This window comes from Streptomyces sp. Ru72, assembly GCF_002920635.1.
In the GTDB taxonomy this organism is placed as follows: Bacteria; Actinomycetota; Actinomycetes; order Streptomycetales; family Streptomycetaceae; genus Streptomyces.
Window position 1 is genome coordinate 55,935 of record NZ_PQSR01000004.1, and the last position, 57,671, is coordinate 113,605.

40 protein-coding genes and 15 pseudogenes (1 of these 55 only partly in view) are annotated in these 57,671 nt (G+C 71.9%); 26 read left to right on the forward strand and 29 right to left on the reverse strand.

Annotated elements, in window-relative coordinates; genetic code table 11:
- Positions 1-515 precede the first annotated feature (515 nt).
- On the forward strand, positions 516-1,262 hold the full coding sequence (locus C3488_RS03205; protein ID WP_103837749.1) for an IPT/TIG domain-containing protein: 747 nt from the start codon (positions 516-518) through the stop codon (positions 1,260-1,262).
- Between the two features lie 146 nt (positions 1,263-1,408).
- Entirely contained in the window at positions 1,409-2,434 is a 1,026-nt protein-coding gene (locus tag C3488_RS03210) for an IPT/TIG domain-containing protein (RefSeq protein ID WP_103837750.1), read from the forward strand.
- A 1,245-nt stretch (positions 2,435-3,679) separates the two neighbouring features.
- Here the strand turns inward: C3488_RS03210 and C3488_RS03220 are convergent.
- Complete coding sequence (locus C3488_RS03220; RefSeq protein WP_258053267.1) at positions 3,680-5,665, reverse strand: MFS transporter; 1,986 nt, start codon at positions 5,663-5,665, stop codon at positions 3,680-3,682.
- Positions 5,666-5,855: 190 nt separating this feature from the next.
- Positions 5,856-8,246, reverse strand: a complete 2,391-nt coding sequence (locus C3488_RS03225) for a D-alanyl-D-alanine carboxypeptidase family protein (RefSeq protein ID WP_258053268.1) — start codon at positions 8,244-8,246, stop codon at positions 5,856-5,858.
- A 198-nt stretch (positions 8,247-8,444) separates the two neighbouring features.
- On the opposite strand from C3488_RS03225, the gene C3488_RS03230 reads away from it, so the two are divergent.
- The 5 genes and pseudogenes from C3488_RS03230 (at position 8,445) to C3488_RS03250 (ending at position 13,565) form a co-directional block, all read left to right on the forward strand.
- Positions 8,445-9,179: a GPP34 family phosphoprotein gene (locus tag C3488_RS03230; protein WP_103837754.1), complete on the forward strand. Its 735-nt coding sequence runs from the start codon at positions 8,445-8,447 to the stop codon at positions 9,177-9,179.
- Between the two features lie 430 nt (positions 9,180-9,609).
- Entirely contained in the window at positions 9,610-10,467 is an 858-nt protein-coding gene (locus tag C3488_RS03235) for a helix-turn-helix transcriptional regulator (protein WP_103837755.1), read from the forward strand.
- Positions 10,468-10,693: 226 nt separating this feature from the next.
- Positions 10,694-10,882, forward strand: coding sequence for a DUF397 domain-containing protein (locus C3488_RS03240; RefSeq protein ID WP_103837756.1), 189 nt, complete (start codon positions 10,694-10,696; stop codon positions 10,880-10,882).
- 226 nt (positions 10,883-11,108) lie between these two features.
- Positions 11,109-11,824: pseudogene (locus tag C3488_RS03245) on the forward strand (SDR family oxidoreductase); the annotation flags it as partial.
- 190 nt (positions 11,825-12,014) lie between these two features.
- Positions 12,015-13,565: a sodium:solute symporter family protein gene (locus tag C3488_RS03250; RefSeq protein WP_103837757.1), complete on the forward strand. Its 1,551-nt coding sequence runs from the start codon at positions 12,015-12,017 to the stop codon at positions 13,563-13,565.
- A 68-nt stretch (positions 13,566-13,633) separates the two neighbouring features.
- Here C3488_RS03250 and C3488_RS03255 read toward each other — a convergent pair whose 3' ends face one another.
- Positions 13,634-14,749 carry an ADP-ribosylglycohydrolase family protein gene (locus C3488_RS03255; RefSeq protein WP_103837758.1) on the reverse strand — a complete coding sequence of 372 codons (1,116 nt, stop codon included), beginning with the start codon at positions 14,747-14,749 and terminating at the stop codon, positions 13,634-13,636.
- 159 nt (positions 14,750-14,908) lie between these two features.
- Here C3488_RS03255 and C3488_RS03260 point away from each other — a divergent pair, with 159 nt between their 5' ends.
- On the forward strand, positions 14,909-15,421 hold the full coding sequence (locus C3488_RS03260) for a DUF2165 domain-containing protein (RefSeq protein ID WP_103837759.1): 513 nt from the start codon (positions 14,909-14,911) through the stop codon (positions 15,419-15,421).
- Positions 15,422-15,464: 43 nt separating this feature from the next.
- Here C3488_RS03260 and C3488_RS03265 read toward each other — a convergent pair whose 3' ends face one another.
- A complete protein-coding gene (locus C3488_RS03265; protein WP_103837760.1) occupies positions 15,465-18,053 on the reverse strand; it encodes a bifunctional FO biosynthesis protein CofGH in 2,589 nt (862 codons plus the stop codon).
- Positions 18,054-18,285: 232 nt separating this feature from the next.
- Here C3488_RS03265 and C3488_RS03270 point away from each other — a divergent pair.
- Both C3488_RS03270 and C3488_RS03275 read left to right on the forward strand, forming a co-directional pair.
- A pseudogene (locus tag C3488_RS03270) lies at positions 18,286-19,813 on the forward strand (CehA/McbA family metallohydrolase).
- A 105-nt stretch (positions 19,814-19,918) separates the two neighbouring features.
- On the forward strand, positions 19,919-20,311 hold the full coding sequence (locus C3488_RS03275) for a nitroreductase/quinone reductase family protein (RefSeq protein ID WP_103837761.1): 393 nt from the start codon (positions 19,919-19,921) through the stop codon (positions 20,309-20,311).
- A gap of 211 nt (positions 20,312-20,522) precedes the next feature.
- On the opposite strand, the pseudogene C3488_RS03280 reads toward C3488_RS03275, so the two are convergent.
- The 3 pseudogenes from C3488_RS03280 to C3488_RS03290 form a co-directional block, all read right to left on the reverse strand.
- A pseudogene (locus C3488_RS03280) lies at positions 20,523-21,326 on the reverse strand (aldehyde dehydrogenase family protein); the annotation flags it as partial.
- A pseudogene (locus C3488_RS41285) lies at positions 21,325-21,641 on the reverse strand (LLM class flavin-dependent oxidoreductase); the annotation flags it as partial. The pseudogenes C3488_RS41285 and C3488_RS03280, both read right to left, overlap by 2 nt.
- A 35-nt stretch (positions 21,642-21,676) precedes the next feature.
- Positions 21,677-22,859: pseudogene (locus tag C3488_RS03290) on the reverse strand (amidohydrolase family protein).
- On the opposite strand from C3488_RS03290, the gene C3488_RS41290 reads away from it, so the two are divergent.
- The 3 genes from C3488_RS41290 (at position 22,795) to C3488_RS03300 (ending at position 26,525) form a co-directional block, all read left to right on the forward strand.
- Positions 22,795-22,950 carry a hypothetical protein gene (locus C3488_RS41290; protein WP_258053274.1) on the forward strand — a complete coding sequence of 52 codons (156 nt, stop codon included), beginning with the start codon at positions 22,795-22,797 and terminating at the stop codon, positions 22,948-22,950. The pseudogene C3488_RS03290 and the gene C3488_RS41290 sit on opposite strands and share 65 nt — an antisense overlap.
- Before the next feature lie 207 nt (positions 22,951-23,157).
- Complete coding sequence (locus C3488_RS03295; RefSeq protein ID WP_103837762.1) at positions 23,158-26,106, forward strand: AfsR/SARP family transcriptional regulator; 2,949 nt, start codon at positions 23,158-23,160, stop codon at positions 26,104-26,106.
- A gap of 221 nt (positions 26,107-26,327) precedes the next feature.
- On the forward strand, positions 26,328-26,525 hold the full coding sequence (locus tag C3488_RS03300; protein ID WP_103837763.1) for a hypothetical protein: 198 nt from the start codon (positions 26,328-26,330) through the stop codon (positions 26,523-26,525).
- Between the two features lie 183 nt (positions 26,526-26,708).
- Here C3488_RS03300 and C3488_RS03305 read toward each other — a convergent pair whose 3' ends face one another.
- From C3488_RS03305 to C3488_RS03315, 3 genes and pseudogenes are all read right to left on the reverse strand, one after another.
- Positions 26,709-27,272, reverse strand: a complete 564-nt coding sequence (locus tag C3488_RS03305) for a DinB family protein (RefSeq protein WP_103837764.1) — start codon at positions 27,270-27,272, stop codon at positions 26,709-26,711.
- Between the two features lie 79 nt (positions 27,273-27,351).
- Complete coding sequence (locus C3488_RS03310; RefSeq protein WP_103837765.1) at positions 27,352-28,389, reverse strand: questin oxidase family protein; 1,038 nt, start codon at positions 28,387-28,389, stop codon at positions 27,352-27,354.
- A gap of 72 nt (positions 28,390-28,461) precedes the next feature.
- Positions 28,462-29,313: pseudogene (locus C3488_RS03315) on the reverse strand (AMP-binding protein); the annotation flags it as partial.
- Between the two features lie 3 nt (positions 29,314-29,316).
- Between C3488_RS03315 and C3488_RS03320 the strand changes: the two are divergent.
- Positions 29,317-29,853, forward strand: a pseudogene (locus tag C3488_RS03320) (enoyl-CoA hydratase/isomerase family protein); the annotation flags it as partial.
- A gap of 137 nt (positions 29,854-29,990) precedes the next feature.
- On the opposite strand, the gene C3488_RS03325 reads toward C3488_RS03320, so the two are convergent.
- Together C3488_RS03325 and C3488_RS03335 are read right to left on the reverse strand one after the other, a co-directional pair.
- Entirely contained in the window at positions 29,991-32,357 is a 2,367-nt protein-coding gene (locus C3488_RS03325; RefSeq protein WP_103837766.1) for a PQQ-binding-like beta-propeller repeat protein, read from the reverse strand.
- Between the two features lie 241 nt (positions 32,358-32,598).
- Complete coding sequence (locus tag C3488_RS03335; RefSeq protein WP_181138860.1) at positions 32,599-33,336, reverse strand: VOC family protein; 738 nt, start codon at positions 33,334-33,336, stop codon at positions 32,599-32,601.
- 154 nt (positions 33,337-33,490) lie between these two features.
- On the opposite strand from C3488_RS03335, the gene C3488_RS03340 reads away from it, so the two are divergent.
- Positions 33,491-34,126, forward strand: a complete 636-nt coding sequence (locus tag C3488_RS03340) for a TetR family transcriptional regulator (protein WP_103837768.1) — start codon at positions 33,491-33,493, stop codon at positions 34,124-34,126.
- Positions 34,127-34,253: 127 nt separating this feature from the next.
- Here C3488_RS03340 and C3488_RS03345 read toward each other — a convergent pair whose 3' ends face one another.
- Complete coding sequence (locus tag C3488_RS03345; RefSeq protein ID WP_103837769.1) at positions 34,254-34,727, reverse strand: nitroreductase/quinone reductase family protein; 474 nt, start codon at positions 34,725-34,727, stop codon at positions 34,254-34,256.
- Positions 34,724-35,983, reverse strand: coding sequence for an acyl-CoA dehydrogenase family protein (locus tag C3488_RS03350; protein ID WP_103837770.1), 1,260 nt, complete (start codon positions 35,981-35,983; stop codon positions 34,724-34,726). The genes C3488_RS03345 and C3488_RS03350 overlap by 4 nt, the downstream gene beginning before the upstream one ends.
- Positions 35,984-36,085: 102 nt before the next feature.
- Here C3488_RS03350 and C3488_RS03355 point away from each other — a divergent pair, with 102 nt between their 5' ends.
- From C3488_RS03355 to C3488_RS03360, 3 genes and pseudogenes are all read left to right on the forward strand, one after another.
- Entirely contained in the window at positions 36,086-36,871 is a 786-nt protein-coding gene (locus C3488_RS03355) for a hypothetical protein (RefSeq protein ID WP_374955395.1), read from the forward strand.
- Positions 36,829-37,259: pseudogene (locus tag C3488_RS42515) on the forward strand (hypothetical protein). Before C3488_RS03355 ends, C3488_RS42515 begins: the two are co-directional and overlap by 43 nt.
- A gap of 42 nt (positions 37,260-37,301) precedes the next feature.
- The gene (locus C3488_RS03360) at positions 37,302-37,967 is read left to right on the forward strand and encodes a pyridoxal 5'-phosphate synthase (protein ID WP_103837771.1); all 666 of its coding nucleotides are present in this window, start codon (positions 37,302-37,304) and stop codon (positions 37,965-37,967) included.
- A 7-nt stretch (positions 37,968-37,974) separates the two neighbouring features.
- On the opposite strand, the gene C3488_RS03365 is transcribed toward C3488_RS03360, so the two are convergent.
- From C3488_RS03365 to C3488_RS03380, 4 genes and pseudogenes are all read right to left on the reverse strand, one after another.
- A complete protein-coding gene (locus C3488_RS03365) occupies positions 37,975-38,847 on the reverse strand; it encodes a GNAT family N-acetyltransferase (protein ID WP_103837772.1) in 873 nt (290 codons plus the stop codon).
- A gap of 39 nt (positions 38,848-38,886) precedes the next feature.
- Positions 38,887-39,501 (reverse strand): GNAT family N-acetyltransferase, encoded by a 615-nt coding sequence (locus tag C3488_RS03370; protein ID WP_103837773.1) that lies wholly within the window; start codon positions 39,499-39,501, stop codon positions 38,887-38,889.
- A 12-nt stretch (positions 39,502-39,513) separates the two neighbouring features.
- The gene (locus C3488_RS03375) at positions 39,514-39,933 is read right to left on the reverse strand and encodes a Zn-ribbon domain-containing OB-fold protein (protein ID WP_103837774.1); all 420 of its coding nucleotides are present in this window, start codon (positions 39,931-39,933) and stop codon (positions 39,514-39,516) included.
- A pseudogene (locus tag C3488_RS03380) lies at positions 39,930-40,381 on the reverse strand (DoxX family protein). The gene C3488_RS03375 and the pseudogene C3488_RS03380 overlap by 4 nt, the downstream one beginning before the upstream one ends.
- 207 nt (positions 40,382-40,588) lie before the next feature.
- On the opposite strand from C3488_RS03380, the gene C3488_RS03385 reads away from it, so the two are divergent.
- Positions 40,589-41,788 (forward strand): NAD(P)/FAD-dependent oxidoreductase, encoded by a 1,200-nt coding sequence (locus C3488_RS03385; protein ID WP_103837775.1) that lies wholly within the window; start codon positions 40,589-40,591, stop codon positions 41,786-41,788.
- 349 nt (positions 41,789-42,137) lie between these two features.
- A pseudogene (locus tag C3488_RS03390) lies at positions 42,138-42,748 on the forward strand (CoA-binding protein); the annotation flags it as partial.
- On the opposite strand, the gene C3488_RS40375 reads toward C3488_RS03390, so the two are convergent.
- Positions 42,692-43,219, reverse strand: a complete 528-nt coding sequence (locus C3488_RS40375; RefSeq protein ID WP_181138864.1) for a hypothetical protein — start codon at positions 43,217-43,219, stop codon at positions 42,692-42,694. The pseudogene C3488_RS03390 and the gene C3488_RS40375 overlap by 57 nt on opposite strands.
- Before the next feature lie 81 nt (positions 43,220-43,300).
- Here C3488_RS40375 and C3488_RS03395 point away from each other — a divergent pair, with 81 nt between their 5' ends.
- Entirely contained in the window at positions 43,301-43,906 is a 606-nt protein-coding gene (locus C3488_RS03395; protein WP_103837776.1) for a flavin reductase family protein, read from the forward strand.
- Between the two features lie 29 nt (positions 43,907-43,935).
- Here C3488_RS03395 and C3488_RS03400 read toward each other — a convergent pair whose 3' ends face one another.
- Positions 43,936-45,240: an MFS transporter gene (locus tag C3488_RS03400; protein ID WP_103837777.1), complete on the reverse strand. Its 1,305-nt coding sequence runs from the start codon at positions 45,238-45,240 to the stop codon at positions 43,936-43,938.
- A 71-nt stretch (positions 45,241-45,311) separates the two neighbouring features.
- Between C3488_RS03400 and C3488_RS03405 the strand changes: the two genes are divergently transcribed.
- Positions 45,312-46,328 carry a GlxA family transcriptional regulator gene (locus tag C3488_RS03405; RefSeq protein ID WP_103837778.1) on the forward strand — a complete coding sequence of 339 codons (1,017 nt, stop codon included), beginning with the start codon at positions 45,312-45,314 and terminating at the stop codon, positions 46,326-46,328.
- A 16-nt stretch (positions 46,329-46,344) separates the two neighbouring features.
- On the opposite strand, the gene C3488_RS03410 is transcribed toward C3488_RS03405, so the two are convergent.
- The 3 genes and pseudogenes from C3488_RS03410 to C3488_RS03420 all read right to left on the reverse strand — a co-directional run bounded on the left by C3488_RS03410 (position 46,345) and on the right by C3488_RS03420 (position 49,712).
- The gene (locus C3488_RS03410; protein WP_103837779.1) at positions 46,345-47,394 is read right to left on the reverse strand and encodes a Zn-dependent alcohol dehydrogenase; all 1,050 of its coding nucleotides are present in this window, start codon (positions 47,392-47,394) and stop codon (positions 46,345-46,347) included.
- A gap of 10 nt (positions 47,395-47,404) precedes the next feature.
- On the reverse strand, positions 47,405-48,550 hold the full coding sequence (locus tag C3488_RS03415) for an acyl-CoA dehydrogenase family protein (RefSeq protein ID WP_103837780.1): 1,146 nt from the start codon (positions 48,548-48,550) through the stop codon (positions 47,405-47,407).
- 261 nt (positions 48,551-48,811) lie between these two features.
- Positions 48,812-49,712, reverse strand: a pseudogene (locus C3488_RS03420) (SDR family NAD(P)-dependent oxidoreductase).
- A gap of 87 nt (positions 49,713-49,799) precedes the next feature.
- Between C3488_RS03420 and C3488_RS03425 the strand changes: the two are divergent.
- Positions 49,800-50,078, forward strand: a pseudogene (locus C3488_RS03425) (cyclase family protein); the annotation flags it as partial.
- A 402-nt stretch (positions 50,079-50,480) separates the two neighbouring features.
- Here the strand turns inward: C3488_RS03425 and C3488_RS03430 are convergent.
- From C3488_RS03430 to C3488_RS41295, 3 genes and pseudogenes are all read right to left on the reverse strand, one after another.
- Positions 50,481-50,990: an ATP-binding protein gene (locus tag C3488_RS03430; RefSeq protein ID WP_103837781.1), complete on the reverse strand. Its 510-nt coding sequence runs from the start codon at positions 50,988-50,990 to the stop codon at positions 50,481-50,483.
- Between the two features lie 450 nt (positions 50,991-51,440).
- A pseudogene (locus tag C3488_RS03440) lies at positions 51,441-52,263 on the reverse strand (acyl-CoA dehydrogenase family protein); the annotation flags it as partial.
- Positions 52,203-52,367: pseudogene (locus C3488_RS41295) on the reverse strand (amidohydrolase); the annotation flags it as partial. The pseudogenes C3488_RS41295 and C3488_RS03440, both read right to left, overlap by 61 nt.
- A gap of 137 nt (positions 52,368-52,504) precedes the next feature.
- Between C3488_RS41295 and C3488_RS03445 the strand changes: the two are divergent.
- A pseudogene (locus C3488_RS03445) lies at positions 52,505-53,984 on the forward strand (class I adenylate-forming enzyme family protein).
- Here the strand turns inward: C3488_RS03445 and C3488_RS03450 are convergent.
- Complete coding sequence (locus tag C3488_RS03450; RefSeq protein WP_103837782.1) at positions 53,968-54,480, reverse strand: EF-hand domain-containing protein; 513 nt, start codon at positions 54,478-54,480, stop codon at positions 53,968-53,970. The pseudogene C3488_RS03445 and the gene C3488_RS03450 overlap by 17 nt on opposite strands.
- 307 nt (positions 54,481-54,787) lie before the next feature.
- The gene (locus tag C3488_RS03455; protein WP_103837783.1) at positions 54,788-55,168 is read right to left on the reverse strand and encodes an STAS domain-containing protein; all 381 of its coding nucleotides are present in this window, start codon (positions 55,166-55,168) and stop codon (positions 54,788-54,790) included.
- A 361-nt stretch (positions 55,169-55,529) separates the two neighbouring features.
- Here C3488_RS03455 and C3488_RS03460 point away from each other — a divergent pair, with 361 nt between their 5' ends.
- Together C3488_RS03460 and C3488_RS03465 are read left to right on the forward strand one after the other, a co-directional pair.
- Positions 55,530-56,111 carry a sigma-70 family RNA polymerase sigma factor gene (locus tag C3488_RS03460; protein WP_103837784.1) on the forward strand — a complete coding sequence of 194 codons (582 nt, stop codon included), beginning with the start codon at positions 55,530-55,532 and terminating at the stop codon, positions 56,109-56,111.
- Positions 56,108-57,388 carry a zf-HC2 domain-containing protein gene (locus C3488_RS03465; RefSeq protein ID WP_258053269.1) on the forward strand — a complete coding sequence of 427 codons (1,281 nt, stop codon included), beginning with the start codon at positions 56,108-56,110 and terminating at the stop codon, positions 57,386-57,388. Before C3488_RS03460 ends, C3488_RS03465 begins: the two co-directional genes overlap by 4 nt.
- An 86-nt stretch (positions 57,389-57,474) precedes the next feature.
- On the opposite strand, the gene purU is transcribed toward C3488_RS03465, so the two are convergent.
- Positions 57,475-57,671 carry the end of a formyltetrahydrofolate deformylase gene (purU, locus tag C3488_RS03470; protein WP_103837785.1) on the reverse strand. The gene runs 685 nt beyond the window's last position, so the window shows 197 of its 882 coding nt (coding positions 686-882); its start codon lies beyond the right edge, outside the window; it ends in the stop codon at positions 57,475-57,477.

Genomic DNA, 57,671 nt, shown 5'->3' on the forward strand with positions numbered 1-57,671 from the left:
CGCAAGGGGTTTGCGAATGCATCACCCGGACAGAGGAGCGCACTTGGCCCAGGTGCTGTTTGTACCACCCGTCAGAATTCGCCATCGGTGGACTGCCGGACGAGAACAGGTGGCACAGAAGGGCGCGGCGAAGCAGAAATACCCCGTTCGGGTGATTACGACTGACAGCGTCTTGTCACCCGTTCGGAGGTGTGGGTCACTGAGAGTGTGAAACCGGCGGGCTGCCCATCCCCGTGCCGGGGGAGCGTTGAGACAGGCAGCGGCTGCCGGTTTTCTCCATGCCCATGGGAACGGCACAGGCTACCGTGCGCTCGGCCCTGTGAGTCGGCGCGACTCTCTGTCCGTGCACCCCGGTCCCGGCAGCATTCCGGAGCCGACTTCTCCCACGTCTGAAGTGCCCGAAAGGGCTGACGGCGCTCGTTTGCTGGCGGCTCTGCCTCTGCGAAGGGGCGGACGGCGACTGGCCATTCCACCGGTTCCTCGCAGGTCCCCATCAGAGAGCAAGGAGTATCGGCATGCCCATCTCTCCGAATCAGGGTTCCACCGGCGGAGGAACGCTGGTGACCATCACCGGAACCAACCTCGCCAACACCAGCGCGGTGACGTTCGGCACCAGGCAGGCGACGAACGTCACCAATGTCTCACCGACCCAGGTGACCGCGGTCTCCCCTTCGGGGACCGGCACGGTCGGGGTCACCGTGACCACCCCGGGAGGGACGAGCAACCCGGTGCCGTTCTTCTACGTCGGCGCCCCGTTCAAGTCCTCGCTGAGCTCCAGCTCCGGACCGCTGGCCGGTGGGAACTCCATCACCGTCCGCGGCGCCGGCCTCTCGACAGCGACCAGCGTGTCCTTCGGGGGGGTCACCGCGACCCCGACCGTGAACTCCGACAGTTCCCTCAGCGTGGTCGTACCGGCGGGCGCTGCGGCCGGACCGGTGGCGGTGAGCGTGACGACCGCCGGCGGCACCAACAACGGACTGTCCTACACCTACGTCGACGACCCCACGATCGGAACCATCAACCCCAACTCGGGGTCGACCTCCGGCGGAACGGCGGTGACCATCACCGGCACCAACCTGGACAGCACCACCTCGGTCACCTTCGGTGGTAATGCGGCACCGTTCTCCGCCATCAGCCCCACCACCCTGTCCGCGGTCACCCCGCCCGGTACGGCCGGTGCCGTCGACGTCGTGGTGACCAACCCCTCCGGGGCCGCAACCGCGGCCGGCGGCTTCACCTACGTCACCGGCCCCGGCATCTGATCCGGCAGCCCGGCACGGGGAGACACCCGACAGCCGCCCGGGTGGCAGTTCCCCTCCCCCGGGCGGCTACCGCCCGCCATCAGCATCTGTGGCTGATCCGATCTGTATGCGGATTCGTCCGCAGCATCGCGTGAAGGAGTTCAGTGATGGCCGCCCCTGTCGTCTCCTCGGTCAGTCCCAGCCAGGGGCCGCTGGCCGGCGGGACCACCGTCACGGTGACCGGTACCGGCTTCACCGGCGCGACAGCCGTCCAGTTCGGCAGTAGTGCCGCCGCCTCGTTCACCGTCCTGAGCAGCACCCAGATCAGCGCGGTGACGCCTGCCGGCTCCGGCACGGTCAACGTCGCCGTCACCACAAGCCAGGGCACCAGCACGCAGTCCGTTTCCTACACCTATGTCGCGGCCCCCTCCGTGTCGTCTCTGGCGCCCGGTCAGGGCCCGACCTCGGGGGGAACGTCGGTGACGCTGACAGGCACCGGTTTCACCGGCGCCGGCGCGGTCCGCTTCGACGCGACCCCGGCGGCATCGTTCGCCGTTTTCTCCGCCACACGGATCATCGCGGTGACCCCTGTCCACCCGGCTGGTGCCGCGGCGGTCACGGTGACCACACCCGGCGGCACCAGCAGCCCGGACGATCCCAACACCTACTTCTACTACGCCGCACTGCCGTCCCTGACCGACGTCGCGCCCCCATCCGGGGCCTCAGCCGGCGGCACCCTGACGACACTGACCGGCAACGGACTCGTCGGCGCCACGGCGGTCCGCTTCGACACGACCCCGGCGGCATCGTTCACCGTCGTCTCCGCCACACAGATCACCGCCGTGACCCCTGCCCACGCAGCCGGTGCCGCGGCGGTCACGGTGACCACCCCCGGCGGCACCAGCAACCCTGTGAGCTACGTCTACCTCGACGCCCCCACTCTGGTCTCCCTGGCACCGGACCGGGGGCCCACATACGCGGGAACCGCCGTCACGCTGACCGGGACGAATCTCGCCGCGACCACTGGCGTACGGTTCGGCACCACCGCCGCCTCCTTCACCGTGCTCTCTCCCACCAGCATCACCGCTGTCGCCCCCACGGGAGCCGCCGGAGCAGTCGCCGTCACGGTTCTCACCCCCGCCGGCGTCAGCAACGGGCTGACCTACACCCGCTTCGCAGGCCCCGCCGTCTGACCTGCGGGCAGCTGCCGCAGGCAGGAAGCGAAGTAAATGTCTGCGGTATTGCCGGGCGGTCACGGCGCGCAATAGGCAAACGCAGTGATGGAATAGCTCTGGGTGGCAGAGATGTTATGGAATTCCACTGTCCAGCTGTCACCCTTGGTCGCGGTCTGACTTTGGTAGCTGTTTACAGGGATGACCTCATCGCCCCCGAGCCAACCACCGGAAATGGCCTTCTTACCGGTCCCACAGGCGGAGACCAAGGTCGACGTCTCCCTAGGCAGCAGCGTCACACCTGCTTCGGGTCCCTGGGAGACGCTGGCGGTGCCAGGGGACCCCTGTGGCCCGGTGTCGCCTTGTGGTCCGGCAGGTCCGGTGTCGCCCTGCGGTCCCGCAGGTCCGATGTCACCTTTCGGCCCCGCAGGTCCGGTCTGGCCCTGCGGTCCGGCAGGACCGGCATCACCCTTCGGCCCCGCAGGTCCGGTCTGGCCCTGCGGTCCGGCAGGACCGGCATCACCTTTGGGCCCCGCAGGACCTGCATCACCCTTCGGCCCCGCAGGGCCTTGGGGCCCGGTGGGTCCTGGCGGCCCTGACGGCCCTGGGAGCTCCGGCTCCCCGCACAGCGGCACGGAGCTCGAGACTCTGACGTAACGGGCAGCCACCCAGCCCGAGCGGTCGGCAAGCCTGTACCACCACCTCGTGTCTCTGCCGGCACTCTCGCCCGGTGACTCGCATGAGATGTCGATCCGTGCCCCGCGGGGATATCTACCCAACTCGGCGGACTCTGGCATCGGTCTGGCGCGGATGCTCAATCCACCCCTTGCGGTGACAGTCCCGCGAATGGCCGCACGAAGGGCGTTCCGCTCTGTCTGCGAGGCAGCAACCTTTGAGCTCACCGTGTCCGTCGGCCCCCGAACCGCCGATACGGGGACCTGTAACTGATGCGCGGCGCCGATGCCCATTGCTGCCAGAACCAGCGACGAGATCACAATCTTTCTCATCGGTAACCGTCACGCCTTCCACTGCCTGTCCGCGATTAAGTGAGATGAGAAGATCAAAGCGCAATTGCCGTCGGCAAAGCCGGTATGACACGGACGAAACGACGCCCCTCGGACACCTCACCGACGCGAGGGGGGCAGAGCGCGAAGAGCTGAGCCGGGGTGCGGCGGCCGGGCACGGGGCCGGAGTCCCCCACACCGACCCGCCCGGCAACCCGCAGCCAGTGCCTCGACCGCCGGCCGGCTGATCGTGGCCCGGTCCTCAGCCGTCCGACGACTGGTCGTCCTCCTTCAGTTCCTCCGGGCACGCGGTCCCTCGCGGCAGCTGATACGGCGCCGCCAGACGGTAGGTGCCCGGCCGGGGTGCCAGGAGTTCTGTCCACTTGTCGCCCCAGATGTCCTCGGGGGCTTCCATCAGGCAGCCGTTGACGTTGTCGTACGTCTTCGGGGTGCCCTGGGGGCGGTGTTTGGAGGCATCCGTCTCCTGCGGCGGCTTCACGCCCTTGCCCTCGGTGTCGACCAGGCCCAGCCATGGCGAGTACGGGACGCGGATGAGGACGCGGCCCGCCTTCTTCACCTGGATCGTCAACTCGCCCTGTTCCGCCCGGTCGACCACCGCCGGTGGATCCGCCAGCGGGGTCGGGTCCGTCACCGCGAACAGCTGCCAGTTGGCGTCGCCCCAGATCTGCTTCAGGTACGGCATGCCGCGCTGCACGAGCTCGCGTTCGCGTTCGCCGCCGTCGCCGTCGGGCTCGCCCTTCGGCAGCACCACGTAGTGCACGGCCCAGCGCTGCAGCCAGGCGTGGTAGTTCGCCGAGTTCAGCGTGTCGTCGTAGAAGAGCGGGTTGCGTTCCATGTCGGCCTGGCGGTTCCAGCCGCGGGCCAGGTTGACGTATGGCGCCAGCGCGGAGGCCTCGCGGTGCGAGCGCGCCGGGACCACCTCTACGCGGCCCTTCTCCGCGCCGACCACCTGGAGCTGGTGGACCAGCGGCGCCAGCTCGTGCGCCCAGGACGCCGCCGGAGTGGTGTGGATGATGTCGTCGACCGTCTTGACGCCGATCCAGACGACGAAGCCGGTGAGCGCCACCACGACGGCGTACCACTTCCGGCTGCGCGGCACCGTGAACGGCAGCGCCGCGACCAGCGCCACCCCCGCGAACAGCATCGCCAGGCGCGTGATGTTGGAACCGATCTGGGAGCTGATCAGCCAGACGAGCAGGACGGACAGCCCGTACACCGCCGCCGTGATCCGTACCGTCCGCCACTCCTTCGGCACCACGACCCATACCAGGGCCGAGAAGAGGAAGGGCAGGATCGTCGACGCCCAGGTCATCGGTTGGGTGCCGGAGAACGGGAACAGCCACGCGGACAGGGCCACCACGGCCGTGGGGGCCAGGCCCAGCGCCCACGCGCCGGGGCGGCGCTTCTGCAGGAACAGCGCCACCGCGACCAGGCCCACGAACAGGCCCGCCACCGGGGACGACATCGTGGCCAGCGCGGCCAGCGACGCCGCGGACAGCGCCTTCGCCCAGCGTTTGTGACGCCAGCGGTAAGGCCAGCAGAACACGGCCGCCGTCGCGCCCAGCGCGAACACCATGCCGAGGCCGAATGTGACGCGGCCCGAGATGGCGTTGCACAGGAGTCCGAACACCCCGGCGAGGGCCGGCCACCACGGCTCGCGGACGGCACGGCTGCGGATGAGGATCAGCGTCAGCAGGCCGGCCGAGGCCGTCCCGGCGATCATCATCGTCGTACGGACGCCGAGCACCGACATCAGGTACGGCGACACGACGCTGTACGACACCGGGTGCATGCCCCCGTACCAGGCGAGGTTGTACGCCGAGTCGGGGTGCCGGCCGACGAACTCCGCCCACGCGTCCTGCGCCGCGAGGTCCCCGCCACTGTTCGCGAAGGTGAAGAACCAGATGAGGTGCAGCACTCCGGCGAGGACCGTGACGGCGAGGGCGGGATGGCGACGGGCCAGGTCGGCCGCGCGGGAGGAGCCCAGACGGGCGGCCAGGGCGCGGAGGGGTCCCGATGCCTTCGGAGCGTCCTGGACGGGAGGCTGGGGGTCGGTGGCCGGGGCTGCGGGAACCGGGGGCGCCGGGGTCGGGACCGGGGCCTGGGGAACCTGTCGGGCCGGTGGGTCAGAGGTGGGTGCGCCCAGCGGTATTCGCGGTCCCGGTGAGCCGTCCGGGTGGTGTTCCCGGTCGGCGTCGTCGGCGTGTGTCGGCTCCGCTGTGGCCACCTGAAGGCACTCCCCGTGTCCCGTCTTCCGTTCTCGGTCGCGTCCCGTTCGCTCCCGCTTCACCGGCCGCGTCTCCGCGACCGGCGACCTGTCCCGATTCGTGACGCTAGCACGCACCCCGCCGAGGGGCCCCGGGGTGGGGCTCCGCGGCGGGGTGTGCGGGGTGCCGCTGTGTACCGGGGCGCCCGGTTCAGCCGAGGCGGGTCAGTTTGTCCTTGAAGCCCGGCTCGGCCAGGTCCTTCTGGAGAGCGACCGGGACCGTCACCGCGTGACTGGAACCATCGCCGACCGTGAGCTTGCCGACGACCTTGCCGGCCTTCGCCTCGTGCGGAACCGCCGTGCCGTCGTCACCGATCGACAGCTTGGTCCTCAGGCCCGGCCAGCCGACCGCCGTCAGGGTCTCGGTGGCCACCACCGGCGTCCTCCCGCCGAGCTGGTCGTCCACGTACCCGACGACTTCACCCTTCTTCACCACGATGGCGGCCGTCAGGCTCTGCTGGACGGTGTTGATCAGTTTCTGGCTGTCGGTCAGCGCGAGTTGCAGGCTGTCCCAGACGCGGCCGGTGTGGGCGTCCTGGTTGAGGACGGCGCCGTAGACCGTCCGCGTCTTGCCGTCGACCACCTTGGTCGCCGCCCACACCAGGTTGCCGCCGGCCGGGGTCGACGAACCGGTCTTCAGACCGATCACGCCGACCTGCCTCACCAGCAGGTCGTTGTTGTTGTATATCGGCTTGTCCAGGCCGGGGATGTCCGCCTTGGCCATCGCGACGATGCTGCGGAACACCTCGTTCTGCATGACCGCCTTCGCCAGCTTCAACTGGTCGACGGCCGTGCTCACGGTCGTCTTGTCCAGGCCGCTCGGGTCCGTGTACGTCGTGTGGGTCATGCCCAGCTTCTTCGCGGCGGCGTTCATCTTGCCGACGAAGGTCTGGTTGTCGGAGTCCCAGCGGGCCAGCAGCCGCGCGACGTTGTTCCCCGACGGGATCATCAGCATCTGCAGCATCTGCCGCTCGGTGAACTTCTGGCCCTTCTTCATGGCCGCCGTCGACTCGTCCTCCTTCTTCGAGTCGTCCTCGGCCTGCTGGTCGGCGGTGATGGTCGGGCCGCCCTGGTTCCCCGTGAGCGGGTGCCCCTGGAGCGTGACGTACGCCGTCATGATCTTGGCAACGCTCGCGATCGGCTTCGGGCTCTGCTGACCCTCGGTGCCGATCACGCCCACGCCCTCGACCTCTATGGCCGACTGGCCCTGGCCCGGCCAGGGCAGGTCGAGCTTCCCGCCCTTGAAGGTGTACGTTTCGCCGGCCGTCAGCACGAGGGCCGGGGCCGGCAGCGGACGGACGATCTGCGCGATCGCAAAGATGATCAGGAGCAGAACGACCAGTGGCGACCAGATCTTGATGCGCCGCACAACGGTGCGGACCGGAGTCTCCGGGGGCGGCGGGGTGTTGGTCAGCTCAGCGAGCAGATCCAGCGGCGGCTTGGGCGGGATCGGCTGCTGGGCGGTGCGCTCGGGTCCGACCTGGGGCATGGCGGTGGTCGCGTCGGCGGGGCCCGCGGCGGACTTCGGCCCCGTGGAGGCCGACTGCGCGGGTTTGGCCTGCGAACGACCGGCCGGCGCGGGTCCGGGGTCGTCCAGCGACTTCAACGGGACGAACTTGCTGGTGCGTTCGGCGTCGGACTCGGGCTTGTCCGACTTGGCCGACCTGTCCACCCAAGAAGGGCCGGACCTCTCGGAGGGCTTGGCGTCGCCCACCTTGAGCATGGTGGTGGGCTGGTCGACGGCGGGCGGCCGCACGGCCTTGAAGACGGCGGTGGGCTGGTCTATGGGAGGTTCGGGGTCCTTCTTGTCGTCCGAGTCGGAGTCGGACATGGGCCCGGAGTCGGACATGGGCCCGGAGTCGGAGTCGCCCTCTGCCTCCGATTCCTTCCCTTCTTCCTCTTCGCCCTCTTCTTCAGCCTCTTCGTCGTCTTGCTTCTTTTCCTGCCCTGGCCGCTCTCCTTCGGACTCGGAGAGGTCTTCGGGCCCGCTCTCGGCTTCGGAGGTCGCAGGCTCGGCGTCGCCGGCGTCGGTGTCGTCGGTGTCGCCCTCTTCGGCGGCCCCCTCGGCCTCCGGCTCCCCTTCGGGAGCGTCGACGTCGGAAGACCCGCCCTGGGGCTCCTCCGGCGACTCCCGCTCGGGCTCCGCCCCGGCCTCCGCCCCGGACTTCTCCTCGACCGCGTCCTCCTCGGCGCTCCGCACCCAAGAGGCCAGCGCCGCACGCTCCCGCGCCTCGCCGTCGACCCCCTCGGCACCGGAGTCCGCCGTGTCCGCGGGACCCGTGCCCTCCTCGGTCTCCTCGGCCTCCTCAACAGCCGTACCGGCGGAGCCTCCTCGCAGCGACTTGGTCGAGATCACCGTCGTAGCCTGGTCGACCCGCACCTTCTCGCCGGTCAGCGCGAGCCTCGGGTCGCGTCCGGCCTTGGCCGGCCCCGGAACCGGAGCCCCGCTCCCCGACGTCGTCTCCGCCGACGACCCCTGCTGCTTCGACCTGTCGGGGGACTCGCCCGCCACCGATGCCTCCTCCGTGCGCCGCGCACCCACGTGCGCGCCTTGCCCAACCGTGAACCGCCGCCCGGACACCGCTGCCCGAACCATGTACCAGTGTCCTGTGTGAGGGATTGACCCCTGCGCTAGACGAGAACGACATACCTACCGGTTCCACTACATTCCGGTCACGCACCCTCGACAGACCAATGTGAGAGGGGTCACCCTGTCTCTCATCCACGCGGGGAGGCATGGATGGGCAGGAGCCGCAGAACACTTCCGGAGGAGCTTCTGCTGCTGGCACTGGACCCGGCCACGGGTACCACTGCGCAGCCGCAGTCGCTCGACCTCGGTCTGGCCGGAGCACAGCTAGTGGAGCTGGCGCTGGCCGGACGGATAGCCCCAGACGGGGATCGTATCGCCGTGGTGGTGCCACGGCCGACTGGAGATCCGACTTTGGACTGTGCTTTGGAGTTGCTGCGCAGGCGCGGCGCCCCGGTACGGGCGGTCCACTGGATCGGCGGGCCCCGTCTCGGGCTCCGCCAGACCTACCTCTCGCATCTGGAACGGTGCGGCATGGTCCACGCCGTGCCCGGCCAGATGTGCGGGGTGTTGCCGACGACTCGGTACCAGGCGACCGACACCGCCATCAGCCGGGAGATCAGGTCCCGGCTGGATTCCGCGATCCGTACCGGCGTTCCGCCGGACCCGCGGACCGCGGCGCTTGCCGCACTGGCCCACGCGGTCGGTCTCGGCAAGCACCTGTACCCGGGCAACGAGGGCCGCTCGTCCCGTTCCCGGCTGCGGGATCTGATCAGGCACGACCCCATGGGCGGCCTCGTGGCGCACGCCGTGATGGACGTCCAGAACGGCGCGGGCGCACAGCCGCGCCGCAACCCGGCCGCCGGCGCCAGGTCCGCGGCGGAACCCGTCCGCGGTGTTCCGATGCAGCCACGCCACGGATCCATGGCGCGCGTCGTCGCCCACTGAGCCGAGGCCCCACGGCTCAGCGGCACGACGGCACGCCCCCTGCCGAACCAGCGGAATCGGTACGGCAGGACAGCGGGACCGCAGTGTGCGGCGCCCGCAAGCAGTCCCCGAGACCCGTTCGGGAGCCGCCCGGCCGCGCGGGGTGGTAAGACCGTACGTCCTTATGCGACGACACGGCCTCACCGCCCCGCGCGGCCGCATGCGTACGCCCCCACCTGCCAAGGGGGTCACCGCGTACGGGATTCCGTACGAGGGGCGCCGGACTGTTCGATATCCGCGGTGCCGTGGGCCCCAGTTCGGACCAAGAGCCGCCCAATGGGCCCGCGGTCGCCGCATATCCGCGGTTTCCCAGCGGTAGGAAGCACCTTGGTGGCAATCTGCTCAGCAGCAGATACGCAAAGTAGAGGCACGCAGCCGGAGGTGCACGTCCGTGGCGTCGAATGTCAATCCCACCGTCCGGCGGCGCCGGCTGGGCCAGGAACTGCGCCGGCTCCGGGAGCTCAAGGGCATGACCGCCGAAGAGGTGGCCGAGCGGCTGCTGGTGTCGCAGTCGAAGATCAGCCGTCTGGAGAACGGCCGCCGCAGCATCAGCCCGCGTGACGTCCGGGACCTGTGCGGAGTCTACGAGGTCGAGGACCAGCGTGTCGTCGAATCGCTGATGGAGATGGCCCGCGACTCCCGCCAGCAGGGCTGGTGGCACGCGTTCGGGGACATCCCCTACAGCGTCTACATCGGCCTCGAGACCGATGCGGAGTCGCTGCGCGTCTACGAGCCTCAGATCATCACCGGCCTGCTGCAGACCCGTTCGTACGCCGAGGCGCTCATCCAGGGCGCGCTGCCCGAGACGTCGCCGGCCGACATCGACAAGCGCGTCCAGGTGCGGATGCGCCGCCAGGAACGTATCTCCGCCGAGAACAACCCGCTGCGCCTGTGGGTGGTGCTGGACGAGGCGGCGCTGCGCCGGCGCGTGGGCGACAACATGGTGATGCGGGAGCAGTTGGAGCACCTGGCGGAGATGTCCCGGCTGCCACACGTCACCGTGCAGGTGCTGCCGTTCGAGGTGGGGGCGCATCCCGGTGTCAACGGCCACTACGCGATCCTGGAGTTCGCGGACGCGGCCGACTCGAGCGTGGTGTACCTCGAGGGCGTCACCAGCGACCTGTACCTGGAGAAGGCGCAGGACGTGCAGAAGTACGCCGTGATGTACGAGCACCTGCGGGCACAGGCCCTCAATGTGGAGCAGTCCCGCAAGTTCATCGAGGACGCGGCCAAGAGCTACGCCTCCTGAGCCAACGGGCCAGCGAGCGGCGGATCTTACACCCGTGGATAATCCCGGCGTAAGACCCCGCTGGAATATGCCACCCGGTCGAGTGAACGGCCCCTCCGGACAGGGATGTTGCCGAGTAGCGTCGATCACGCCACCAGTCAACAAGTTGGCGCGATTCGCATCGCGGAATCCGTAAGGGGCCCGCGGTGCGGTCACAGCAACTCAGCAACTCGCTACCGGAGTGAACATGGCTGTTCTTCAGGGGGCCACGGCAACGTGGACCAAGTCGTCGTACTCGGCCGGAAACGGCGCCTGCGTCGAGGTCAAGTCGCCCCTTCCTTCGGCGCTGATGGTCCGCGACTCGAAGGTCACCGAAGGGCCCGTCCTGGCCTTCCCCGCCGACGCCTGGAACACGTTCGTGGCGTCGATCAAGTAGTGCCGAGCGGCACCACCACGCCCACGACAGAGCCCTCTCGACTGGCCCGCCGTCCCGGCCGAGGGGGCTGCGTTCTTCGGCGGCCCGGTTCGCCTCCGGGGCGCGTCAGTCGGTTCCGCGGAGCCGATCCACGTACCGGTCCGTCCCCGGCACCGTGGGAATGAACGGCGCGACCAGCTCCACCCTGCCCAGGCCGCTCTCCGCGACGGCCCCGTCCAGTCCCGTCGCCGTCGTGCGCGACGGCGGCAACGCCGTGCTCGGGGCGCGTACGGAGGCGCACCTCGCCAAGACCGCCGTCGCGCTCGACCCGGACGGCGCGCACACGGCGTACCGGGCGACCGACATCACCGACGAGACGCAGTGCGAGGCGCTCGCGGCGCTCGCGGTGGAGCGGTTCGGGAGGATCGACGCGGTGGTCCACGTCGCGGCCTGGGACAGCTACTTCGGCGGCCTCCAGGACGCGGATTTCGCCACCTGGCAGTCGGTCATCGACGTGAACCTGCTCGGGACGCTGCGGATGACACGGGCCTGCCTGCCGAGTCTGAGGACGTGCGGCGGCTCGGTCGTCTTCATCGGCACACAGAGTCGTCGGTGGCCGCGCCCTCCCAGGTGCGGCAGGCGGCGTACGCGGCGTCGAAGGGGGCGCTGACCAGCGCGATGTACTCGCTGGCACGGGAACTCGGCCCGTACCGGATCCGGGTCAACACGGTTCTGCCCGGCTGGATGTGGGGGCCGCCCGTCGAGGCGTACGTGCGTTTCACCGCCCACACCGAGGGCGTGCCGGAGGCGGAGGTGAGAAAGCGCCTCACCGACCGCATGGCGCTGCCGGACCTGGCCACGGACGGCGACGTGGCGGACGCGGCGGTGTTCCTGGCCTCCGACCGGGCGCGCGCGATCACGGGCCAGTCCCTGCTGGTGAACGCGGGTGAGCTGATGCGATGACCCGCGGCTTCGAGCAGTGAGCTGAACGGGCATGTACGCACCCGGCCGGTAATAGCCCTTGTCGGCCATGTACATGAACAGCTCTCAGCCAACAGAACGATTTTGCCTTCCCTTGACCAGTACGCCGGTTGTCGTGCTCATGCGCCGGAACCCACCATGAGCGGGCAGTTCGGCAGGGAGGGAGGGGCACATGAACGGGTTCGACTGGGCCGTCCTGGTCGCGTACTTCGGCGTGATGACCGCGATCGGCGTCTGGTCCCACAAACGCGTGGACGACGTCAGCGACTTCTTCACCGCGGGCGGCAGGATGCCGTGGTGGCTGTCCGGCATCTCGCACCACATGTCCGGCTACAGCGCGGTGATGTTCACGGGGTACGCCGGCATCGCCTACACCTACGGCATCACCTCCTACGTCACCTGGGCCCTGCCCATCGCCATCGGCGTGCTGATCGGCGCCAAGCTGTTCGCGCCCCGCCTGAACCGGCTGCGTTCACGGCTGCGCGTGGCCTCGCCGCTGGAGTATCTGAAGGACCGCTACAACGTGCCCACGCAGCAGGCGCTGGCCTGGTCCGGCATCCTGCTGAAGATCGTGGACGTGGGCGCGAAGTGGGCGGCGATCGCCACGCTGCTGAGCGTCTTCACCGGAGTGACGATCACCCAGGGCATCATCATCACCGGTGGCATCACGGCGGTGTACTGCACGATCGGCGGTCTGTGGGCGGACGCGCTGACCGAACTGGGCCAGTTCGTCATCCAGTTGCTGGCGGGTCTGGCCATGCTCGTCATCGCGCTGCACAAGATCTCCGAGCAGGGCGGTCTGTCGAAGGCGCTGGACTCGCCGAAGCTGGACGGTCACGGGCACGGGTTCGCGGGGCCCTACATGACGGTCTTCTTCATCTCCTACCTGTTCATCAAGCTGTTCGAGTACAACGGCGGCATGTGGAACCAGGCCCAGCGCTACATGGCGACGGGCAGCGCGAGGCAGGCGACCCGGTCCGCTCTGCTGTCGGCGGGCCTGTGGTTCGTCTGGCCGGTCATCCTCTTCATCCCGATGTGGCTCTCCCCTCTCCTGGTCACCGCGAAGAAGCCGGACGGCTCGGACGCGTACGGCCTGATGACCGAACAGCTGTTGCCGCACGGGCTGCTGGGCCTGGTCGTCGTGGGCTTCTTCTCACACACGATGGCCATGTGCTCCTCCGACGCCAACGCGATCGCGGCCGTGTTCACGCGGGACGTGGTGCCGGTGCTGTCGAAGGCGGCGCGCTCGTGGAACACGCGGACGGGCCTGATCGCGGGCCGCGTGACGACGGTCGCGTTCCTCGGCCTGTCGATGGCGGTGGCGACGCAGGTCAACTCGCCCACCTTCAAGGACATCATCACGGTCGTCATCAAGTGGGTGGCCGGCCTGATGGGTCCGATCGCGATCCCGTTCATCCTCGGTCTGCTGCGCCCGTTCCGTAAGTCGGGCCCGACGGCGGCGCTCGTCAGCTGGGGCGCGGGTCTGCTGGCGTTCTTCTTCGTCAACTACAACCTGGACTTCTCCCAGCGCACGGACGTGAAGCTGGAGTACCAGGTGGCGCTGCCGATGGTGATCTCGCTGGTCCTTTACGTCCTGATCGGGCTGGTGAAACCGGAGGACACGCCCGAGCGTGACTCGATCATCGAGAAGATCAACACCGACGACGACGGGGCGGCGGTGCCGGTGCCGACTCCGGGTACCGCCAGCCCGTCCGGGGTCTGAGCGCCAGGACGCCGCGGCCGACGGGGTCCTGAGCCGGAGCCCCTGGGCGGTGGCCTGGGCGACGGCGCCTACGCCCGGGGGTACCGCTCCAGCCACCCCGGCGCAGACCCCGTGGGGCTGTGCAGCGCGGCGCCCTGCGTCATCTCCATCGCGAAGTCGTCCGCCAGGACCAGCATCGTGGGACGGCCCTCCAGCTCGGCCAGCCAGGCCGGCGGGAGGGCCGTCTCGCCGTGCAGCGCCCCCAGCAGGCCACCGGTCAGGGCTCCCGCCGCCCCCGAGGGACCCCCCTGGTTCACGGCGAGGCACAGCGCGTGCCGGACGTCCTCCCCCACCACCGTGCAGTAGACGGCGACCGCCAGCACCCCGGCCGCCGTACCGTCCCCGGCCAGTTCCTCGATCCGGTCGGGCGTCGGCATGCCCTGCCGCACCGCCCCCAGCGCGTGCTGCAAGGCGTCCGCCACCTGCTGCTGCCCCGGCCGCGGGGCGAGCAGTGCCAGGGCCCGCTGCACGCCCGCGTCGGGGCCCTCCCCGCGCGCCAGCGCGTGCAGGATCACGGCGTACGCGCCCGCCGCGAGGTACGCCGTGGGGTGCCCGTGCGTCTGCGCCGCGCACTCGATCGCCAGTTGCAGCACGAGTTGCGGCTCCCACCCGACGAGCAGCCCGAACGGCGCGGAGCGCACCGCGGCTTCGGGCCCCTGATCCCCCGGGTTCTTCGGCGCGTCCAGCGTGCCCATCGTGTCGTCGCCGAGGCCGAGCAGACAGGCCCGGGCCGGCGAGCGCCGGGCGTACAGCCACTCCTCGCGGGCCAGCCAGCCGTCCTCCTTGCGCCGCTCGTCGGGACCCCAGTCCCGCTGGGTGGCCGCCCAGCGCAGATACGCCCGGTGCAGATCGGTCGGCGGGTGCCAGGCGCCCGTGTCACGGCGGACCTGGGCGCGGATGAGCCCGTCCACGGAGAACAGGGTGAGTTGCGTGTGGTGCGTGATCGCGCCACGCCGGCCGTGCCCGAACGCCAGGTCCGTCAGCCCCTGCGGCCCGTGGGCCTGCCGGATCTCCTCCAGGGTGAGCCCGTCGACCGGCGCGCCCAGGGCGTCGGCGACGGCCACACCGAGCAGCGTGCCGCGCACCCGGCTGCGGAAGTCCTGCTGCTCGGTGCGCCCCCAGAGCGCACCGGCTGTCGCAACCACCCCAGACCTCCTCACCGCACCGCACGCACCTCACACGCGCAGCACTGTAATCGAGCGGGAGCGCCCGGCTCAGGGCTGCGGAACGTCATGCACACCACACTTGCGTGACCGCCCGAAAATCCTCTGTGAGCGGCCGAAAGCCGTCTCCATAGTTGGATCATGGCCGAAACATCGAGAAGCCCCCACACCCGGTCCGCGCTCCCCCTCGCCGCGACCCTCCTCACCGGCACGGTCGCCCTCTACATCGCGCTCGTCGCGTTCGGGAACATCACCGACTTCGGCACCAACCAGCAGTTCGTCCGGCACGTCCTCGCGATGGACACCACCTTCAGGGACGACGACCTGATGTGGCGCGCCATCACCTCGCACGCCTGGGAGGACGCCGCCTATGTGGCGATCATCGTCTGGGAGGCGGCCGCCGCGTTGATCCTGATCGCCGCGACCTGCCTTTGGGCCCGCCGCCACCCGCGCGCCCGGTGGTTCTCGGACATCGGCCTGCTGATGCTCCTGCTGCTCTTCGGCGCCGGGTTCGTCGCGATAGGCGGCGAGTGGTTCGCGATGTGGCAGTCCAAGACCTGGAACGGCCTGGACGCGGCCGTCCGGGTCATCGTCCTGACCGGGGTGGTGCTGCTGGTGACGCACCTGCCGGGGGCGACTCGGGACGAGGGCTGAGCGGTCGTCGGAGAGGCCCCCGGCACGGGACGTGCCGGGGCGCTCAGTTCTCCAGCACCGGCAGCAACTCCGGCAGATGCCCGTCGGACGCCGCCGCCGCCCGCTGCCGTTCCTCCGAAACCTCGCCGTAGACCGTCGTGCGCGGCCTGGCCGGACGGCCGGCCGCCTCCGCGACCGCGACCAGATCCCTGATCGACTTGTAGGAGCCGTAGGAGGAGCCCGCCATGCGGGAGATCGTCTCCTCCATCAGGGTGCCGCCCAGGTCGTTCGCGCCGGAGCGGAGCATCTCCGCCGCACCCTCCGTGCCCAGTTTCACCCAGCTTGTCTGGATGTTGGGGATGTGCGGGTGCAGCAGCAGGCGTGCCATCGCCGTGACCGCGCGGTTGTCCCGCATCGTCGGGCCGGGGCGGGAGATGCCCGCCAGGTACACCGGGGCGTTGGTGTGGATGAAGGGCAGTGTGACGAACTCCGTGAAGCCGCCCGTCCGCTGCTGGATACCGGCGAGGGTGCGCAGATGGCCCAGCCAGTGACGGGGCTGGTCGACATGGCCGTACATCATCGTCGACGAGGAGCGGATGCCCAGTTCGTGCGCCGTCGTGACCACCTCGATCCAGGTCGCCGTCGGCAGCTTGCCCTTCGTCAGGACCCAGCGGACCTCGTCGTCCAGGATCTCCGCCGCCGTGCCGGGGATCGTGTCGAGGCCCGCCTCCTTCGCCGCCGTCAGCCACTCGCGGATCGACATGCCGGTGCGGGTCGCCCCGTTGACCACCTCCATCGGGGAGAAGGCGTGCACGTGCATGCCGGGGACGCGGGACTTCACCGCCTTCGCGATGTCGAAGTACGCCGTCCCGGGCAGGTCCGGGTGGATGCCGCCCTGCATGCACACCTCGACCGCGCCCACGTCCCATGCCTGCTGGGCGCGGTCCGCGACCTGCTCGAGGGAGAGCGTGTAGGCGTCCGCGTCCGTGCGGCGCTGCGCGAACGCGCAGAAACGGCAGCCGGTGTAGCAGACGTTCGTGAAGTTGATGTTCCGGGTGACGATGTACGTCACGTCGTCGCCGACCGCCGACTTGCGCACGTCGTCCGCGATGCGGGTGAGCGCGTCCAGCGCCGGGCCGTCCGCGTGCAGCAGCGCCAGCGCCTCGTCGTCGGTGAGCCGCGTGGGGTCGTCGGCGGCCGTGCGCAGCGCCGCACGTACGTCCGCTTCGATCCGCTGCGGTGCCATACCGGGCGCCGCCGCCTCCCGCAGCGCCTCCCAGTCGCCGTACACCTCGTCGAAGTCGTCCCGCCGGTCGCCCGTACGGCCGTCGCTGTCGATCGTGCGGTGCAGGTCGGTGCGGCCGGCCGCGACGAACACCTCCTCGGGCTCCTGCCAGGGGTGCCCCTCGACCATGGCGTCCTCACGCGCCAGGCCGGTCTCCGGGTCCACCAGCGCCGCCACGTGGGGGCGCAGGCGGGGGTCCAGCCAGGGCTCCCCGCGCCGGACGAACTCCGGGTACACGCACAGGCGTTCCCGCAGTGCGAAGCCCGCCGCCGCGGAACGCTCCCGCAGCCGCTCGATCTGCGGCCAGGGCCGCTCGGGGTTCACATGGTCGATGGTCAGCGGCGACACCCCGCCCCAGTCGTCGATGCCGGCGCCGATGAGCCGCTCGTACTCCCCGTCGACCAGGTTCGGCGGTGCCTGCAGACAGGCGGAGGGGCCCATGATGTGCCGGGCCACGGCCACCGCGGCGACCAGCTCGTCCAGTTCCGCGTCCGGCATCCCGCGCATCGCGGTGTCCGGCTTGGCGCGGAAGTTCTGGATGATCAGCTCCTGGATGCCGTGGTAGGCGCGGGACACCTTCCGCAGCGCGAACAGCGACTCGGCGCGCTCCTCGTACGTCTCGCCGATGCCGATGAGGAGACCGGAGGTGAAGGGGACGGAGGAGCGGCCGGCGTCCTCCAGCACCCGCAGGCGGACCGCCGGTTCCTTGTCGGGGGAGCCGTAGTGGGGGCCGCCCGGCTCCGACCACAGCCGCGTCGCCGTCGTCTCCAGCATCATGCCCATCGACGGGGCGACCGGCTTGAGCCGCTGGAAGTCGGTCCAGGACATCACACCGGGGTTGAGGTGCGGCAGCAGGCCCGTCTCCTCCAGGATCCGGATCGAGATGGCCCGTACGTAGGCGATCGTGTCGTCGTAGCCGTGCGCGTCCAGCCACTCCCGCGCCTCGGGCCAGCGGTCCTCCGGCTTGTCGCCGAGGGTGATCAGGGCTTCCTTGCAGCCCAGGGCCGCGCCCTTGCGGGCGATGTCGAGGACCTCGTCCGGGGACATGAACATCCCGTGCCCGGCGCGGCGCAGCTTGCCCGGCACGGTGACGAAGGTGCAGTAGTGACACTTGTCGCGGCACAGGCGCGTCAGGGGGATGAAGACGCTCTTCGAGTAGGTGATGACACCGGGCCGGCCGGCGGCCTCGAGGCCCGCGTCGCGCACCCGGGCGGCGGACGCGGCCAGGTCGTCGAGGTCCGCGCCGCGGGCCTGGAGCAGCACCGCGGCTTCGGCGACGTCGAGCGCGACACCGTCTCGGGCGCGTTTGAGGGCGCGACGCATGGAGTTCTCGGTGGGGCCGGTTCCGGAGGTCGCGGAAGTCGTCATCCCTCGAGCATACGTATGCGTTGATCAGGTCATACAGGGCGTACGTGCGTCGGTGGGGCGGTTCTCCCCTTACAGGGTGTCACTGGTTGCCGTGACCATCCGCTGTTACGCCGGCACCTGGCTGCCGATCGGCTCCCCGTGCACCGGAGTTCACGGATGAGCACCACAGCGGTGTGCGCCATCCCTGGACAGCCTGGACACCCCTGTCACCGGACGCGTCGGGAGCAGCAGCATGGGCGAGGACGACCTGGGCAACGGCATGGCAAGACGCGCACTGTCCGTGACGGGTGCGGCCGCCGCGCTTTACTTTGGGAACCGTGAGCTTCTCCGAGGGCCCCGCCGCCGAAGCGGCCGACAACCAGGAGACGAGGACGGTGCGCGGCACGCTGCCCACCGGCTCCCCCGACTTCGTGTACCTGCCCGTCGACGTCCCCGAGGGCGTCCGTGAGATCCACGTCGCCTACACCTACGACAGGCCGTCCGTCCCGGCCGGCACCCCGGGCAACGCCCTGGACATCGGCATCTTCGACGAGCGCGGCACCGATCTGGGCGGCGAGGGCTTCCGCGGCTGGTCCGGCGGCGCGCGCAGCGATTTCTTCGTCCGCGCCGACGACGCGACCCCCGGCTACATCCCGGGCCGCATCCGCCCCGGCACCTGGCACATTGTGCTGGGCCCGTACACGGTGGCGCCGCAGGGCCTGACGTACGAGGTCACCATCACGCTCACCCACGGCGCGCAGAGCGAGACGCCGAAGCCCGTGTACCCGCCATCCCGGGCCGAGGGCCGGGGCCGCGCCTGGTACCGCGGGGACTGCCATCTGCACTCCTGGTACTCCGACGGCCGCCGCACGCCCGCCGAGATCGCGGCGCTGGCCCGGGCGGCCGGCCTGGACTTCATCAACAGCGCCGACCACAACACGCACGCCTCGCACGCCCACTGGGCCGACCAGGCGGGCGACGACCTGCTGATCATGACGGGCGAGGAGGTGACGACCCGCAACGGCCACGTGGTGGCGCTGGGCACCGACCCGGGCACGTTCATCGACTGGCGCTACCGGGCCCGCGACAACCGCTGGGCCCGCTTCGCCCAGCAGATCCGCCGCGCGGGCGGCCTGGTCGTCCCGGCGCATCCGCACGCCACCTGCGTCGGCTGCGGCTGGAAGTTCGGCTTCGGCGAGGCGGACGCGGTGGAGGTGTGGAACGGCCCCTACACCCCGGACGACGAGGTGACGCTCGCGGAGTGGGACAACACGCTGGTGGCGTCGGTCCGGGAGGGCCACGGCCGGTGGCTGCCGGCGATGGGCAACAGCGACGCGCACCGCGACCCGGACGCGGTGGGCACCCCGCAGACGGTGGTCCTCGCCGACGACCTGACCCGCGAGGCCGTCCAGGAGGGCCTCCGCGCGGGCCGCTCCTACGTCGCCGAGTCGAAGAACGTCTCCCTGGCCCTCACCGCCTCGGGCAGCCGCGGCGAGCACGCGGGCATCGGCGAACGGCTGCGGGTGGACCGCGACACCCCGGTCACGGTCCGCCTGGAGACGCGGGGCGCACCGCGCTGCACGATCCGCTTCGTCACCGACCAGGGCGTGCTGTTCACGAGCGACCCGCTCCCGGTGTCCGGCTCGGGCACGGCCGAATGGCGTACGACTCCGGCCCACGCGGCCTACGTCCGCGCCGAGCTGCGGCACGAGGCGGCGGCGGGCCCGGTGCCGGGGGCGCTGGCCGCGTTCACCAACCCGATCTTCCTGGGCGGGGCGTGAACGCATCCGCAGGGCGCGCGGCCGTTCTCCGCGCGCCCCGTCCCCGGTCTGCGAGACTGCGCGGAGTGCCCACCACTGTCCCGCCGTCCAGGAGAGCGAGGGACGATGTCGGACGTCGCCGACCGCAAGTACCGTGCCGTCACGGCGTTCCAGCGCCGGATGAACCCGGTGCTGCGCCGCCTGCCCCTCCAGACGGTGCTGGAGACGACGGGCCGCGTGTCCGGGCTGCCGCGCCAGACCCCGGTGGGCGGCCGCCGCGTCGGGAACTCCTTCTGGCTGGTATCGGAATACGGCGGGAAATCCCAGTACGTCCGCAACATCCAGGCGAATCCACGCGTCCGGGTGCGCATCCTGGGCCGCTGGCACACGGGCACGGCCCACCTGCTCCCGGACGACGACCCCCGGGCCCGCCTGAAGCAACTGCCGCGCATGAACAGCATGGCGGTACGGGCCCTCGGGGCGCAGTTGCTCACGGTACGGGTGGACCTGGACGGCTAGGGGCGTTTCCGGAAAGGTTTGCCGGAAGGCTCGCGGCGTCCGGTGCTGGGGGTGCCCCCACGCCGTTCAGGCAGTGGGGGAGCATCGCGAGGCGGAGCACCGCCCGCGTACCGGATGTACGCGGGCGGTGCGACAACGCGGCGAGGTGCCGTGCCGGGCGTCGCGAGCCGGTGAACCTTTCCGGTCACAGCACTGGGGTCTTCCGTTCGGATCAACCCGGCCACACGACGGCCTGCAGCTCGCTGTACGCGTGCAGGGCGTAGGAGCCCACGTCACGCCCCACCCCGCTCTTCTTGAAGCCGCCGAACGGCGCCTCCATGTTGCGGCCGACCGTGTTGACCCCGACGCCGCCCGCGCGCAGCCGGTGCGCCACGCGGAAGGCGCGGGCCACGTCCCGCGACCAGACGTAGTCGATCAGGCCGTAGTCGGAGGCGTTGGCCAGGTCGATGCCCTCCTCCTCGTCGTCGAAGGGGAGCACCACGACCACCGGGCCGAAGATCTCCTCCCGGACCACCCGCATGTCGGGCGTGCAGTCCGCGAGGAGCGTGGGGGCGACGTAGAACCCGCGGTCGTGCGGCGGCCGTTCGCCGCCGGTGACCAGTCGTGCGCCCTCCTTGCGGCCCAGTTCGACGTAACGCTCCACACGGTCCCGGTGCGCCGCCGAGATCAGCGGCCCCACCACCGTGTCCCGCTCACGCGGATCACCGACCTTCACGTGGCGGGCGTACGCCGCCAGTCGGTCGACCAGCCGGTCATGCACGCCCCGTTGCGCGAGCACCCGCGTCGGCGCCGTGCAGATCTGGCCGCTGTAGAAGGAGAACGTGGTGCCGATTCCGGCCACCGCCGCGTCCAGGTCCGCGTCGTCGAAGACGAGCGCCGCGCCCTTGCCGCCCAGCTCCATCAGCTGCCGTTTCATGGACCGGCCGCACACCTCGGCGATGCGCTGCCCCACGGCCGTCGAGCCGGTGAGGCTCACCATGTCGACGTCCGGACAGTCCACGACCGCCTCCCCCCGGCCCGAACGCGGCCCGCAGCGCGTCGATCGCCTCGTCGAGCAGGGGCCCGCGCCGCCCGAAGTCCACCCCCAAGCTGAGCAGCCGCACGCGCTCGGTGACGGCGGCCAGGTGCGCGAGCGTGGCCACCGGGTCGTACCAGACGGTGCCCATGGCGGGGGCGAGCCGACGGGGGACGGCGACGTGGTCGCAGCAGGCCACGTAGTGAACCCGGCGGCGTCCGCGGCCCGGGCGACCGCGACGAGGTCGCCCGGGCCGGCCCCGGCCTCCCAGGGCTCGGCGTAGAGCGTGGACTGCGACTGGACGGGAAGCTGCATGCCGTACCGGAGGCGTCCGTACCGCAGGGGCCCGCTCAACGCCTGCCGCCCGGCCACAGACCGTCCTCCGTCAGCCCCAGCAGCTCGATGGCGTTGCCCCGGACGATCCGCTCGACGACGTCCGGCTCCAGATGCCCCATCTGCGCCTCGCCGACCTCGCGCGACGTGGGCCAGGTGGAGTCGGAGTGGGGATAGTCGGTCTCGTACAGGACGTTGCCGACCCCGATGGCGTCCAGGTTCCGCAGGCCGAAGGCGTCGTCGAAGAAGCAGCCGTGGACGTGCTCGGCGAACAGCTCGGACGGCGGGCCGTGGACCTTGTCGGCGACGCCGCCCCAGCCGCGGTTCTCCTCCCAGACGACGTCCGCGCGCTCCAGGATGTACGGGATCCAGCCGATCTGGCCCTCGGCGTACATCACCCTGAGGTCCGGGAAGCGCTCGAACTTGCCGCTCATCAGCCAGTCGGCCATCGAGAAGCAGCAGTTGGCGAAGGTGATCGTGGAGCCGACGGCGGGCGGGGCGTCGGCGGACGTGGACGGCATCCGGCTGCTCGACCCGATGTGCATCGCGATGACCGTCCCGGTCTCTTCGCAGGCGGCGAGGAAGGGATCCCAGTCGTCGGTGTGGACGGAGGGCAGGCCGAGGCGCGGCGGGATCTCGGAGAACGCGACGGCGCGGACGCCGCGTTCGGCGTTGCGGCGCACTTCGGCGGCGGCGAGTCCGGCGTCCCAGAGGGGGATGAGGGTGAGGGGTATGAGGCGTCCGCGCGCCTCGGGCCGCACCACTCCTCCACCATCCAGTCGTTGTACGCCCTGATGGACAGCAACCCGAGCTCGCGGTCCTTGGCCTCGGTGAAGGTCTGACCGCAAAAGCGCGGGAAGGTGGGGAAGCAGAGGGCGGACTGGACGTGGTTGACGTCCATGTCGGCGAGGCGCTGCGAGACGTCGTACGAGCCCGGGCGCATCTGCTCGTAGGTGATCACCTCGAGCCTTATCTCGTCCCTGCTGTATCCGACCGCGGTGTCGAGGCGGGTGAGGGGCCGGTGCAGGTCCTCGTACACCCACCAGTCGCCGAGCGGTCCCTCGTCGCCGGGGGAGCCCATGACCGGGTCGAACCTCCCCCCAGGAACGTCATTTCCTTCAGGGGCGCGCGGACGATGCGCGGACCGACGCCCCGGTACTTCGCCGGGAGGCGGTCCTGCCAGACGTCCGGGGGCTCCACGGTGTGGTCGTCGACGGAGATGATCTTCGGGAAGGCGGCGCCGGTGCCGGTCGCCGAGGTCTCCATGCCGGTGAAGGTAGCGCCGATCTGACGGGTCGTCAGCTATTGCGGACCGGGGGCTGCGCGGAACAGGGGCGGACGGGGCGCTCTTCCGGATATGCGAAGAGCGTGTGCGAACCTTGTGACGCACCGCACAGTGGCCTGTGATCGCCGTCTCCCACGGCTGACGCATCCGCCATGAACAAGGCAAACTGGCCTCCTGGTTGTGGACGGTTCGGCAGGGGGCCAGGGGGCAACGATGGACGGTGTGCCGCGAGTACCTGAGCAGCGGGGTCCCGAGGATTCGGCGACACCGCGCTTCGGTGTGCTCGGACCGGTGCGCGCCTGGCGCGGGGAGGAGCTGCTGGCCACCGGTTCGCCGCAGCAGCGCGCCCTGCTGGCCGCCTTGCTGATGCGCGAGGGCCGCACGGCGACGGCGTCCGAACTGATCGACGCGCTGTGGGGCGACGACCCGCCCCCGCGGGCACTGGCGGCGGTCCGCACCTACGCCTCCCGTCTGCGCAAGGTGCTCTCACCGGGTGTCCTGCTCAGCGAGTCCGGCGGCTACGCGGTACGGCTGGGCGAGCCGCGCTCCCTGGACCTGGCCGCCGCCCAGGAGCTGGCCGCGGAGGCGGAGAAGGCGAGGAACTCCGGGAACCTGTGCCATGCCCGGCGGGTCCTGAACGAGGCGCTGGCACTGTGGGACGGTGAGCCGCTGGCCGGCGTGCCCGGCCCGTACGCGGAGGCGCAGCGGGCCCGTCTGGAGGAATGGCGCCTGCAACTCCTCGAATCCCGCCTCGACATGGACCTGGAACAGGGCTGCCACGCCGAGGCGGTCTCCGAGCTCACGGCCCTGACGGCGGCGCACCCCCTGCGCGAGCGGCTGCGGGAGCTGCTGATGCTGGCGCTGTACCGCTCCGGCCGCCAGGCCGAGGCCCTGGCGGTCTACGCGGACACGCGCCGCCTGCTGGCCGACGAACTCGGAGTGGACCCCCGCCCCGGCCTGAAGGAACTCCAGCAGCGCATCCTCCAGGCGGACCCGACCCTGGCGGAACCGTCGGCACCGGCACCGGAGCCCTCGGCCACCCCCGTACGCCCGGCGCAGCTCCCGGCCACCGTCCCGGACTTCACGGGCCGTACCGCCTTCGTCGCCGAACTCAGCGAGGTGCTGGCGTCGGCGGAGGGCCGGGTGATGGCGGTGTCGGCGCTGGCGGGCATCGGAGGCGTGGGCAAGACGACGCTGGCGGTGCACGTGGCCCACCAGGCCCGGTCGGCCTTCCCGGACGGCCAGCTCTACGTGGACCTGCAGGGCGCGGGCCCGCGCGCGGCGGAACCGGAGACGGTCCTCGGCTCCTTCCTGCGCGCCCTGGGCACCGCGGACTCGGCGATCCCGGACTCGCTGGAGGAACGCTCGGCCCTGTACCGCTCGGTCCTGGACGGCCGCCGGGTGCTGGTCCTGCTGGACAACGCGCGCGACGCCGCCCAGGTACGCCCGCTGCTGCCCGGCACGGAGGGCTGCGCGGCGCTGGTGACCTCGCGGGTGCGGATGGTGGACCTGGCGGGCGCGCACCTGGTGGACCTGGACGTGATGTCGCCCGACGAGGCGTTGTCGTTGTTCACGAAGATCGTGGGCGAGGAAAGGGTGGCCTCGGAGCGGGAGGCGGCGCTGGACGTGGTGGCGGCGTGCGGCTTCCTGCCGCTGGCGATCCGCATCGCCGCGTCCCGCCTGGCGGCGCGCCGCACCTGGACGGTCTCGGTCCTGGCCGCGAAACTGGCGGACGAGCGACGCCGCCTGGACGAACTCCAGGCGGGCGACCTGGCGGTGAAGGCCACCTTCGAACTGGGCTACGGCCAACTGGAGCCGGCCCAGGCCCGTGCCTTCCGCCTCCTCGGCCTGGCGGACGGCCCGGACATCTCCCTGACGGCCGCCGCGGCGGTCCTGGACCTCCCGCTGGAGGAGACGGAGGACCTGCTGGAGTCCCTCGTCGACACCTCTCTGCTGGAGTCGGCGGCACCCGGCCGCTACCGCTACCACGACCTGGTCCGCCTCTACGCGCGTGCGTGCGCGGAACGGGACGAACACCCGCCGAGCGAGCGGGACGCGGCGATGTCGCGGTTGCTGGACTTCTATCTGGCGACGGCGGCGGGAGGCTATTTGATCGAACGGCCCGGAGACAGGCTGGTCGATCACCTGGAGCGCACCGAGTACGCAGGGCTCGCCTTCTCCGACCGGCGTGCGGCGCAGGACTGGCTGTACTCCGAGGCGGTCTCCCTGCTCGCCTGCGTACGGCAGTCCGCGCAGCAGCCCGGAACACTCCGGCGTGCGGTGGATCTGCTGTGGGCGGCTGTGGACCTCGCCGAGTCCGGCGCCAACTCCAAGGAGTACGAGGCCGTCGCGGCGCTTCTGCGGAACACCGCGCGGGAAGCCGGGGACGGCCGGACGGAGGCGCGTGCCCTGACGGCGCTGGCCTTTGTGCACCACATCTCCGGCAGCAGGTTCGACGTGGCGCTGCAGGAGGCGGAAACCGCAACCCGGTTGGCGCGTGATGCCGGGGACCCGCTCACCGGATGCTGGTCGTCCAACATCAGCGGCGTGGTCGCGCTGTACCAGAACCGCCATGACGAGGGCGAGGAGCACTTCACCCACGCCATCGAGAGTTTCCGAGTCCTGGAGGACCGCCCCGGCGAGGCGAGCGCCCTGTGCAACCTGTCGCGCATCCACCTTGCGACAGGACGTACGGAGAGCGCGGTCGCGTTGGCCCGGCAGGGCACGGTGATGTACGACGACATGGGCCATGCCCTGCGAGGGGCCAACGGCCGGTACGCGCTGGGCCTCGCCCTGACGCAGAGCGGACGGTTCGCCGAGGCCACCGAGTGCCTGCACCAGGCCCTGCAGGTGTTCCGGGACAGCCGCCAGCGTCTGTGGGAGGGCATGACGCTGTTCCGCCTCGCCGAACTCGACCTGGCGGCCCGGCGGCCCGCGCAGGCAGCGGCGAACGCGGAGACGGCACTGACGCTGCTGCGCGGCATCGGCGGGGAGTGGCGTCACGGCAACGTCCTCACCGTGCTCGGGCGGGCCCTCAACGGCATCGGTCAACTCGACCGGGCCAAGGTGTGCTGGACCGACGCGCTTCAGATCTTCGAGTCGTTGGGCGCGCCGGAAGCGGACGAAGTCAGGGGGCTGCTGAAGCCCGTCGCCCTGGCCTGACCAGCGGATCCCCGTGCGTCGCGGTGGACGTTCATCATTCGTTTATCGCCGCTTGGCACTCTCAACCGAGTCGAGCCGTCGCGTCGGGGGGCAGACGGAACGACGAACGGTCGGCCCTCTAAGGTTAACCGGCCCAGCAGGTCCGTCCGGCAGCCCTCGGGGGAGTTGCCGGGCGGGCCCTTGCCAACTCATCGCAGAACACCGTCAGGGGAGCCAGCGAAATGAGCGAGAACACCACCGACAACGTCCACGCCACGGACGAGCCGACCGGCGACGCCTCGACGGACAACGTCCACGCCACCAGCGAGCCGGTCACCGTCATGAACGTCCACGCCACGAGCGAGCCGCTGAAGCTGGCGGCCGACGGCACCGGCACGGCCACGCCGGACAACGTCCACGCCACGGACGAGAAGGCCTGACAGACCAATTCCCACACGGGGATCGGCCGCGACGGCGCGGAGGGGGAGCCGTCGCGGCCGAAGTTGTCCCACCTACGCGCCGCCGGCCTCGGCGCCCTGGCCGACGTCGGCTTCCCCGGCCCGACACCGGCATGACCGCCCCGAACGACCCTCACGCCAGCTCGATCGCCGGTGGGCGGAACGTCATATGCGGCGCGGCACGGCTCCGTCCTGCCAGCGGTAGAGGTCGCGCAGCAGGGAAATCTCGGCGCCGTGATGGATCAGCTCCCTGTTGACGTGCAGGACCCTGTTCTCCATCGGAAACCGCTCGGGACCCACCGTGGGCGCATTCTCCAGGTCAGCGTCCGAGAGTTCGCGGACCCCCGCGTTCCATCTCCCATACATCTCATCGAGCTGTTTCAGCGCCTCGTCAGCGGTCCCCGCGTAGGCGAATGTCTCGGAGTCGACGTCCTGGCCGCCGAAGTACCATCCGACCCGATAGCCCAGGCACGAGACGATGACGTGCGCCAGCCGCCAGGCGATCGTGGTCACCGGCGCCGGCACCGGGTCAGGGGACGCGGAGTCCATCGTCCACTCCCCCGAACCTGCCGACATCGGTGCGGCCGACGTGCCACGTGGGCGGATGCTCCAGCAGCCGCGCACCGGCTCCCAGAAGTACTCCTCATCGGTGAGACCGTCCAGCCGCGGCCTCAGGTTCCTGTGCCAGTACCAGTCCAGCTGCTCCGCGAGCCGCTCGCTTCTTGTCATTTCCGCACGCTACATACACCGGAGACCGGCTGCGACCCTCGCGGACGCCGTCGCCGGCCGTGGGCCGCGAGCGCGCGCCTCACAGTTCCTCGATCAGCCCGGCCGCGCGGATCACCGCCGCCAACGCGTCGGCGTCGCCCGTGCGTCGGTGGACCTCGAGGCAGGCGTCGGCGAGTTTGATGACGTGTTCGTCGCCGTGGCGGACGGCCAGGGCGAAGACCTCCTCCGCCGACTCGGGGGCGGTGGGGAGGCTGTGCCGGGGTGCGGGGGCGGCGGGGGTGTAGGCCGCGGTCACGGCGGCGCTCGCTGCCCAGGCCGCGTGCAGGCTCGTCGCCCAGTGGGTGCGCGGCAGTGCGGGCAGGGTGCGCAGGACGGCCATGGGGGCGGTCGCGGCGTGGACCAGCATGACGGGCGAGCCGTGGGCGTTGGCGAGGTAGTGCACGGCCGCGGCGGTCGTCACGTCGGCCAGGCGGTCGCGGGCCTGGTCGGCTTCGGTGGCGGGTCGCAGCGCGGCCAGCGCGGTGGGCCAGTCGGGGAGGTCGGTGAGCTGGTCGAGGCGGTGGTTGATGCCCGCGCTCTGGTCGGGTACCCGGGGAACGCCGGCGAGGGCCGACGCCGGGTCGGCGGTTCCGGAGGGGGCGGCGAGCGGGACCCGTTGCCAGCGTGCCGCCCAGTAGCCGAGGGCTTGGCCCAGTTCGGCCAGGCGCGGTCCGTCCTCGTGGTCCAGCAGGGCGTGGACCGCGTGGCCGGTGCGGATCACACCGTGGGTGGCGCCGGCCGCGATGCCCGGGAGCAGCCTCGGCCACCATGTCGCCAGGACCGTACGCCAGGGTTGTTCCGTCAACTCGTGGGCGAAGAAGGCGAGCCAGTCACCGAGGCGACGAGGGTCCCCGAGAGCGGTGCGCCAGTCGTCGGCCGTGAGGGGCGAGGTGCCCCGCGGTAGCTCGTCCAGCCGGCGGGTGTAGAGGTCCAACCAGCGGTGGACCTGGCGGGCATGGCCCCGTCTGACCATGGATTCCACCGCCATGGGGCCGTGATTGCTCAGCCAGCCCTCGAACTCCGGTCCCGTCCGGTGCAGCCGTTCGTACGCCTCGTCGAGTGTGCCGTCGATGGTCATGGGACCTGACGGTAGGCCGGCACCGGGCTTTCATCATCGGACCTCGGATCGAGACTCCACCCTCCATCGGGCCTACGACGGCCCCGGGCCCAGTCGCGTGCGCCCGCGCAACTCCCCCTTCACCACCTTCCCGCTCGCGTTCCTCGGAAGGGCCTCGACGAACTCGACCTCCCTCGGGACCTTGTAGTTCGCCATCCCGCGGCGGGACCACGCGATCAGGTCGTCCGCCGTCAGCACCGCCCCCGGGCGTCGTACCACGTACGCCTTCCCCACCTCCCCGAGCCTCGGGTCCGGCACGCCGATCACCGCCGCCTCCGCCACATCCGGGTGCAGGGCGAGGAGTTGCTCTATCTCCGCCGGGTACGCGTTGAAGCCGCCCACGACGAACATGTCCTTGATGCGGTCCGTGACGCGGAGGTTGCCCGCCGGGTCCAGTACCCCGACGTCTCCGGTGCGGAGCCAGCCGTCCGAAGTCAGGACTTCCGCCGTGGCCGTCTCGTCCTCGAAGTAGCCCTGCATGACGTTGAAGCCCCGGACCAGGATCTCCCCCGGAACTCCCGCGCCGAGCGGCTCGCCCTCCGCGTCCACCACCCGCACCTCCACTCCCGGGATCGGGCGGCCCGATGTCGTCGCGATCACCTCCGGCGGATCACTCCTGCGGCACATCGTCACGAAACCGCTCGCTTCCGACAGGCCGTACGCCGTCAGGACCGTCTCCACGCCGAGTTCGCCCCGCAGCCGTTCCACCAGACGCAGCGGCACCACCGCCGCCCCCGTCACGACCAGGCGCAGAGCGGACAGGTCGTAGGCGGCCCTCGACGGGTGGTCCAGCAGCGCCTGGTGCAGGTTCGGTGGGCCCGGCAGGACGGTCACCCGCTCCGCCGCGGTGTTCGCCGGTGCCGCGTCCACGGTGAACACCGACTGCGCCTGGACGATCCGCTGCTGAGGATCGGCCCGAAGGCGAACGACCTGTGGAAGCCGGTGATCGCCGCGGTGCGCGGCATGGCCTGCGGCGGTGCGTTCTACCTGCTCGGCGAGAGCGAGTTCGTCGTCGCGGACGAGACGGCCTCGTTCTTCGACCCGCACACCACCTACGGGATGGTCAGCGCGTACGAGGCGGTGTACATGGCGCACCGGATGCCGTACGGGGAGGCGGCCCGAATGGCGCTGATGGGGACCGCCGAACGGATCTCGGCGCGGCGGGCGTACGAGATCGGGCTCGTGTCCGAACTCACCGCGCCCGGCGGTGCGTTGGAGGCCGCGGTGCGTTGTGCCGCCGTCGTCGCCGCCTGTCCGCCGGAGGGCGTGCAGGGCACCGTACGGGCGCTGTGGGCAGCGAAGGAGGCGGCACGGGCGCAGGCCCTGGCGCAGGCACCGGCACTGATCGCGCTCGGGAACCTGCCGGTGGAGCGGCAGGCGGAGCTGTTCGCGGGGCGGCGGAAGGATGGGTTCCGAGTGCGGTGAGGAACCGCTCGGCCCCCCTCCGGCGGCCACGGTATGGCACGTGCCGACCACAGGGCGTAGCGTCAAGGGTGACGGCCGTCGTCCCGAACCCCTTCCGTCCGGTCCGGTGCGACGGCCGTCTCCACCCGTCTTGTGGCTCAGGTGGTGCGGGACGTCCCCGTGCCCTTCTCCGCGTCCAGCGCGTACACGCAGCGGTCCTTGCTGCACGCGTACACCACGCCGTCCTTCACCACCGGGGCACCGGTGATCTCGCCGCCGGTGGCCAGCTTCCAGCGCAGGCGGCCGTCGTCGGCCTTCAGGGTGTACAGCAGGTGGTCCGTGGAGCCGAAGTGGATGCGGCCCTCCGCGACCGCCGGGGAGCCCACGATGTCGCCGCCCGCCTGGAAGCGCCACTTGGGGGTGCCGGTGACGGCGTCGAGGGTGTACAGACCCTTGCCGCTGCCCACGTGGACGTGCCCGGCGGCCACCAGCACCGGGTCGATCGCCGCCCGGGACTCGGTGGCGATCCGCCAGCGGTCACGGCCGTCCGCCGCGTCGAGGGCGTAGACCGTGCCGAGGTAGTCCGCGAGGTAGACGCCGCCGCCCGTCACCGCCGGGCCGGGGGCGAAGGCGGGCGGGCTCAGGAAGACCGCCGGCGCCTCGAAGTGCCAGCGCAGCATGCCGCTCGCCACCTCCAGGGCCAGGACGCGGGTGCCGGCACAGAGGTACACACAGCCGTCCGTCGCGTGGGTGAGGCGTACGGGGACCCCGCCGCAGGAGGCCGCGTCGCCGATGGGGTACGACCAGCGCTCCTCGCCGCTGCGGGCGTCCAGGGCGCGCAGCCGGGCGTCCTGCCACACGTACACCGTGCCGTCGTGGAGCGCGGGGCCCGCCTCCGGGGTCTCGAACTCGGTCTGCGCGCCGGTGAGCTCCCACAGCTTCCGGCCGCCGGACGCCTCCCACGCCTGTACGCCGCCGCCACGGGTGGCGGTGACGACCGTGCCGCCGTCGGCCTTGAGGGAGTACACCCAGCCGTCCATCTGCAGCCGCCACAGATCGGTGCCCTCGCGGGCGTCCAGGGCCAACAGGGTGGGCCCGTCGGAGGCGTGGACACGGCCGTCCGCGACCGACATCGACCAGGCGACGTCGCGGGTCTTGAAGCGGCGGCGGCCGGTCGCCACGTCCAGGGCGTGCACCTCGAAGGAGGTGACGTAGACCAGGTCGTCGGCGACCGTGGGCGTGCCCCACACGTCGTTCGACATGCGGAAGCGCCACGGGCGCCAGCCGGAGGCGGCCTCCGGGGGCGCGGGCGGCGCGGGGACCGCGGACACGGCTCCGGGCACGCCGTTGACCCCGGCCGCCGGGCGGGACCAGGACGCGGCGAGCGCGGAGTGAGGCGGCGGCGCCTTCAGCGCGGCGGCCCGGGCGTCGGCGACCCGCGGCCCGGGGCCGATCGGCACGGAGGAGCCCGCGAGCCGCACCGGCCCGGAGTCGGGCGCGCCGGCCGGCATCGGCACCGGGTCGTGGGACGGCGGAGGCGGTACCGGGTCGTGGGAGGGCGGGGGCGGCACCGCGGGGCGCGCGCCGCCGCCGCTGCGGTTGCCGGAGGCGGAGGGCTTGGTGGCAGGGCGCCCGCCACGGCGGCCCTCGATCAGGGTGACGGCCTTCTCGGGCAGCCACGCCGACGCCGTACCGCTGTCGTCGGAGCCGGAGCCGAACAGGTGCGGGGCGAGCTGCGCCTGGAGGTCGGCGGGGTTGGGGCGGGCGGTGGGGTCCATCTGCATGCAGGACTCGATGAGCGGGCGCAGCTCGTCCGGCAGGCCGGTCAGGTCCGGGCCCTCGCGCAGCAACATGAAGACGGTCTCGACGGGGTTCGCGCCGTGGAAGGGCGGGTGCCCGGTGGCCGCGAAGACGAGCATCGAGCCGAGCGAGAACACATCGCTGGCACCGGTGACGCTGCGTGAGTCCTTGGCCTGTTCGGGGGACATGTAGGCGGGCGTGCCGACGGCCACGTTGGTCATGGTCAGACGGGTGTTCGATACGCCGGAGGCGATCCCGAAGTCGATCACCCGGGGGCCGTCCTCCACGACGAGGACGTTCGACGGCTTCAGGTCCCGGTGGACCAGGCCCGCCCCGTGGATGGACTGCAGGGCCTCGGCCACGCCTGCCGCGAGCCAGCGCACCGCCTGGGCCGGCAGCGGGCCGCACTCGGTCACTATCTCCTCGAGGGAGGGCGCGGGCACATAGGCGGTGGCGAGCCAGGGCACGGCCGCGCGCGGGTCGGCGTCGACCACGGCGGCGGTGTAGAACCCGGAGACCGCCCGGGCGGCCTCGACCTCGCGGGTGAAGCGCACCCGGAACAGCTGGTCCTCGGCCAGTTCGGTGCGCACCGTCTTGATCGCCACGCGCCGGCCGGACGCCGAGCGCGCGAGATAGACCAGCCCCATGCCGCCGGCACCCAGCCGTCCCAGCACCTCGAACGGCCCGATCCGCCGCGGATCGTGCTGCGTCAGCTGATCCACCACTTGCCTGCCACCTCCCCGTACGGGTCGCGTCATGCGCCTTGTGCACGCGACCCCGTGCAGCGTCTCACCACCGCACCGCCATGGCGGCACGCACCCCGATTCTTCCTGTCCGGGCGTGTGGAAGCTAACCCGAGGGCGGAACGGGGTGTCTCAGGACAAAAGCATGGCGCACGAGGGTACGGGAAGCGGGCGCCCGCATGGTGGAACAGGGGCCTGCGGACAAGGGGCCCGCAGGGCCTCGTCAGCGCTGGAGCAGCGCGAAGGACGCCCCCTGGTCGTCGCTGACCACCGCCACTCGTCCGTACGAGGTGTCGAACGCCGGTACCTGTACGCGCCCGCCCAGCCGGGCCACCGCGCCGAGCGCCGCCGCGCCGTCCCGGACGCCGAAGTGGACGAGGAAGTGCGGCGGCATCTCGGCGGGGAAGACGTCCTCGATCGGGGCCCGCCCGAAATCGGGGACGGCGCCGGGGCCGAACAGGGCGTCGTGGAACAGGCCCGTGTAGAAGGTGTTCGCGGCGGCCGTGTCCCGCGTGTACAGCTCGGCCCAGGTGAAGGAGCCGGGCTCGTGCCGCTTGCCGAAGCCCGCGTGCGCCCCGGCCTGCCAGAGCCCGAACACGGCGCCCTCGGAGTCGGCGGCCAGCGCCGCGGTGCCGAGGTCGTCCACGGGCTCGGGAAGGGCGACGACCTGGCCGCCGGCCGCCAGGATCCGCCGGGCGAGCGCGGTGGCGTCGGGGGTGGCGAAGTACACCGTCCAGACGGTGGGCATCCGCCCGTCGACCTTGCGGCTCAGCGCGGCCACCGGTTCGCCGCCGAGGTGGGCCCACACGGATGAGCCGGGCGCCTCCTCGAAGCTCCACCCGAAGAGCTCACCGTAGAACCGCTTGCCCGCCTCGAGGTCGGGCAACTGCGCGTCGATCCAGCACGGGACGCCCTCGGGGAAGGGGCCGTCGTGCGAAGACGATGGCGGATTTTCGGCCATGCTGCCAAGCTACGTGCACGACCCGTGGAGCGCTCGCGGGCGTACTCCCTTTCCACCGCCCCGGAAGCGGGTGCAGGCCCCTGTACTCCCCATTTGCAGTCGGCCGAATCGCGCTTCGATCACCCCTCGGTAAGCTGACGGCATGACAGGACAAGTGCGTACCGTCGACGGCCGCGTGGCCGGTCGACGCGGGCAGGCGACGCGGCAGAAGCTGCTCGACTGCCTCAGCGAGATGCTCAGCTCCTCGCCTTACCGCGACGTCAAAGTCATTGATGTCGCCCGGAAGGCGGGGACGTCACCGGCGACCTTCTACCAGTACTTCCCGGACGTCGAGGGCGCGGTCCTCGAGATCGCGGACCAAATGGCCGCGGAGGGCGCCGGGTTGACCCAGCTGCTGGAAGGCCGCTCCTGGGCCGGGAAGGCCGGCTGGCAGACCGCGCAGGAACTCGTGGAGGGGTTCCTGGAGTTCTGGCGCAAACACGACGCCATCCTGCGCGTCGTGGACCTCGGCGCGGCCGAGGGCGACAAGCGCTTCTACAAGATCCGTATGAAGGTCCTGAACTCGGTGAACAACTCCCTCGCGGAGTCGATCGCCGAGCTCCAGTCCAAGGGCAGGGTCGACAAGGACGTGAACCCGGCGGCCGTTGCGGGCGCGCTCGTGGCGATGCTCGCGTCCGTGTCCTCCCACCAGAAGGGCTTCACGTCCTGGGGCGTCAAGCAGGCCGAACTGAAGCCGAACCTCGCGCTGCTGGTGTACCTGGGCGTCACCGGCAGGAAGCCGACGAGGTAGCGCCGGCCACGGCACTTCGCCGCGACGGCGCCAAGTCCTGTCACCCAGGCGGCGGTTCACCCGAGTGGACCGCCGCCCGTCGCGCCGTCCGACCCACCGTGCCGGTGCCCCGTGTCCAGGAGGGCGGTCACCGCGGTACGACCCGGAACAGGCGGATCTCCCGCTCCACCCGCTCCTGATACGTGGCGTACGGCGGCCAGAACGCCAGTACCGCCCTCCAGGCGGCCTCCCGCTCGCTCTCCCGCAGCAGATGGGCCGTGACCGGGATGTCCTCGCCCTTGAAGCTGATCTCCGCGTCGGGGTGGGCGAGGAGGTTGCGGGTCCAGGCCGGATGGCCGGGCAGCCCGAAGTTGGAGCCGATCAGGAGCCAGCTGCCGCCCTCCTCCGGCATGCACGCGAGCGGCGTACGGCGGGCGAGGCCGCTTCTCGCACCGGTGGACGTGAGGATCACGCCCGGCAGCATCCGCGCGCTGAGCAGAACCCTTCCACCGGTCAGCCGGTGCACCGCGCGGTCCAGGGCGGGCACCACGTGCGGCGCGGCCCTGGCGAAGACCCGCGTGGAGGACACCTTCTGCACGATCCGTACACCGAGGCCCGTCACACCGCCACCTCCCCGCGCTCGAAGAGCCCCACCACGTCCGCCGCGTGCGCCCGCAGCTGGTGCACGGGTCCGAACAGCAGCTCGTCGCCGGTGGCCCGTTTGAAGTAGAGATGCGCCGTGTGCTCCCAGGTGAACCCGATGCCGCCGTGCAGCTGGATGCCCTCGGCAGCGGCGGTCCGCAACGCCTGAAGGGCCTCGGCGAGCGCGAGCCCGCCGACCAACCCGCCCCTCTTCCTCCGCCGCCATTCCAAGGAGATTCCCCCCGTGCTCAACATTCGGGGGCACCCCCATCGCGCCGCACCTCCTGATTCCCTCGCGGCGGCCCAGGCCGCGTAGTACGCCGCCGAGCGCGCCGCGCGCACCCGCACGTACACGTCGGCCAGCCGGTGCTTCACGGCCTGGAAGGAACCGATGGGCCGACCGAACTGCTCCCGCTGCCCGACGTACTCGACGGTCCGCTCCAACACCCGGTCGGCGGCGCCCACAGCCTCGCAGGCGAGCACGGCGGCGGCACGGTCCCCGACCGAGGCGAGCGCCCCCGCCACGTCGGCGCCGTCCTCACCGAGCAATTCCGCCTCGGCGTCCCGGAGTTGGATACGGGCGCAGGGCCGCGTCCCGTCGAGGGCGGTCTGCCGCGCACGGACGACACCGTCCCGTACGAGGAACAGCAGCGTCCGGGACCGCGCGAACCCCCCGGCGTGCGCGGCCACGACCAGGAGCCCCGCGCTGTGCCCGTCGAGGACCTGCGCCGCCTCCCCGTACAGCCGCCAGGTGCCGGCCGCCCGCCGCGCCTGGATGCCACCGGCCCTGCCGCCGCCCGCCCAGTCCCCCCGGTTGTCCCCGGCGAGGGCGAGGGCGGTGGCGAGGGCGGTGCCCGGTACGGCGAGGGTGGCGGTCAGCTCGCCGGCGGCGATCCGGGGCAGCAGGGCGCTGCGCTGGGCGTCGGTGCCCAGGGCGAGCAGCAGGGGCGCGGCGAGGACCGCGGTGGCGAGCAGCGGGGAGGGGGCGAGGACCCGGCCCACCTCCTCGCAGGCGAGGGCGAGTTCGGTCGTGCCGCAGCCCGCACCGCCGTAGGCCTCGGGGAGCGCCAGCCCGGGCAGGCCGAGCCGTCCGCCGAGGGCGGCCCACAGGGCGGGGTCGTACCCGGCGGCGGTCCCTGCGGCCGCGCGCACTTCCTCCGGGCCGCAGCGCTTGGCCAGCACCTCGCGCACCGTGCGGCGGATCTCGTCCTGTTCGGCGGTGAAGCGGGTGTCCATGCGCGACCGCCCCTTTCACGATCTGATGTACCGTCATATTAGGCGAGGCGGTCTTCGCGCGCACAGGTCCCGGCGGCGGATACCTGATGTGCCGTCAGATCTATGACTCCAAGGTCCGGTCAACGCACCGCGGTCGTCGGAGTGGCGCTCTCCGACTGCGGGCGGGTCGACGACGCGACCCCGTACGCCCTGCACGCCCAGGCCGCCCGCCGCGCCCTCGCCGACGCGGGCCTGGACCGGGCGCTGGTCGACGGCTTCGCCTCCGCCGGGCTCGGCACACTGGCGCCGGCGGAGGTGGCCGAGTACCTCGGCCTGCGGCCCACCTGGGTCGATTCCACGTCCGTCGGCGGCTCCACCTGGGAGGTCATGGCGGCCCACGCGGCGGACGCGATCGCTGCGGGCCGCGCCAAGGCGGTGCTGCTGGTCTACGGTTCCACGGCCCGCGCGGACTTGAGGGCGGGCCGCCGCACCGGCACCCTGTCCTTCGGCGCCCGCGGCCCGCTGCAGTTCGAGGTGCCGTACGGCCACACGCTGATCGCCAAGTACGCGATGGCGGCCCGCCGCCACATGCACGCCCACGGCACGACGATCGAGCAGCTGGCCGAGGTGGCGGTGCAGGCCCGGGCCAACGCGGCGGCCAACCCGGAAGCCGTGTTCCGGGACCCGATCACGGTCGAGGACGTCCTGGCGGGGCCGGTGATCGCGGACCCTTCACCAAGCTCCACTGCTGCGTACGCTCCGACGGCGGGGCGGCGGTCCTGCTGGTGGCCGAGGACCTGGTACGGGACTGCCGTACGCGGCCGGTGTGGGTGCTGGGGGCCGGAGAGCACGTCTCGCACCCGACGATGTCCGAGTGGCCGGACTTCACGGTGTCCCCGGCGGCGGTGAGCGGCCGCCTCGCCTTCGAGCGGGCCGGGGTGCGCCCGGCGGAGATCGACTTCGCCGAGATCTACGACGCCTTCACCTACATGACGCTGGTGACACTGGAGGACCTCGGCTTCTGCGGGAAGGGCGAGGGCCGGGCGTTCGTGGAGAAGGGGCGGCTGCTGGTGGAGGGCGGGGAGCTGCCGGTGAACACGGACGGGGCGGGCTGTCCGCCCAGCATCCGGGCATGCGGGGGCTGTTCCTGCTGGTGGAGGCGGTACGGCAACTGCGGGGCGAGGCCGGGGCACGGCAGGTCCGCAAGAGGGGCGGGCGGCTTCCGGAACTGGCGGTGGCCTCAGGGACGGGGGGCTGGTTCTGCTCGTCGGGGACGGTGGTGCTGGGGCGGGGGTGAGGGCCGCAGGGACGGCGTTCCGGGGTGACGGATACTCGGGGCATGGCAACGGATCTTCACGAGCTGCTCAGGTCCCTGCGGGTGTGGGACCCCGAGACCACCGAGCTGCCCTCGTTCGACCCGGCGGCGGCGCCCGGGGAGCCGCTCGCGCTGTTCACGGAGTGGTTGGCGCAGGCGGTGGCGGCGGGGCAGACCGAGCCGCACACCATGTCGCTGGCGACGGCGGACGCGGACGGCACACCCGACGTGCGGATCGTGATGCTGCACGGCGCGGACGCGGACGGCTGGTCGTTCGCGACGCACGCGGGCAGCCGCAAGGGCCGGCAGCTGGCGGCCCGGCCGTATGCCGCCCTCGGCTTCTACTGGCCCGTGCAGGGCCGCCAGGTCCGGGTGCGCGGTCCGGTCACGGCCGCGCCGTCGCAGGAGGGGCAGGCGGATCTGCACGCCCGCTCGACCGGGGCGCTGGCGGCGGCGCTCACGGGCCGTCAGAGCGAAGTACTGGGCTCCGCCGAGGAACTGGAACGGGCGTCGGAGCAGGCCTGGGAGCAGGCCCAGCGCGAGCCGGATGCGCCGGTGCCGTCCTGGACGCTGTACCGCCTCCGGGCCGAGGAGGTGGAGTTCTTCCAGGGGGACGCGAGGCGCCGGCACGTGCGGCTCCGCTACCGCCGTACCGGGGACGGATGGGCGACGGAACTGCTGTGGCCGTGAGGGAGCGTCACGCGTCCTTGAACTCGTACATCGCGAAATCCGCCACCGGACGGTAGCCGAGCCTCTGGTAGAGGCCGTTGCTCGTGGGGTTCGCGAGGTCGGTGAAGAGCAGCACCTCCTTGGCGCCCGCGTCGAGCGCGGCCCGGCTGACCGCCGCGGTGGCGGCCCCTGCGTAGCCGCGGCCGCGCAATGGGGCGGGGGTGTAGACGGTGGCGACACGGACCTGCCCGGCGACCTCGGGCGTGACGCTCGCCATCGAGACGGGCGTGCCGTCGGGGTTCTCCCACAGCGTGACGCCGCCATGGGCGAGCCTGCTCTCGGCCCAGCGGTCCGGGTCCTGTGCGGCGCCCTCGCCGATGTCCGCCGCGAACGCCGCGAACCACCGCGCGACCAGCTCATGGTCGTCCGCGGCGGCGACGCGGGCGCGGCCGGGCGGCGCGGGCTCGGGCGGGGTGAGGGTGCCGAGGCGGTACAGCCGTTGGCGCTGCGCGAGGCCGGCGGGTGCACCGGTGCGCCCCTCCCAGGCGGTGGCGAACGCGGCCGCCGCCTCCGCCGGTCCCACGACGGACGGAACCGCTCGCCCGTCCTCGGCCAGCCATGCCGCCAGCTTCTCTGCGGCCTCGGCGGTGAGGGCGGTGACGTTGAGCCCGTAGGGGGGTGTCCGCATCACGGTGGCTCCTACGGTGCCGCCGCCGTCGACGTACCGGCCGTAGTACGGCGCCTCCTCACCGAAGACGGTCCGTCCCTCCGTCCGGAGCCGGTCGGTGACCGTCAGCTGGACGGTGTGCAGCGCGGGCTCGGACCACAGGAACGCCCCGGCCCGGTCGAGGAACTCCTCGAGGTCATCGGTGAACTGCCAGTCGTACGCGTCTGAAGCCATACGACACGATCTCGTGAACCACCGGCCCACGCATGCGATTTACGTCTCCTGGCGGGCACCCGGCGGCTCGGGGTCGCTCGCGATCCTGGCGTGCAGATGCACGTCCCGGAACGCGTCGTGCCGTCCCGCTGCGAACATCGCGTCGCGCAGCGTCCCCTCGTACCGGAAGCCGCACCGCTCGGCGATACGGCAGGACGCCTCGTGGCCGAGGGCATGGCCCAGTTCCAGGCGGTGCAGGCCGAGGCCGGTGAAGGCCCAGTGGGCGGCGAGCGCGAGCGCGCGGGTGGCGACGCCGTGGCCACGGGCCTCGGGCAGCACCCAGTAGCCGACGCGGGCCAGGCGCAGGACGCGGTCGATCTCGTTGACGCCGATGTGCCCCAGTGTCGTACCGCTCGCGGCGTCCGAGATCCGGAACGACACGCTGCTCCCGTTCGCGGTGCCCTGCGCCTTCGACCGAAGCGACTCGCGCGCGTCGGCCTTGTCCCGCACGATCTTCAGCGGCGTGTTCCACCGCGTGAAATCCGGGTCCGTCAGCCCTCGGTGCCACGCCTCGAGGTGAGCGTCGGACTCCGGGTCCCAGAAACCCAACCGCAAACCCTGGCCCTGGAGTTCGGGAACGGCTTGGCTGAGGGTCCTCTCGTGTATGTCGGCCATCGGGCCATTCAATCAATCCGCACCGGATGCGATCACCGGTTTTTCCCGCGGCCGGAACACGGGCACGCCCTCCCTGAAGGCCACCTCCAGCGCCATGCCGACCCGCAGCCCGGACGGTCCGGACCCCACCACCTCGGTCATGATCCGCGGCCCGTACGCGAGGTCGACCACGGCGGCGACGTACGGTACGCGCTCGTCGAAGGGCGGCAGGTCGTTGCGGTGGACGACGGACCAGGTGTAGAGCGCGGCCCGGCCACTGGCCTGCTCCCAGGTCACGTCGTCGCTCCAGCAGAAGGGGCAGAACTCGCGCGGGGAGTGGTGGGCCCGCCCGCAGGCCGCGCAGCGGCGGACCAGCAGCCGTCCCCGCGCCGCCGCGTCCCAGTAGGGGCGTGTGAAGGCGTCCACGTCGGGGACGTCGAAGCGCCCGCTCACCGGAACAGCCCCAGCGCGCCGTCCACCGACCAGGTCTGCCACGACATCCCGAACAGCGCCACCACCGAGATCAGCGCCATCATCGAGTTCTGTCCCTGCTCGGCCCAGTCGTGGATCACGAGGATGAAGTACAGGACGTTGAGCACGAGTCCGCCGACCAGGGCGACCGGCGTGAGGAAGCCGTGATCAGCCCGAGGCCCAGGGCCAGCTCCGCGTACGCCACCACGTACGCCATCGTCCTCGGCCTGGGCGCGACCACCGCGTCGAAGCCGTTGCGCACCGCCGTCCAGTGGTGCGCGGCGGCGATGTCCGCGGCCCACGCGATCCCGGTCCCCCGCTCGAACCACGCCTTCCTGTCCTTGTGCCGCCAGCTCTCCAGCCACCACAGCCCGAGCCTGATGCGCAGCACGGCGAGCCATTCCCCGCCGGTGAGCCAGATCGTGTCCATGGGCTCTCCTGCCGCCGAGCGGATCTGACGGTATGTCAGTTCAGCTCAAGCACGGCGCACACGCAGGGGGGCGGTCCACCGCTCCGCCACAACCGGTCCGGCTGCGCCATCGGTCCCACGCACTCCTCCTACAGCCGTGATCGATTCGCAACCGATTCCGGTCTTGACCGAGACCCATCAACGCTGCGCGTGGTTACGCTCCCGCTCATGGCCGACTCGTCTTCCGCTTCACCGCGTGCCGTGGTGCCCGCCCACGAGGACCGACCGGTGTACGTCGTCGGCGGCGGCCCGGGCGGGCTCGCCGCCGCGTACGCGTTGCGCGCCCAGGGTGTACGGGCCGTCGTACTGGAGAAGGCCGACCGGGTCGGAGCGTCCTGGCGGCGCCACTACGACCGGCTGCACCTGCACACCACGCGGCGCCTGTCCGCCCTGCCCGGGCTGCCGATGCCGCGGTCCTTCGGGCGGTGGGTGTCACGCGACAACGTGGTGCGCTACCTGGAGAAGTACGCCGAGCACCACCAGCTGGAGATCGTCACCGGCGTCGAGGTCTCCCGCATCGATCCCGCCCCCGACGGCACCGGCTGGCTGCTGCACGCCACCGGCGGCCGTCAACTGACCGGTAGCGCGGTCGTCGTCGCCACCGGCTACAACCACACCCCGCGCGCGCCCGACTGGCCCGGCCGCGACGCATTCACCGGCGAGCTCCTGCACGCCGGCGAGTACCGCAACGCGAAGCCGTACGCCGGACGCGACGTCCTCGTCGTCGGTGTCGGCAACACCGGCGCCGAGATCGCCGTCGACCTGGTGGAGGGCGGCGCCTCGCGGGTGCGGCTGTCGGTGCGGACGGCGCCCCACATCCTGCGGCGCTCGACCGCCGGGTGGGCCACCCAGTACACGGGCGTGCTCGTACGGCGGCTGCCGGTGGGGCTGGTCGACCGGCTGGCCCGGCCGGTGACGAGGCTGAGCGTGCCGGACCTGTCGGCGTACGGGCTGCCCCGGCCCGGCACCGGACTGTACAGCAGGGTCAAGGACGGCTCGATCCCCGTGCAGGACGTCGGGCTCATCGACGCCGTGCGCAGGCGGCGGGTCGAGGTGGTGGCGGCCGTCGAGGGCTTCGAGGGCGGCACGGTCGTCCTCGCCGACGGCAGCCGGATCGAACCGGACGCCGTCATCGCCGCGACCGGGTACGTCCGCGCCCTGGAGGGCCTGGTCGGGCACCTCGGCGTGCTCGACGCCCGCGGCAGGCCGGTCGTCCACGGCGCCCGCACCCCGGGCACCGCCCCCGGCCTGTACTTCACCGGGTTCACCAATCCGATCAGCGGGATGCTCCGCGAACTGGCCATCGACGCGCAGAAGATCGCGAAGGCCGTCGCCCGCCAGGTGGAGCGGACGCGCGCCGCACGCTGACACCGACCGGGCGGTTGCGGCACCTGGGCCGCGGACCCGGCGACCGGACGGATCCGGCACGCGGCCGCCGCCCCGGCGACCGACCCAGCGGGTCCGGCACGGTGGGTCCGACACGGCCGGTCCGACACGGCCGGTCCGACACGGCGGGACCGGCACGGCGGGACCGGCACGGCGACCGGCCGCAGGCAAGCCACCCGGCGGGTCCGGCACGGCGGTCCCGGGCCCCGCCGCCGGTGTCGCCGAGAGCCCTCACGCGACCTCGCGCGCCCCATCTCTTCCTGACCTGCATCAGTTCAGTAACCTGACAGAGCGTCAGTTACTGAGCCGTCACACGGAAGCGGGCGGAGCGATGCTTGGATCAACCCATGGCACCCTGACCACCGACTCCCGCCGGGCCCGCGTCGCCGCCTGCGGGGAACCGCCTTCGCCCGTGGTGCGGGGCCGGGCCGCCGGCGCCGGTGACCTCGATGTCAGCGGGCGGCCACTGCATGCCGACGTGCCCGACCTGGACCGGTTCTTCCGGCCCGAGTCCGTCGCCGTCGTCGGTGCCTCCGACGTCGAGGGGCGCCCCAACACCGGCATCACCCGGCAGCTGCTCGCCTGGGCCGAGCGGGTCGGCGCCCGGCTCCACCCCGTGCACCCCACCCGTCAGTCCGTCTTCGGCATGCCCTGCTCTTACGGCTCTCCCACTGGGCCCCCACCGGCAACGAGGCCGACCTGGAGGCCGCCGACTTCCTCTCCTACTTCGCCGAGCGGCCCGAGGTCGGCGCCATCGCCTGCTACATCGAGGGGCTGAAGGACGGCCGCGCCTTCCTGCTGGCCGCCGACCGGGCCGCCCGGCGCGGTGTGCCGGTCGTCGCGGTCAAGGTCGGCCGCACCGAGGCCGGCGCCCGCACCGCCGCCTCACACACCGGCAAGCTGACCGGCGCGGACGACGTGATCGACGCGGCGATGCGGCAGTCCCCACGTCCGTCCGGTCCGTGCGCGGCGCCGGACGTATGCCATACCGAGGACCGGCAGGGCGACCAGGGCCGTCAGCCACCCGGCCGTGACGGTCAGAGGCCAGTCCCAAAGCGCGGCGGCCACCGCGGCCCAGACCAGCGCGAGGGCCGCGGCGCACACCAGGTGCCAGACCCACTCGGGCCCGCGGGTGCACCGGGCCACCGAGCGGGCAAGCGCAGCGGCCGGCATCGTGTGCACGACCGCGTGGAACAGCCCCATGACCGGCAGCACCAGCGGGGCGCCGACGAGCAAGCACCCCAGACCGAACGCGCCGCCGTATCCGACACCGTGGTCGTCGCCGATCGAGACGTGGATCCAGAAGATCGCACCGACCGCCGGAAGCTGCGCCGCACCCACCGCCGCGGCCGCTCCCAGATCATGCTCCGCCCGTTCGGCACCGGGGCGCCGTCGTCCGTCCCCCCACCCCATGAGGGCAGCGTACGCGGGGACGTGTGAGCGGCTTGGGCAAGGCTTCCAATCTGACATACCGTCAGCTTCAATGGGCGTGTGATGGGACACGCAGGGATGGCCGCCACCGCCGTCCGTTACCTCAGGTCCATCGGGGCGCGCACGGTCGCGGGACCCGTCGAAGCGTTGTCGCGCCCGGAGTTGCGGGCCGTGCGGGAGGACGAGCGGGCGCCCGTCGACTCGGCCGAGTTCCGGCGCGTCCTGGGAAACTTCGCCACCGGTGTCGCCGTTGTCACTGCGCCGGCGGCGGACGGTGAGGTGAGCCCCGCCGGCTTCGCCTGTCAATCGTTCTCTTCGCTTTCCCTGGACCCGCCGCTGGTCGCCTTCATGGTCGGCCGGCCCTCGAGCACCTGGCCGCGGATCGCCCGTGCCGGGGTGTTCTGCGTGAACGTGCTCGCCACCGACCAGGCCGAGCTGTGCCGGGCCTTCGCGGTGAGCGGCGGGGACAAGTTCGCCGGGGTCCGGCACGAGGCGGCGCCCTTCTCCGGCGCCCCGCGCCTCATGGGCGCGACGGCGTGGATCGACTGCGCGATCCACGCCGTGCACACCGGTGGCGACCATCTCATCGTGGTGGGCCGGGTGATGTCCCTGGGGACCGGCGACGGGGACGACACGCCGCTGCCGTTCCACCGGGGGCGGTTCGTCTAGGACCCTGCCCGGACCACCGGCCGGCCGGGTCACGCCAGTGCGGGTGCTCCCGCCGGGCGGCGCCGGATCACCAGGGCCATCAGGGCGGCCGCCGCGCACAGCGCCCCCGCCGCGTACCAGACCACGTCGTACGAGCCGAAGGTGTCCCGCGCCACGCCGCCGAGGAAGGCGACCAGGGCCGCGCCGACCTGGTGGGAGGCCAGGACCCAGCCGAAGACGATCGCGCTGTCCTCGCCGTACTGCTCCCGGCACAACGCCAGCGTGGGCGGGACCGTGGCGACCCAGTCCAGGCCGTAGAAGACGATGAAGAAGATCATCGGCGGATGGACGGACGGGGCCAGCAGCATGGGCAGGAACAGCAGCGAGGTGCCGCGCAGCGCGTAGTACACCGCGAGCAGGCGGCGCGGCTCGAAGCGGTCCGTGAACCAGCCCGAGGCGATCGTGCCCACCACGTCGAAGACACCGATGACCGCCAGCAGCGAGGCCGCCGCCGTGATCGGCATGCCGTGGTCGTGGGCCGCCGGGACGAAGTGGGTCTGGATCAGGCCGTTGGTGGAGGCGCCGCAGATCGCGAAGGTGCCGGCCAGCAGCCAGAACGGGCCTGTGCGCACCGCCGAGAACAGCACGGTGACGGCGCGGCGGGCGGCGCCCCGCGCGGGTTCCGGCTTCGCTACGAACTCCTCGGCGCCGTACGGCTTCTGCCCCACGTCCGCCGGGTGGTCGCGCAGCAGCAGCCAGACGAACGGGACGACCGCGAGCGCGGCGAGGGCCACCGTCACCGCGGCCGGGCGCCAGCCGTGGTGCTCCACCATCCAGGACAGCAGGGGCAGGAAGATCAGCTGCCCGGAGGCCGAGCCCGCGGTGAGGATGCCGCTCACCAGGCCGCGCCGCGTGGTGAACCAGCGGTTGGTGACCGTCGCCGCGAAGGCCAGCGCCATCGAACCCGAGCCCAGCCCCACCAGCAGACCCCAGCACAGCAGGAGCTGCCACGGCGCCGTCATCCACATGGTCGCGCCCGACCCGAGTGCGATCACCACCAGGGCCACGGCGACCACCCTGCGGATGCCAAAGCGGTCCATCAGGGCGGCGGCGAACGGGGCGGTCAGACCGTACAGCGCGAGGTTGATCGACACCGCCGCGCCGATCGTGCCGCGCGACCAGTGGAACTCCTGGTGCAGCGGGTCGATCAGCAGGCCCGGCAGCGAACGGAAGGCCGCGGCGCCGATGATCGTCACGAAGGTGACGGCGGCCACGAACCAGGCGCGGTGGATGCGGGTCGTCCGGGTCGGTTGCGGTTCCTCGACAGTGGGTGCGGTTGCGGTTGTCTGGGTCACGTCATAGATCTTCCGGCCTGGGCTCCTCCCGATCGAGTGGCCCGAGGGACAGCATTCGCTAGGATCGGGCCATGACCCAGTCCACGTTCCGGCCGCACCGCGTCGTCGTCCTCGCCCTCGACGGGCTGCTCCCCTTCGAACTGGGCATCCCGCACCGGATCTTCGGTCGCCCCAAGGACGCCGAGGGCCGGCATCTGTACGAGGTCGTCACCTGCTCCGTCCGGCCACCGGGCCCGGTGGAGACGGACGCCGACTTCTCCATCCAGGTGGAGAACGGCCCGGAGGCCCTGGCCACCGCCGACACCGTGATCGTCCCGGCGTCCTACGAGCTCGGCCCGGTCTTCGACGAGGGCGTGCTGACCGACGAGCTGGCCACCGCGCTCGCCCGTATCCGGCCCGGCACCCGGCTCGCCTCCATCTGCACCGGCGTCTACGTCCTCGCCGCCGCCGGCCTTCTCGACGGGCGTCCCGCCACCACGCACTGGGCCGAGGCCGGGCACTTCCAGCGGCTCTTTCCCCGGATCAAGGTCGATCCGGACGTCCTGTTCATCGACGACGGCGACATCCTGACCTCCGCGGGCGTCGCGGCCGGGATCGACCTGTGTCTGCACATGGTGCGCCGCGACCACGGCAGCACCGTCGCCAACGACGTGGCCCGCCGCACGGTCGTCCCGCCCCACCGCGACGGCGGCCAGGCGCAGTACATCCACCGCCCGGTGCCCGAGCCGCAGCTGGCGACGACGACCGCGGCCCGCGCCTGGGCGCTCGGCCGCCTCCACGCACCGATCCAGCTCCGCGACATGGCGGAACAGGAGGCCATGTCCGTACGCACCTTCACACGCCGTTTCCGCGAGGAGGTCGGCATGAGCCCGGGCCAGTGGCTCACTCAGCAGCGCGTCGAACGGGCCCGCCATCTGCTGGAGTCCACCGACCTGTCGATGGACCAGGTGGCGCGGGACGCCGGTTTCGGCACCGCCCAGTCGATGCGCCAGCACCTCCAGGCGGCCCTCGGCGTCACGCCCACCACATACCGGCGCACCTTCCGCACCGCAGCCACCGTACCGGCCGTCGGCGGCGCCCAGGCGTGACGGCGAAGCCCGGGTGTCAGAACGTCAGTACCGCCCTCGCCACCCGCCCCGCGTGCGCGTCCGCGGCCGCCTTCTCGTAGTCCTCCACCGGATACGTCGCCGTCACCAACTCGTCCAGCAGCAGGCGGCCTTCGCGATAGATCCGGGCGTAGCGCGCGATGTCCCGCTGGGGGCGGGAGGAGCCGTAGCGGCAGCCCAGGACGGCCTTGTCCAGGTACATCGACGAGACCAGGAACGACGCCTCGGCCGTCGCCGGCGGTACGCCGAGAAGCACCGCCTGGCTGTGACGGTCCAGTGCGTCGACGGCCGCGCGGATCAGCTCCACCCGGCCCACGCACTCGAACGCGTGGTCGGCGCCGGTGGGGAGGACGTCCTTCACGTCGTCCGTCGAGGTCAGGAAGTCGGTGGCGCCGAACCGGCGGGCCACGGCCTCCTTCGCCGGGTTGGCGTCCACCGCCACGATCCGCGACGCGCCTGCGATCCGCGCGCCCTGGAGGACGTTGAGGCCGATTCCACCCGTCCCGATGACCAGGACCGTGTCGCCCTGGTCCACCCGGGCGCGGTTCAGCACGGCGCCCACGCCGGTCAGCACCCCGCAGCCGATCAGGGCCGCCGACGGCAGCGGGATGTCCCTGGGAACGCGGACCGCCTGGACGGCCTTGACCACCGTGCGTTCGGCGAAGGCCGAGGTGGACGCGAACTGGTACACCGGCCCGCCCCCGCGTGTGAACGGGCGGCCGGGGCGGCCGATCGCCCGCCGGCACATCGTCGGCCTGCCGCGGTCGCAGTCCGCGCACGTACCGCAGTTCGCCAGGGTGGACAGCGCCACGTGGTCGCCGGGCGCGACATGGGTGACGCCCGCGCCCACCGCCTCCACCACACCGGCGCCCTCATGGCCGAGCGCCACGGGAACGGGGAAGGGGATGGTGCCGTCCACCACGGACAAGTCGCTGTGGCACAACCCGGCCGCACGGATCGCCACTTGGACCTCGCCGGGTCCCGGGGCCCGGACCTCCAGATCGTCCACGACCCGGGTCCGGGTGCCGTCGTAGAGGACGCCTCGCATCGCAACTCCCTCAGCCCTTGGTTCTGCTGGGTTCCCTCGGCAGACCGAGCACGCGCTCGGCGATGATCGTGCGCTGGATCTCGTCGGAGCCGCCGTAGATGGTCTCGGCCCGGCTGAACAGGAACAGGTGCTGGAGCGGGTCCAGTTCGTACGGTGCGGCGGGCGACCAGCCGGCCGGACCCGCCGCGCCCCTGACCTGCATCGCGAGTTCGCCCAGGCGCTGGTGCCAACGGGCCCACAGCAGTTTGGCCACGCTGGGGGCGGCCGGGTCCGTCGTGTCGCCCAAGGTGCGCAGGGCGTGCCAGCGCATCGTGCGCAGTTCGGCCCACTGGGTGACGAGGCGGTCGCGCAGGACGGGATCGTCCGCCGCGCCGGAGGCCACGGCCGCGCGGACGACCTCGGCGAGTTCGCCGGCGAAGCCGATCTGATGGGCCAGGGTGGAGACGCCGCGTGCGAAGCCGAGCAGGCTCATCGCCACGCGCCAGCCGTTGCCCTCGCCGCCGACGACGTGTTCGGCGCGGTCCGTCGCGCCGTCGAAGAACACCTCGTTGAACTCGCTGGTTCCGGTGAGCTGGCGGATGGGTCGGACCTCGACGCGGCCGGGCTGGTCCATGGGGACGAGGAGGAAGGTCAGGCCGTGGTGGCGGTGGGAGGCGGGGTCGGTGGGGGCGAGGACGAAGCACCAGTCCGCCTCGTGGGCGAGGGAGGTCCAGATCTTCTGTCCGGTGACGCGGTACGAGGCGGGGGTGTCGCGTACGGCGGTGGTGCGCAGGCCCGCCAGGTCGGAGCCGGCACCGGGTTCGCTGTAGCCCTGGCACCAGAACTCCTCACCCCGGGCTATGGGTGGCAGGAAGCGGGACTTCTGGTCCTCCGTGCCGTGGGTGAGGAGGGTGGGGGCGAGGAGGTTCTCCCCTATGTGGCCGGAGCGGGGTGGCGCCTTGGAGCGGGCGTACTCCTCGGCCCAGACGACCTGTTGGGCGAGGGTGGCGCGGCGGTTGCCGTAGCCGTCCTCGGGCCAGGACAGGCCGATCCAGCCGGCTCGGCCGAGGGTGCGTTCCCAGGACCGGCGGGTGCGGGCGGTGCCGAGGTGGGCTTCCAGCCAGGTGCGGGCCTGCTCACGGAACACCTCGTCTTGCGGGTCGGGCTCGAAGTCCATGGATTCCGCCTCGTGTTGTCTGCCGGCGCTCTGAGGTGCGGGCCGGAGGGTTCCTCACCCCCGCCGCCCCTGCCCGTCCCGTCCCTGGGCTGCGCCCCGGACCCCCGCTTCGGCCTGACGGCCTCGTCCTCGAACTCCCCCGCCACCAGGGGCGCGAGGAACTGCACGACCAGCCACAACGAACCCGTGGCCGTCGACACACCCGCAGCCCCGAGCTCTACCGCGCACCGCGCAAGCCCGGCGCGAGCGGCACCGCCGGGATCAGCGGCCGCTGCGTGCCGCCCTCTCCATCGCCGCCACCTGTTCCAGCAGCGGCATCGGGTCCGCGCCCACCGTCGCGGGCAGGAGGTCCGCGATCCTCTCCGGGGTCCACGCGCCCTCCGCGTACGCCGACCTCAGTTCCCTCGGCTGCGCCCAGACCGCCAGTTTCGGGCCCGCGATCGTGTACACCTGGCCCGTGATGCCCTCGTCCTTCGCGCGGTCGGACAGGAGGTAGACCACCAGCGCCGCCACGTCCTCGGGGTCGCCGATCTCCTTCAGTTCCATGGGGACGTTCGCCGACAGACGGGTCCGGGCCACGGGGGCCACCGCGTTCGCCGTCACCCCGTACTTGTGCAGGCCCAAGGCCGCGCTGCATACCAGCGAGATGATGCCGCCCTTCGCCGCGCTGTAGTTGGCCTGGGACACCGAGCCCTGGTGGTTGCCGCTCGTGAAACCGATCAGCGTGCCCGAGCGCTGCTTCCGCATCACCGCGGCCGCCGCCCGGAAGACCGTGAACGTGCCCTTGAGGTGCGTGGCGAGCACCGGGTCCCACTCCTGCTCGGTCATGTTGGACAGCATCCGTTCGCGCAGGATGCCCGCCACGCAGACCACCCCGTCCAGGCGGCCGTACGCCGAGAGCGCCCGGTCCACCACCCGCTGCCCGCCCGCCATGGTCGAGATGTCGTCGGCGACCGCGACGGCCTCTCCGCCCGCCGCCTCGATCTCCTTGGCCACGGCGTCGGCGACCTCGCTCGTGGGCGAGGCGCCGTCCACCGAGACCCCGTAGTCGTTGACGACGACCCGCGCCCCCCTCCGCCGCCAAGGCCGGCGCCACCGCCCGTCCGATGCCCCGGCCCCCGCCCGTCACCGCGACCACCTTGCCCGCCAGGAAGTTCGCCATGCTCAGCCCCCCTTCCCCTTCCGGAGTTTCTGACGGTTCGTTAGATTTTCTCGCCAGTCGGATTTTACGGGTCGTCAGATACTGCGGCGGACCCCGGAGTGGTTCCACGCGCGCGATGTCGCGGCCGTCGCGAACGACACGCTCACCTTCGAGGTCTTTCCCCCCCCCGAGATCGAGGACCTGTGGCTGCCCGTGCACGCCCTCCACCTGGTGGAGATGGGGATGCCGCAGGGACAGAACTGGAGCCTCGAGGAGTTGTCCACAGCCTGTGGAGAAGAGGGGCGCTACGCCTTCCTGCTGTCCGCGACACCCGAACCGTTCGTCGGCGGCACCGGAAGCCCGGTGGCACCGGTGGCCGTCCTTTGAGCCGGAGGTGCCGCACCGGCCGACGCGCCGCCGGCCGGTTCGGCACCTCCGCCCGCCCCCGGACGGTCCCCCGGGCCGCACGACTCCGCAGGAGCCGGCGCCGAAGACGATCCGCACTCGTCGAGGGCTCCCGTCACCCGAGTCCTCGGCGTCCCCTCACGACGGATCGCCGAACACCAGCGTGATCAAACAGACACAGGGCGTCAACAGGACCTCGGCGATTCCTCACGTATGCCGTTCTTGTGACCGCGCGCACGGAAGCAGACACCGGCGCACTCGCCCACGATCCACTCCAGGCAGCCACGCCCGTACGACCGTCGAGCCGCCCGTGCCCAGGCGCATGCACCGGCGCCCCGGGCGGACGCCCGGCCCGGTCCGCTCAGACCTCGCCGCAGGGTCCCGTCACACCACGCCGTACGCGAACCGAGGCGTCGCCTCCACCCCGCAGGCCGTCGCCTCCGCGCCGCACGCCGTCGCCCCGTCCCCGGCCGGCGCGGAACAGCGGTCCACCTCGCACCAGATGCGCTTGCCCGCACCCTCGGCGTCCCAGCCCCAGCGGTCGGCGAGCCCGTCGACCAGCTCCAGGCCACGGCCCCCGGTCTCCTCGCCCCGCGCGTGGCGGGGCTGCGGTGGGCGGGCGCTGCGGTCGGCGACCTCCAGCCGGACGGTCCCCGCGGCAGCATCGGAGGGGCCGTCGCAGGCGCCGGTCAGCAGCAGGCGCAGCACGGCGGGACAGCCGGTGTGCACCACGGCGTTGGTGACCAGTTCCGAGACGAGCAGGATCAGCGTCTCGGCCAGCGGTTCGTCCGCCGCTATGCCCGACCCGGTAAGACGCGAGCGCGCCCACCGCCGGGCCCGACCCACTTCCGCGGGGTCGGGCCGGATCTCCAGCTGCACTTGAAGCACCTGCACCGCTCACACCATCCGAACCGGCGGACACATCGCCTCGCGCCTCGCAAGGGCCACGATCGTGGTCATCGTCTGCATGGCAGGAACCAGGATCACGGACCGTGATTCCCTTGCACGACAGCATGGTTGACGTACAGTCACCCCAACAAGCGCTTCGGGCATATTCCAGCGTGAAGGAGTACGCGTACGCCATACTGTGCGACGCTTGCCACGGTGAGTCGAACAGGCAGGCACGACGAGCCGCCCTGCCCCACGAACGGCACACATCGCCGGATCCGGCGCCGCCTCAGGGGCCGCACCGTGGTGGATCGGGCTCAGAACCGCTCGCATCCCACACAAGGTACCGGAGCCCTCCTGCGACTCCACCTCGTGACAAGTCACGCGTAGGACACAACCCGGTATCAACGCTCCGTGATTCCGGATTGCCACAATCCGCGACATCCAGATCCCGCCTCAGGGATAAGCCCTGCTCAGAGCCTCCTGACTCACGCCTGAGAGCAGTTCCCCCGCGAGCTTTTCCTCACTCTCCGCACTCGAACCCATACGCTGGGTCCGTACCCACGCTCGCTTCAGGTACAGGTGCACCTCCGCCTCCCACGCGAAGCCCATACCGCCATGCACCTGGAGGCAGTCGCGGGCGCAGCGTACGGCCGCCTCGTCGGCGAGCAGACGGGCCGCGGCGATGTCGAGGGGGTCGGCGGTGACGGCGGCGGCGTACACAGCGGCGCGGCCCGTCTCCACCCGCACCAGGCTCTCGGCGCACAGGTGTTTGACGGCCTGGAAGGCCCCGATCGGTTGACCGAACTGCTCCCGGGTCCGCGCGTGCAGCACCGCCAGCTCGCAGGTCCGCACGGCGCCGCCGAGCTGTTCGGCGGCGGTGAGGAGGACGGCGGCGGGATCCGGTGGCGCCCTCGGCGGCCCGGGCGACCCGGTGCAAGGGCGTCAGCGGATCCACGGACACCAGTGGCAGGGCACCGCTCGCGTCGCCCCGGACGACGTCCGCCTCCCCCAGCCATTCCACGAGCCCGCCGTACACCGCCGTGACCCTCGTCCGTCCGCTCGCCGCGCCCGGCACCTCGCCCGCCGCGAGGTGGGTCGCCACCAGCGGGCCGGGCAGCAGCGCCCGGCCGGCCTCCTCGAAGGCGAGGACCGCCTCCGGCAGGCCCAGTCCGACCCCGCCGTCCGCCTCCGGCAGTCGCAGCGCGAAGAAGCCCTGGTGATCTGGTACTTCCCGCCGACGTACGCCAGTTCGCCGATCCCGGCGGTCAGCGGCTGCGGACCCCGGTCCCGGTACTTGGCCGGCAGCCAGGTCCCGAAGAGGTGCGCGGGCTCGATCACGTGGTCGTCGACGCTGATGATGCGGGGCAGTTCGCTCGCCATGGTTCCCCTCCGCCGGACCGGCTCTCAGCTGATGGCTCGTCAGATAGCATGTCACCTGACGTGTCGTCAACCAAGCACAGGGGCCGGCCGTGAACGAGACCCCGCACGCCCTGAGTTCCGCCCGCACGCTGTGAGAACTGGTCGAGCGCCGCGCCGGCCTCACCCCCGACCGTCCGGTCCTGCTCCAGGAGGACCAAGTTCTCACCTTCGGCGAGCTGCGCACCCGCGCCGAGCGCGTGGCGGCCGGTCTGTGCGGCATGGGCGTGCGCCCCGGCACGGTGGTCGCCTGGCAGCTGCCCACCCGGATCGAGACCGCCCTGCTGTCCTTCGCGCTGGCCCGCCTGGGCGCCGTCCAGTCCCCGGTGATCCCCTACTACCGGGACCGCGAGGTCGGCTTCGCGCTGCGCGAGTCGAAGGCGGAGTTCTTCGCGGTACCCGGCGTCCGGCGCGGGCACGACCACACGGACATGGCCCGCCGGCTGGACGCGAAGGGCGTCTTCGAGGCGTACGACGACCTGCCGGACGGCGACCCGACGACGCTCCCCGCCCCGCCCGCCGACGGCACCTCGGTCCGCTGGATCTACTGGACCTCGGGCACCACCTCCGCCCCCAAGGGCGTTCTGCACACCGACCGCTCCCTGATCGCGGGCGGCTCCTGCCTGGCCCACGCCCTGCGCCTGTCCCCGGACGACGTCGGGTCCATGGCCTTTCCGTACGCTCACATAGCGGGCCCCGACTACACGGTGATGCTCCTGCTGTACGGCTTCCCGGCCGTGATGTTCGAGCACTTCGCGCTCCCTCAGGCGCTGGCGGAGTACCGGCGGCACGGGGTGACGGTGGCGGGCGGCTCGACGGCGTTCTACTCGATGTTCCTGGCCGAGCAGCGCAGACAGCCGGGCGAGAAGCTGATCCGCTCGCTCCGGCTCCTCGCGGGCGGCGGCGCCCCCAAGCCGCCCGAGCTGTATCACTCCGTGGTCCGTGAGATGGGCGTCCAGCTGACCCACGGGTACGGCATGACCGAGGTCCCGTTGATCACCATGGGGGACCCGGGCGACACTCCCGAGAACCTGGCGACGACGGAGGGACGGCCGCCCGAGGGGATGCAGATCCGCATCGTCGACGGGGAGGTACGGCTGCGGGGAGAGGCCGTCTGCCGGGGTTATCTGGATCCCGCGCAGACGGCGGAGGCGTTCGACGAGGACGGCTTCCTGCGCACCGGCGACCTCGGCCACCTGACCGACAGCGGTCATCTGGTGCTGACGGGGCGCCGCAAGGACGTCATCATCCGCAAGGGCGAGAACATCTCCGTCAGGGAAATCGAGGACCTGCTCCACACGCACCCCGCGGTGCAGGACGTGGCGGTGATCGGGCTGCCGGACGAGGTGCGCGGGGAGCGGGTGTGCGTCGTGGTCGAACAACCGCCGGGCGCCGAGGAGCTGACGCTCCCCGCGGTCACCTCGTATCTGCTGGCGGCGGGGCTGTCCGTGCACAAGCTGCCGGAGCAGCTGGAGGTGGTGGAGGCCCTTCCGCGGGGGGACCCTGCGGAAGGTGCTCAAGTACCAGCCGCGGGAGCGCTATTCGGGCCCTGGGACTTCGGGGACTACTCCGGGACCGTGAAGTAGCGGGCGAACGCGGACACGATCTCGCTCTCGCCGACCTTGCCGTCTCCGTCCGCGTCGAGTGCCGCCGCCGCCGACCGGGCCACGTCCTCAGGCGCGCCGAGGGCCTTCAGGGCGCGGGCGGTCTCCGCGAGGGTGGCGGCACCGTCGCGGTCGCCGTCCGCCACGGCGAGCGCCGCGTGGAGGAACGGGCGGGCGATCTCCGCGAACCGCTCGGGGTTGTCCCGCAGCCGCTTCACCGCGCCGCCCACGAACTCCTCGCGGGTGATGCGCTGGTCGCCGTCCCGGTCCGCTATCCCGGCCATGCCCTGCCAGAACGCCTCAGCCCCGGCGTACAGGGCCTGCCCCTGCTCGGACCTGGCCGCGGTGCCGAACTCGGTGAGGACCGCCTTGGCCGCCGCGCTGAAGTCCGCGCGGTCGATGTAGCCGTTGCCGTCCTGGTCGAAACCGGCGAACCGGGCGGCGATCCTGCGCTCGTACTCGGTGCTGACCATGGTGTTTCGGGCCGCCTTACGTCACATCGGGGGTGTTTCTCGCAGGGAGCGTACGACGTGGGGAGCTTGCGGGGAGCCGGAAAACGGCGGTTGTACCAAGACCGCGGGAATTCCGGGACAACAGTGTGGCTCTCCTGCGATGTTCCGTTGACCGTGGTGTGCCGGCGCTCACACCGACGGGTGCCGTGGGCCTGGTCCGGCGGCGGCGTGGAGTCGGATCCGCGGTCGGGGTGCGGGCGTTCCGCGGTCGGGGTGCGGGCGGTTCCGCGGTCGGGGTGCGGGCGGATCGCGCGGTCGGCGTGCGGTGTCAGGCCGACAGGGGCCGTGAGGTGTCGTCGGTGGCCGAGCCCACATCCGGGTGCACGTCGAAGAGGCGGCGGACGCCGAGGGCCGCGAGGACGCGGTTGACGTGTGTGCCCTCGGGCGCGCCCTGCCCGGGCAGGACGATGCGGAGCCGGCCCCGGCAGGAGCGGATCAGTCTGCGTGCGGCGACGAGCACACCGACGCCGCTGGAGTCGCAGAACACCACCTGCGAGAGGTCGAGTACGAGGCGGTGGCGGCCGTCCGCCACCGCGTCGTGCACCCGCTGGCGCAGCACCGGTGATGTCATCAGGTCCAGTTCGCCCGCCACTTGCAGCACGGTCCACTCGCCGTGCTCTTCGCCGGTCACTGTGAGCGTCACCGCCATGCCTCCCGCCTGCCCGCGCCGCCCATGAAACGGAAGCGGTCCCTTCGCTTCCTTTGGAGCGCGGCTGCCCGAACGCTCTTCTATGAAACACCGAACTGTCGATCGAAACTGGGTAGTAGATGAGCCAATTCAATCGGTAACGGTCTCGTTCGTTCAGGCCTGATCCGCAGTCGGCCGGGTAGGCGCCCGAGTCCGGCACGGTCCCGCGCGGGACCGCCTCTACCATCCGCGGCTCGCCGAGGGGCGCACATTGCCACAAAGGGGCGTGCGTTGTCCGATGTGCCGACTACATTCGAAGGCGTGGGGGGCGCACGCTGAACCGGAACAGGGCGCAGGGCACGTCCGGGGACGAGGGGGCCGCATGGCGAAGAAGGACGCACCGCCCCGGTGGGACCGCAGGATGCAGCAGCGGCTCGCCCGGGGTGAGGCCGCCGCGCTCGGAGAGTGCTACGACCGGTTCGCCTCCCTGGTGCACGGCCTCGCCCACCGGGTGCTCGGGGACGAGGCGGAGGCGGACGCCGTCACACGCGAGGTGTTCGTCCACGTCTGGGAGAACCCCGAGTCCTACGACCCCAGGCAGGAGCCGCTGCGGACCTGGGTCGCCGCACTGACCCACCGGCTCGCCGTCCGGCGGCTGCGCGCCACCGAGACCGCCGCACTGGCACGGGACGGCCGGGGCACTGCGGAGGACCTGGAGCGCAGGGTGCGCCAGGCCTCGGTGGCGGCCCGCGCGGACTACATCGTCACCTCGATGCCGGTGCCGCTGCGCGCCGCCCTGGAACGGGCCTACTTCCAGCGCCGGGACTACCGCCAGACCGCCACCGACCTCGGCATCACGGAGGACGAGGCCCGCCGCCGGCTCCGCCTCGGCCTCCAGCTCCTCGCCACCGCCCACGAGACGCGGCCCTCGGGCACGCCGCCGGAAACGGGGGGTGTGTGGTGAGCGGGGCGGAGCGTTCCCGGGGGCACGAGGAGTTCGCGGGGTACGGCGCGTACGAGGGGAACGACGGGCAGGGCGCACCCGGGGGCGCCGGCGAGCGCGAGGTGTCCGACGTGGCCCGGGGGCCGCTGGCCGGTGGGGGTGCGTCGTCCGGGGCGGGGGCGGTCCCGCTCGAGCACCGGGTGCTGAAGTCGCTGCTGGGGGCCTGGGCGCTGGCCGCCTGTTCCGCGGAGGAGACCGCCGCCGTCGAGGCGCACCTCGATGGCTGCGGCCCGTGCGCGGAGGAGGCGCGGCGGCTGCGGAAGGCCGTCGGGCTGTTGCAGCGGCCCGAGAGTCTGGATCTCGACCCCGCCCTGCGCACCCGTGTCCTGGCGAGTTGCCTGGACCGGCGCCCGCCGCGCATCCCCGTGCCGGAGTGGGCGGCCCCCTATGACGCGGAGGCCGCGCGCCTGGACGCCCTGTTGCAGGACATCGGCGACGCCGAGTGGCACACCCCGGTCAGGCTGCGGTGGTTCGACGGGAGGGCGCCAGCCAGCCGCCGCACCACCGTGGCCGGGGTCATCGCCCATCTGCTCTCCGTCGACGGCCTGGTCGCGATGGCGCTCGGGCTTGAGGACCCCCTGGCGGACACCGCCGGGGAGGACCGCAGCCCCGAGGGGCGCACGGAGGCGTACTGGCGCGCCGCCCACTTCCCGCCGACCCGCTCCGTCCGAGTGCCGTGGCGCGACCAGACCCACCATCTGGTCCGGGCGGTCTCCCTCACCGACGACACCAGCGGGACGGTCCCGGTGTCGTACGGCGCCTTCGGGCTGTCGCTGCACGACGCGATGCTGGATCGGGCCTTCGAGTGCTGGGTGCACGCGGAGGACATCGCGAACGCCGTCGACTACCCCTACGATCCGCCGGCGCCGCGCCATCTCCACCAGATGTTCGACCTGGCGGTACGGATACTGCCGCTGACCCTGGCCGCCCGGCGGCGCGCCGGACTCGCCGCGCCCCCGCGCGGTGGCCGGCACCTCGTCCCGGCGGGAGAGCCGGGGCGCAGCCTGCGCCTGGAGATCGAGGGCCTGGGCGGCGGCGAGTGGTTGATTCCACTCGACTCCCCCGGTGCGGTGGCCTCCGCCGATCACGAGGTGGCGCACGTGGCGCTCGACGGGGTGGAGTTCTGCCGCCTGGCTGCCGGCCATGTGCCGCCGCAGGATGCGGCAGCGGGGCAGGTCGGCGACCGGGAGGCGATCAGGGACGTGCTCTTCGCGGCGGCGTCCCTGAGCCGGATGTAGCGGGGGCCTCGGGGAGCCTCAGAGCCCCAGGGCTTGTCCGGCAATGCCTGTCGTCCGCCCGCAGGGCGGGAATCGTCAGACGGGCCCTAGGCGAAGACCACCGTCCGGCGGCCGTTCAGCAGGATGCGGCGCTCCGCGTGCCACTTCACCGCGCGTGCCAGCGCCTGGCACTCCACATCCCGGCCCGTCGCCACCAGCTGGTCCGGGGTGACGTCGTGGCCGACCCGCTCGACCTCCTGCTCGATGATCGGGCCCTCGTCGAGGTCGGCCGTCACGTAGTGCG

Coding starts and splice junctions, on each gene's coding strand:
- C3488_RS03205 (WP_103837749.1), top strand. CDS start 516: ATGCCCATCTCTCCGAATCAGGGTTCCACCGGCGGAGGAACGCTGGTG.
- C3488_RS03210 (WP_103837750.1), top strand. CDS start 1,409: ATGGCCGCCCCTGTCGTCTCCTCGGTCAGTCCCAGCCAGGGGCCGCTG.
- C3488_RS03230 (WP_103837754.1), top strand. CDS start 8,445: ATGGGCAGGAGCCGCAGAACACTTCCGGAGGAGCTTCTGCTGCTGGCA.
- C3488_RS03240 (WP_103837756.1), top strand. CDS start 10,694: ATGGCTGTTCTTCAGGGGGCCACGGCAACGTGGACCAAGTCGTCGTAC.
- C3488_RS03250 (WP_103837757.1), top strand. CDS start 12,015: ATGAACGGGTTCGACTGGGCCGTCCTGGTCGCGTACTTCGGCGTGATG.
- C3488_RS03260 (WP_103837759.1), top strand. CDS start 14,909: ATGGCCGAAACATCGAGAAGCCCCCACACCCGGTCCGCGCTCCCCCTC.
- C3488_RS03265 (WP_103837760.1), bottom strand. CDS start 18,053: ATGACGACTTCCGCGACCTCCGGAACCGGCCCCACCGAGAACTCCATG.
- C3488_RS03275 (WP_103837761.1), top strand. CDS start 19,919: ATGTCGGACGTCGCCGACCGCAAGTACCGTGCCGTCACGGCGTTCCAG.
- C3488_RS41290 (WP_258053274.1), top strand. CDS start 22,795: ATGCGCGGACCGACGCCCCGGTACTTCGCCGGGAGGCGGTCCTGCCAG.
- C3488_RS03295 (WP_103837762.1), top strand. CDS start 23,158: ATGGACGGTGTGCCGCGAGTACCTGAGCAGCGGGGTCCCGAGGATTCG.
- C3488_RS03300 (WP_103837763.1), top strand. CDS start 26,328: ATGAGCGAGAACACCACCGACAACGTCCACGCCACGGACGAGCCGACC.
- C3488_RS03305 (WP_103837764.1), bottom strand. CDS start 27,272: ATGACAAGAAGCGAGCGGCTCGCGGAGCAGCTGGACTGGTACTGGCAC.
- C3488_RS03310 (WP_103837765.1), bottom strand. CDS start 28,389: ATGACCATCGACGGCACACTCGACGAGGCGTACGAACGGCTGCACCGG.
- C3488_RS03335 (WP_181138860.1), bottom strand. CDS start 33,336: ATGGCCGAAAATCCGCCATCGTCTTCGCACGACGGCCCCTTCCCCGAG.
- C3488_RS03350 (WP_103837770.1), bottom strand. CDS start 35,983: ATGGACACCCGCTTCACCGCCGAACAGGACGAGATCCGCCGCACGGTG.
- C3488_RS03355 (WP_374955395.1), top strand. CDS start 36,086: ATGACTCCAAGGTCCGGTCAACGCACCGCGGTCGTCGGAGTGGCGCTC.
- C3488_RS03360 (WP_103837771.1), top strand. CDS start 37,302: ATGGCAACGGATCTTCACGAGCTGCTCAGGTCCCTGCGGGTGTGGGAC.
- C3488_RS03365 (WP_103837772.1), bottom strand. CDS start 38,847: ATGGCTTCAGACGCGTACGACTGGCAGTTCACCGATGACCTCGAGGAG.
- C3488_RS03370 (WP_103837773.1), bottom strand. CDS start 39,501: ATGGCCGACATACACGAGAGGACCCTCAGCCAAGCCGTTCCCGAACTC.
- C3488_RS03385 (WP_103837775.1), top strand. CDS start 40,589: ATGGCCGACTCGTCTTCCGCTTCACCGCGTGCCGTGGTGCCCGCCCAC.
- C3488_RS40375 (WP_181138864.1), bottom strand. CDS start 43,219: ATGGGGTGGGGGGACGGACGACGGCGCCCCGGTGCCGAACGGGCGGAG.
- C3488_RS03395 (WP_103837776.1), top strand. CDS start 43,301: ATGGGACACGCAGGGATGGCCGCCACCGCCGTCCGTTACCTCAGGTCC.
- C3488_RS03405 (WP_103837778.1), top strand. CDS start 45,312: ATGACCCAGTCCACGTTCCGGCCGCACCGCGTCGTCGTCCTCGCCCTC.
- C3488_RS03410 (WP_103837779.1), bottom strand. CDS start 47,394: ATGCGAGGCGTCCTCTACGACGGCACCCGGACCCGGGTCGTGGACGAT.
- C3488_RS03415 (WP_103837780.1), bottom strand. CDS start 48,550: ATGGACTTCGAGCCCGACCCGCAAGACGAGGTGTTCCGTGAGCAGGCC.
- C3488_RS03450 (WP_103837782.1), bottom strand. CDS start 54,480: ATGGTCAGCACCGAGTACGAGCGCAGGATCGCCGCCCGGTTCGCCGGT.
- C3488_RS03455 (WP_103837783.1), bottom strand. CDS start 55,168: ATGGCGGTGACGCTCACAGTGACCGGCGAAGAGCACGGCGAGTGGACC.
- C3488_RS03460 (WP_103837784.1), top strand. CDS start 55,530: ATGGCGAAGAAGGACGCACCGCCCCGGTGGGACCGCAGGATGCAGCAG.